Here is a 57,443-nt window from a genome sequence, read left to right as displayed (position 1 = left end):
CAGCGTCACGGCCAGTGCCGTGAACAGTGCCGCCCGCAGCGCCCTGAGCCGTGCCGCTGATATGTCCATTGTCGCCGAGTGTGCCACGGGAGCCTGTAAGGGGTCCTTAAGGTCCCCGTGGCCGGGGTCGGATCAGGCCGGGTCGGCAGGGGCCGGACCGGGCCGGGTCAGTTGCCGCCGAGCTGCCCGTTGCGGAAGAGGTCCACGAAGATCTGGTGGTCCGCACGGGCCCGCGCCCCGTAGCTGTGCGCGAACTCCACCAACAGCTCCGAGAAGCCCTCCTCGTCGGCGGCGATCGCCGCGTCGATGGCCCGCTCCGTGGAGAAGGGCACCAGCGAGTGGCCGCTCTCGTCGTCCGCCGCGCCGTGCATCGTGGCCGTCGCCCGGCCGAGGTCGGCGACGACCGCGGCGATCTCGGCCGGGTCGTCGAGGTCCGACCAGTCGAGATCGACCGCGTACGGGGAGACCTCGGCGACCAGCTGGCCCGCGCCGTCCAGCTCGGTCCAGCCGAGCCACGGGTCGGCGTGCGCCTGGAGCGCGCGCTGCGAGATGACCGTGCGATGGCCCTCGTGCTGGAAGTAGCCGCGCACCCGTTCGTCGGTGATGTGCCGGGAGACCGCGGGGGTCTGCGCCTGCTTGAGGTAGATCACGACGTCGTTCTCCAGGGCGTCGCTGTTGCCCTCCAGCAGGATGTTGTACGAGGGCAGACCGGCCGAACCGATGCCGATGCCGCGCCGCCCCACCACGTCCTTCACCCGGTAGGAGTCGGGTCGGGTCAGGCTGGACTCCGGCAGGGTCTCCAGATAGCCGTCGAAGGCCGCGAGGACCTTGTAGCGGGTGGCCGCGTCCAGCTCGATGGAGCCGCCGCCGGGGGCGAAGCGGCGCTCGAAGTCACGGATCTCGGTCATCGAGTCGAGCAGGGCGAAGCGGGTCAGCGAGCGGGCGTCGCGCAGCGCGTCCAGGAGCGGGCCGTCGGCCGTGTCCAGCGTGAACGGCGGCACCTCGTCGTTCTTGGCGCCCGTGGCCAGCGCGTGGATCCGCTCCCGGTAGGCGGCGGCGTAGATCCGGACCAGCTCGCTGATCTGCTCGTCGCTGAGGGCCTTCGTGTAGCCGATCAGCGCCAGCGAGGCGGCGAGGCGCTTGAGGTCCCAGGTGAAGGGTCCTACATAGGCCTCGTCGAAGTCGTTGACGTTGAAGATCAGCCGGCCGTTCGCGTCCATGTACGTGCCGAAGTTCTCGGCGTGCAGGTCACCGTGGATCCAGACCCGGCCGGTGCGCTCGTCCAGATACGGTCCGCCGTGCTGCTCCCGCTCCAGGTCGTTGTAGAACAGGCACGCGGTGCCTCGGTAGAAGGCGAAGGCGGAGGCGGCCATCTTGCGGAATTTGACCTGGAAGGCCGCCGGGTCGGCGGCGAGCAGCGCACCGAAGGCGGTGCCGAACACGGCGAGGATCTCCTCCCCTCGCTGCTGGTCAGCGGCTTCGACCGGGCGCGGGACCGACATCGGTGGTGCCTCCTGGGGCATGACGAAAGGGGCTGACGGACCGACACGCCACCCGCCGGGGGGCCGACGACGCCGTCAGTACTCGCAACGCACGAACGTACCGGTGCGTGCCCGTCCCGCGCTCGTCGACAGGGAGGTTCGCACACCCCGATCCGGGGTGGCCGGGACATCGCCGGACCTCGCTCGGATTGTCAGTGGGCGGTCGTAGACTTCGACGCTGTCCCCCCCCAGGGCACCCCTCGCTCGTCCGCTCGTTTCGCTGGAGGCCTCAGCCGTGACCAAGCCGCCGTTCACGCACTTGCATGTCCACACCCAGTACTCGCTGCTGGACGGTGCGGCGCGGTTGGGGGACATGTTCAAGGCGTGCAATGAGATGGGGATGTCTCATATCGCGATGACGGACCACGGGAATCTCCATGGTGCGTACGACTTCTTCCATCAGGCGAAGAAGGCGGATGTGACGCCGATCATCGGTATCGAGGCGTATGTGGCGCCGGAGTCGCGGCGTAACAAGCGGAAGGTGCAGTGGGGGCAGCCGCATCAGAAGCGTGATGACGTTTCGGGTTCGGGTGGTTATACGCACAAGACGATCTGGGCTGCGAACAAGACGGGGCTGCACAATCTCTTCCGGCTGTCTTCCGACGCGTATGCGGAGGGGTGGCTGACGAAGTGGCCGCGGATGGACCGGGAGACGATCGCGAAGTGGTCGGAGGGTCTGATCGCCTCCACGGGGTGTCCGTCGGGTGAGTTGCAGACGCGGCTCAGGCTGGGGCAGTTCGACGAGGCGGTGCAGGCGGCTTCGGACTACCAGGACATCTTCGGCAAGGACCGGTATTTCCTGGAGTTGATGGATCACGGGATCGAGATCGAGCGGCGGGTGCGGGACGGTCTGCTGGAGGTGGGGAAGAAGCTGGGGATTCCGCCGCTGGTGACGAACGACTCGCATTACACGTATGCGAATGAGGCGACGGCGCATGATGCGCTGTTGTGTATTCAGACGGGTAAGAATCTGTCGGATCCGGACCGGTTCCGGTTCGACGGGACGGGTTATTACCTGAAGTCGACGGACGAGATGTATGCGATCGATTCGTCGGACGCGTGGCAGGAGGGGTGTGCGAACACCCTTCTGGTGGCGCAGCAGATCGATACGGAGGGCTGGTTCCAGGAGCGGAACCTGATGCCGAAGTTCGACATCCCCGACGGCTTCACCGAGGTCACCTGGTTCCGCGAGGAGACCATGCGGGGGATGGACAGGCGTTTCCCCGGAGGCATCCCGGAAGACCGTCTCAAGCAGGTCGAGTACGAGATGGGCATCATCATCGAGATGGGGTTCCCGGGGTACTTCCTGGTCGTCGCGGACTTCATCATGTGGGCCAAGAACAACGGCATCGCCGTCGGCCCCGGCCGAGGCTCCGCGGCCGGCTCGATCGTCTCGTACGCGATGGGCATCACCGACCTCGACCCCATCGAACACGGCCTGATCTTCGAGCGGTTCCTCAACCCCGAGCGCATCTCCATGCCGGATGTCGACATCGACTTCGACGAGCGCCGGCGCGGTGAGGTCATCCGGTATGTGACCGAGAAGTACGGCGCCGACAAGGTCGCCATGATCGGCACGTACGGAAAGATCAAGGCGAAGAACGCCATCAAGGACTCGGCCCGTGTGCTGGGTTACCCGTACGCGATGGGTGACCGGCTCACGAAGGCGATGCCGGCCGATGTCCTCGGCAAGGGCATCGACCTCAACGGCATCACCGACCCCAAGCACCCGCGCTACAGCGAGGCGGGCGAGATCCGGGGGATGTACGAGAACGAGGCGGACGTGAAGAAGGTCATCGACACCGCGAAGGGTGTCGAGGGCCTGGTCCGGCAGATGGGTGTGCACGCGGCCGGTGTGATCATGTCCAGCGAGACGATCACGGACCATGTGCCGGTCTGGGTCAGGCACACCGACGGCGTCACCATCACGCAGTGGGACTATCCGCAGTGCGAATCGCTCGGCCTGCTGAAGATGGACTTCCTGGGTCTGCGAAATCTGACCATCATGGACGACGCCGTCAAGATGGTGAAGGCCAACAAGGGCGTCGAACTCGACCTGCTGTCCCTTCCGCTGGACGACCCCAAGACGTACGAACTGCTCTGCCGGGGTGACACGCTCGGCGTCTTCCAGTTCGACGGCGGCCCGATGCGTTCGCTGCTGCGGCTGATGAAGCCCGACAACTTCGAGGACATTTCCGCCGTGTCGGCCCTGTACCGGCCGGGCCCGATGGGCATGAACTCGCACACGAACTACGCGCTGCGCAAGAACGGGCAGCAGGAGATCACCCCGATCCACCCGGAGCTTGAGGAGCCCCTCAAGGAGGTCCTCGGTCTCACCCACGGCCTGATCGTGTACCAGGAGCAGGTGCAGAAGGCCGCGCAGATCATCGCCGGTTACTCACTCGGCGAGGCGGACATCCTCCGCCGCGTGATGGGCAAGAAGAAGGCCGACGAACTGGCGAAGAATTTCGTCCTGTTCCAGGCCGGCGCCAAGAAGAACAACTTCTCGGACGAGGCCATCAAGGCGCTCTGGGACGTGCTGGTCCCGTTCGCGGGATACGCGTTCAACAAGGCGCACTCCTCCGCGTACGGGCTCGTCACCTACTGGACCGCCTATCTCAAGGCGAATTACCCCGCCGAGTACATGGCGGCGCTGCTGACCTCGGTGAAGGACGACAAGGACAAGTCGGCGGTCTATCTCAACGAGTGCCGTCGTATGGGTATCAAGGTGCTCCCGCCGAACGTGAACGAGTCGGTGGCGAATTTCGCCGCGCAGGGCGACGACGTGATTCTGTTCGGGCTGACGGCGGTGCGTAACGTCGGTACGAACGTGGTGGATTCGATCATCCGCTCGCGCAAGGCGAAGGGGAAGTACGCCACGTTCCCCGACTTCCTCGACAAGGTCGAGGCGGTCGTCTGCAACAAGCGCACCGTCGAATCACTCATCAAGGCGGGCGCCTTCGACGAGATGGGCCACACCCGTAAGGGGCTGGTCGCCCACCACGAGCCGATGATCGACAACGTGGTGCAGGTCAAGCGCAAGGAGGCGGAGGGGCAGTTCGACCTCTTCGGCGGCATGGGCGACGGGGACGACGCCTCCTCCGAGCCGGGCTTCGGGCTCGATGTGGAATTCTCCGACATCGAGTGGGACAAGTCGTATCTGCTCGCGCAGGAGCGGGAGATGCTCGGTCTGTACGTCTCCGACCACCCGTTGTTCGGTATCGAGCACGTGCTGTCCGACAAGTCGGACGCGGCCATCTCGCAGCTCACCGGGGGTGAGCACTCGGACGGCGCGGTCGTGACGATCGGCGGCATCATCTCCGGGCTCCAGCGGAAGATGACCAAGCAGGGCAACGCGTGGGCGATCGCCACCGTGGAGGACCTGGCGGGCTCGATCGAGTGCATGTTCTTCCCCGCGACGTACCAACTCGTCTCGACCCAACTGGTCGAGGACACCGTTGTCTTCGTCAAGGGGCGGCTCGACAAGCGCGAGGACATCCCGCGCCTCGTCGCGATGGAGCTCCAGGTGCCCGACCTGTCGTCCGCCGGGACCAACGCGCCGGTCACCATCACCATCCCGACCGTGAAGCTCACCCCGCCCATGGTCAGCAGGCTCGGCGAGATCCTCAGCCACCACCGGGGCAACTCCGAGGTACGGATCAAACTCCAGGGCGCGCGCAAGACCACGGTCCTGCGGCTCGACCGGCACCGGGTCCAGCCCGACCCGGCGCTCTTCGGCGACTTGAAGGTGCTGCTCGGGCCGTCCTGCCTGGCCGGATAGCCGACAGGGGTTCACACGGACCAGAGGGGCACGCCCGGGAAACCGGACGTGCCCCTCATGTCATGTGCGGCCGACCGCGTCAGTTGTGGCCGAAACGCTTCTGACGGCCCTTGTGGGCGACCTCGGACGGCGTGACCTGCTGCTGTATCTGCTCGGCCTTGGCGTCCGACGAGGAGGACGAGGACTGCTCCGAGCCACGCTCGGTGGTCGAACGGTCCTGGTGCTTGCCGCGGTCACGGTTCTTGTTCTTGGCCATGGTGCTGCCTCCTGGAGGATGTTGGGGCCAGGGCCGCGACCAGATTCACATATGCCGTGACTCACCGCATTTTGGATCATCGCTGTCTGTAACGGGCCATAGTTATGGCCTTCCTGGGGGTAGCCCTGAGGGGTACGCCACGCCGATGATCCAGTTCCGGCCGTTAAGCCTGTTGCGGTCGGGCAGACTCGAAGGAAAACCCGTAGTAACTTCCGATCCCGACGTTCCCGAAAGAGGGTGGAACACGTGGACCGCTGCGTCGTCCTGGTGGACGCCGGTTATCTGCTGGGCGCCGCCGCGAGCCTCCTCGCCGGAGAACCGGCCCGCTCACGCATCACCGTCGACCACGCCGCCCTCATCCAGGGTCTGCGCGAACGCGCCGAGGCCGATACGGAGCAGCCGCTGCTCCGTATCTACTGGTTCGACGGTGCACCCGACCGGGTGCCGCAGCCCGAGCACCGGCGGCTGCGCGTCATGTCACGTGTCACCGTCCGGCTCGGCGCTCTGACGCGCAGCGACGGGCGCTGGGCGCAGAAGGGCGTCGACGCGGCGATGCACGCCGAACTCACGGAGCTGGCCCGGAACCGCGCCTGCTCGGACGTGGTCCTGGTGACCGGGGACGGCGATCTGCTGCCCGGCCTGATGTCCGCCAAGGAGCACGGCGTCGCCGTGCATCTGTGGGCGGTGCAGGCGGCGGACGGCGACTACAACCAGTCCGAGGACCTGGTGGCCGAGGCGGACGAACGCCGGGTGCTGGACCGGGCCTGGATCACCAAGGCCGTACGCGCCAAGGACTTCGGCGGTGTGTGCGCGCCGCCGCCGGTGCCCCGCCCCGAGATCGCGGCCATTCTCTCCGCGCCGCTGCCCGAATCGGCGCTCGCCGCGTCCGCCGAGCGTGCGGCCGAGGCACAGGCCACGTCCGCGCGCAACGGGACGGCGCCGCCCGCCACCGAGCACGCGCCGGGGCACGAGCACGGCCCCGGGGCCGCGCATCCCACGCCCCCCGGCGGCAAGGGTGTCCCCACCCCCAAGGACCTGGCCGCCCTGCGCGCGCCCGGACCGCAGGCGGCGCCCCCGCCGGCGAACGCGACGCTGCGCTGGTCGTCCGACCGTGGCTGGGTCGAGCGCGCGGGCGGCGGAGGCCAGCTCGGGGAGCCGCCGGAGACGGCGTCGCTGCCCACGCTCGCGCAGCTCACCAGCGCCGAGCAGCGGTGGGCCGACCGCGAGGAGGACATCACGACGGTCGGCGGCGACCCCTTCGAGGTCGGCCAGGTCTTCGCCCGGCGCTGGATGGAGCGGCTGCCCGAGGCGACCCATGTGCAGAAGCTGTCCACGATGTATCCGCGGATCCCGCACCGGATCGATGGCGAGGTACTGAGGTACGCGGCCCGCTTCGGGCTGCTGGCGCACAAGGACGACCAGATCGACGAGCACGACCGGTACGCGATCAGGGCGGGCTTCTGGCGCGAGATCGACGTGCGGGCGGCGGCGGACCGCCCGGCCACGACGGAGTAGGTCCTGTCCGGCGGGACGGGGCCCGGGAGAGCCGCGCGGGCGGGCGGAGCCGTGCCTCCACGTGCCTCGACCGTGTCTCCGGTGTTCTGCGAGGCCCCCGAAAGGTTCCGGGCAGGCCGACCCCGTAGGCTCGTTGCTTGTGAGTACGGTGTGCGCGGTACGGGAACTGGTCAAGACGTACCCCGCCGCGCGCGGCAGGCGTGGGGCCCCGGCCACACCCGAGGTGCGCGCCAACGACGGCATCTCCCTGGACGTGCGGCGCGGTGAGATCTTCGGCCTGCTCGGGCCCAACGGTGCGGGCAAGTCCACTCTCGTACGGCAGCTCACCGGACTCATGCGGCCCGATTCCGGCAGCGTCGACGTCCTCGGACACGATCTGGTGCGGCACCCCGAGCGTGCCTCCCGTCTCATCGGTTATCTGGGCCAGGAGTCCTCCGCGCTCGACGAGTTGACCGTCGGCCTGGCCGCCGAGACCACGGGGCGGCTGCGCGGGCTGGGCCTGCGCGAGGCGCGCGCCGAGCGGGACGCCGTCCTCGCCGAACTCGGTCTCGCCGAACTCGCCGGGCGCCCCCTGAAGAAGCTCTCCGGCGGCCAGCGGCGGATGGCCTGCTTCGCGGCCACGCTGGTGGGGGAGCGGCCCGTACTCGTCCTGGACGAGCCCACCACCGGCATGGACCCGGTCGCCAGGCGCGCCGTCTGGGCGGCGGTGGACCGGCGCCGGGCGGAACGCGGCGCGACCGTGCTGCTCGTCACCCACAACGTCATCGAGGCCGAGACGGTCCTCGACCGGGTCGCCGTGCTGGACCGGGGCAAGGTCATCGCCTGCGACACCCCGTCCGGGCTCAAGGAGCAGGTCGCGGGCGAGGTCCGGCTGGAACTCGTCTGGCGCGAGCGCGCCCCGCTCGACGTCCCGGAGGTCGCCGCGCTGCGCGGATCCGCGCAGGAGTCGGGCCGCCGGTGGGTGCTGCGGCTGGCCCCCGACGAGGCGCGGGCGGCCGTCGCCGCGGTGACGGGCGGCGCCGCCTTCGCGGCGCTGGACGACTTCACACTGGCCACACCGAGCCTGGAGGACGTCTATCTGGCGCTCGGCGGGCAGGTGCAGGGGCTGGTGAAGGCATGACGGTTCGCGCCCCGGCCGCGCGCGGCCCCGTGCGGCCACAAGACTCCGGATTTACGGCTCCGAACCCCGCCCCGGTCGCCACCGGGGGCCGCGCCGCGGTCCCGGCGCGGGTGGTGGGGTCTTCTCACGGGGTCGGTGTCGGCGTCGTCGCAGCCGTTCCGGCTCGCGCCGCCGCGCTCGTCGTCGTCGCCTTTCCGCCTCGCGGCGCCTTCCCCTTCGGCGCCGGGCTTTCGGCTCGCGTTGTCGTTCGGGCACGCGTCGCTGTCCCAGCGCCCGTTGGCGTGACCGTTCCGGTTCGCGTTGCCGCACTGCCTCCAGCCCTCGCGTCCTTCGGCGCGGCTCGCGGCACCTTCCCCTTCGGCGCCGGGCTTCCGGTTCGCGGCGCCGTCGCCGCCGGTGAGAGCCCTGTCCCTATGGGGAGTTCGGCGCGTTCGGGGCGTATGACACGCTGGTCCCGGTTGGCGCCGTACCCGATGGGCCGCGCCCGCAGCCGTCCGTCCGCAACGAACAGGAGCAGCGCCAGGTGAGCATCGTGCCCGCGGAGGCCGTCTCCGGGAAGAGCCGGACAGTCCCGGACACCCGTGTCGCAACGGACCGGGCCGACGGGGCGCCCGCGCCGCTGGCGACCCGTGCGCGGCTGCTGCCCTCGCTCGCCGCCGTGTACCGCGCGCAGTTGTCGCGGGCGCGCGTCGCCCGGATCCCGCTGCTGTTCGTCGCGACCTTCCAGTCCGTCGGGATCATGATCCTGATGCGTGGTGTCGTGGACGGCGGCGCCGAGGCGCGGGCCGTGGTGGCCGGGTCGAGCGTGCTCGTCGTGGCCTTCGTCGCGCTCAATCTGCTCGCGCAGTACTTCGGTCAGCTCCGGGCGACCGGCGGCCTCGACCACTACGCGACGCTGCCCGTGCCGCCCGCCGCCGTGGTGCTGGGCGCGGCCGGCGCGTACGCCTCGTTCACCGTGCCGGGAACGGCCGTGACCGCCGTGACCGGCAGTCTGCTCTTCGATCTGCCCCTCACCCATCTCTGGGTGCTGGTCGCCGTGATCCCGCTCTCCGGCGCGGCGCTCGCCGGTCTCGGCGCGGCGCTGGGGCTGCTCGCCCCACGCCAGGAACTGGCCACGCTGCTCGGGCAGCTCGGCATGTCCGCCGCGCTCCTGCTGGGGGTGCTGCCGGCCGACCGGCTGCCGGGGCCGATCACCTACGCCCGGGATCTGCTGCCGTCCACGTACGGCGTGGAGGCCCTGGCCCGCAGCTTCGACAGCCATCCCGACTGGCCGACCGTCGCCCTCGACCTGGCGGTCTGCGCGGCCGTCGGTGTCGTCTCGCTGGCCGTGGCGACGTGGGCGTACCGGCGTGCGGCGGTCCGATGAGGCACGGCCGTGGCCGGCCTGGCACGATGGCGGGGTGACAGCACCCCTGACGCCGCCCCACCAGCCGCCGAACCACGACCCCTGGCAGAAACCGCAGGGAGCGGGATCGACCGCGGCCCACGCCGTCCAGGCGGCGGACGGGACCGACACCAGGACCGAGGTGAAGCAGGCGGCCGTCGTGACGGTCGCCGTGGCCCTCTCCGGTGTCCTGCTCGGACTGCTCTGGCTCTGGCTGTCTCCCCGGGTGCCGCTCATCGCCGGTGACTCGGCCGTGTTCCTGAAGGACACGGAGGGCGAGGAGGCGATCGGCGCCGACGGCACGTTCGTGCTGCTGGCCCTGGGATTCGGCGCGCTCAGTGCCGCCCTGGTCTTCTTGTTCCGCCGGCGCGGCGGTGTCCCGCTGGTCGTGGGGCTGGCGCTGGGCGGGCTGCTCGCGTCGGGGCTGGCCTGGCTGCTCGGATGGGGGCTGGGCCCGGACGACGTGGTGACACAGGCGCGCGCCGTGGGGCAGGGCGCGACGTTCGACGCCCCGCTGGAGCTGAACGCGCGCGGCTCGCTGCTGGCGTGGCCGGTGGCGGCGATGCTCGTGCACCTGGCGCTGACGGCGCTGTTCGGGCCGCGCGATCCGGAGCCCGAGTGGGTGCCGTTCGGGGCGCCGTACCTTCCCGCCGACCGGCAGGACGGGCCCGGCGAGGGGCACTGACGGGGCGGGACCGCCCCGGAGCGTTTGGTGTCAGGCCCGCGCGATCGGGGCCAGCGTCGCCGACGTCAGCGCGGCCAGGTCCGACGGGGACAGCTCCACCTCCAGGCCGCGGCGGCCCGCCGAGACACAGACCGTCGGGTGGGCCCGCGCCGAGGAGTCGAGCACCGTACGGAGCCGCTTGCGCTGCCCCAGCGGCGAGATGCCGCCGCGTACGTAGCCCGTGGTGCGCTCCGCCGCCGCCGGGTCCGCCATCGTCGCCCGCTTGCCGCCCACGGCGGCGGCCAGCGCCTTCAGGTCCAGCGAGCCGGACACCGGGACGACCGCCACGGTCAGTTCACCGTCGACGTCGGCGACCAGCGTCTTGAACACCCGGTCCGCCGACACCCCCAGCGCCTCCGCCGCCTCCTCGCCGTACGAGGGCGCCGCCGGGTCGTGCTCGTACGCGTGCAGGGTGAACGCGGCCTTCGCCGCCGTCAGCGCGACCGTGGCCGGTGTGCCGCCCGCGGCCTTCTTCGCCTGCTTCTTCGCCAAGGGATGTGTTCCTCGCGTGGGTCGAGTGGCCGTAAGAGGGTGCGGACAGGACCTAGTTGGGGCTGGTGGGCTTCAGCGTGAGGTCCACGGCCGGCAGTGACGGCAGATGCCGGATGACCGCCGTCTCGGCCCGCAGGAGCTTCAGCTCCTCCCGCAGGCGCGTCACGGTGTCCGGTGCCTCCAGCAGCCCCTGCTTCGCCGAGGTGTCCAGGACGGCCGCCGCGGCCACCAGGTACGAGACCACGGACGGTTCGTCGGGCAGGTTGTCGCTGGTCGACAGCGACCGCTCACGCGCGCCCGCCAGCCGTTTCTGGTAGCCGCGGAAGGCGCGCAGGACGACCTCGGCGAGTGTTCCGGCGCCCTCGCCCGAGTCCTCCGCCAGATCCTCGACCTCGGCGGTCAGATAGGGCCCGCCGGTGTCGACGGAGAGCAGCCGGACCCGGCTGGTGCCGGTGGCCAGGACCTCGAAGCTGCCGTCCGGGCGTTCGCGGACGGTGGTCGCGTCGGCGACGCAGCCCACCGGGTGGAAGGCCTTGAGGGGTTCGGAGCCGAAGCCCGCCGAAGGCCCGCGTTCCCGCAGGGCCGTGGGGTCGGGCATCCCGGAGGCGGTCGGCGCGACTTCGTGCCCGTCGCGGATGGCGACCACGACGAAGCGTCGCGGTTCGGACTCGTCGGTCTTGAGCAGCTCGCGCATCATGGCGCGATACCGCTCCTCGAAGATGTTCAGGGGCATCACGAGGCCCGGGAACAGCACCGCGTTCAGCGGGAAGAGAGGGAGATGTGCGGTGGTCACAACGCTCAAGCGTAATGGCCGCGGGGACGCCCTCCGTCTGTCCGGTTCCACAAGGGCATCCCGGAGGCCACCTGGAGGCGTACGCCGTCGCGTGTTTCCAGGAACTGACCGAGCGGATCGTCGGTCAGCGACGTCCACGGGAACGACGTCGCGTACGGGCCGATCAGCCGGAACTGTTCCAGCGCCTCGTCCCATCGATGCCGTCCCACCAGCACGTACGCCAGCAGATTCCGTACCTCCGCCGGCCACGGGTCGCCCACCACGTACACGGAGGAGAGCCTGATCGCCTCGTCGCACGCCGCGTCGATCCGGTCGGTGGTCACGGATGTGAGATCGCCGCTCAGCATCCGGCTGAAGGCGGCCCGCATCGGAAGTGCTTTCACGAGCGACCCCGGCAGCGCGTCCTCGGCGGCCCGCTCGGCGAAGTCGAAGCACTCCAGGTGCGAGCCGTGCCACTGGGCCGAGAGGTACTGGAGGGCCGCGACATGACAGCCGTAGTGGTGCGAGGAGCGGCGTACCGCCTCGCCCCACAGCGTCTCGAAGGCCTGGTGGCCCGCGTGCGTGCCGCGCGCGTGGTCGAGGGCTATCCGCCACGGCACCGGGTCGCGGGGGTCTCCCTCGGCCGCCGAGCCGATCAGCGGGCCCATCTCACGGAGCAGCTCGGCGCGGGCGGGGGACTCCCAGGCCCTGCGCACCCCCAGCTCGGCCTTGACGACCAGCGCGTCCGGGTCGTTCGGGGACGCGGCGAGCCAGCGGCCGAGCCATTCGTCGCGGTTGTGGGCGAAGGCGGCGAGCCGCATCACATAGCGGTCGCGGTTCTCCCACTCGGCTGATTCGCGTGTGGTCGCCAGCAGCTTCGCCGCGTGCTCGTACTCGCCGAGCGCGGCGGTGACGAGCGCGGGGGCGAGCCGGTCGTCGGGGGCGTCGAGCAGTACCGCATCGTCCGGCGGGAGCCCGTCGGCGAGCCGCGGGGTGTGCCGGAGCATGCGCGCGGTGCTGATCAGGGCGCGAATCAATGACATGGTGCGGCCCATTGAAAACCGCAGGTCGCAGGGGCGCCAGAGGGCATATGTGAAGCTTTTGTGGTGGGTGAAAGGTTGTCTCCGGGTGGGTCAAGGGACGGTAAAGAAAGCGGGTCGGACGTGGTGTCAGCCGCGACGCAGGAGGCGTGAGGCACCTGCTGCGACAGTTGTGGCCAGGATCCAGCCGAGCAGCACCATCGCGGCCGCCAGCCACTGCCAGCCGCCCTCCGTCCGCCAGTGCCCGTCCTGGCCGAGATTGATCACCGGCACCAGCAGATCCAGCACATACAGAGCCGGATTCCACGCCGGGTGTTCCTCGCCCTTGAGCGGCTCCGGCGCGTGCCGTGCGAAGGCGAACGTGCCCCCCGCCCACAGCATGGCCATCCACAGCGCGGCCCGGCCCGGCCGGTAGCCGTACGCCACCGTCCAGTCCTGGATGTAGCCCCACGTCTTCGCCGCCAGCGGCAGCGTCTCGCGCCGCCTGCGCTGCTTGGCCAGCAGCACCTCGCGGGCGTCGGCGTCCTCGCCGCTGTTGCGCATCACCTGCGCCAGGCGTTCGTACGGCTCCGGCGAGTACTCCGGCGTCGCCGAGTCCAGCCACTCCAGCCGCCGGTTGAGCGGGAAATGGCCGGACGGCACCACGTTCTCGTAGGAGAAGCCGCCCATGGCCAGACCGCCGGGGCCCGGCCAGCTCGTGGACAGATCCATCAGCGTGGTGATCTTCGCGCCGTTCAGCACGACCCGGCCCTCCAGGGGCCTCTCGCACTGGAAGCGCAGCTCCGTCGCGGTGATCCGGCGCAGCGACACCTCCTCGCCCGCCGCCATCAGGAAACGGGCCTGGTGGAAGTCGATCGTGTCGCCGAACCGTCCGTCGTCCAGACGGACCCCGCCGTAGCACTCGAAGCGCCGGACCTCGGTGCCCGGCGGCAGCCGCACGGTGTTGCCCGTGTAGACCGTGCCGTACGGCGGCGTGGAGTTGGCGTGGCCCGTCGCGATGCTCACGACGGCGCCCGTCATGTAGAGCGAGCGCTCCACCGTGAGCTGCGGCGCGTTGAGCGCGCGGCGCTCGCCCGCCGCGCGCAGCCGGCTGCCGCGCAGCATCAGTGAGCCGCCGACCTTCGAGCCGCGCAGACTGAACTCCCCGTGCGTCTCTATCTGTTCGGCCTGGAGGTCCTGGCCCACCGACATCCCGTCGGCGGCGATCGACCGGCTGTTGCTGTCGGGCCGCACGGATATCTGGCTGATCAGCAGGTCCGTGCCGATCTGCGCGTCGGTCAGCCGGATACCGCGGGCCACCTGGCAGCGCGGCAGATGCAGATCGCCCTCCGTGCGCAGCCGGGCGGCCTCCAGGCGCGGGAACACACAGCCCACCAGCCGCAGCGTCGTGAAGTGGCACTCCGGCAGCACCAGCTCGCGCTCGAAGCGGCAGTACGTCAGCTCCACATACGGATCGACATTGCCGCCCGCCAGATCCAGCGACCCGCTGATGTAGGCCCCGCGCAGCTTGAGGGCGGCGACCCGCCCCGGTCGCGCGGACGGCCCGCTGAGCAGCAGCAGCGCGATCACCCGGGCGCGCACACTGCGGTGCTCGCCCCAAGGACCGGCCGCGGCCGGGTCGTTGAGCAGCGGACTCGGCACGCTCAGGTCGTAGGTGCTGCCGTTGCGGAAGGCCTGCCACATGCCGAGTTCTGTGGCGGAGAGCCAGTCCGGAGCTTCGTCGTCGTGCGGCTCGGACACTGCCGCGCCTCGCTTCCCCGTTTGCCGTGCCGTGCTGCGCGCCGCACCTCGATGGGTGCTGTGCCGCGTGCTCTGTCGCCGTCTCTGTCCCCGTGTGACTCCCGAGCAGCCGTCGCCGGGCGGGACTGCTGTTGTGGGGCCGTACGAATGTTCTTCCCTCTGAGTGACCGAATGAACGCCAATCGTCAACGTTAGTAGCCGTGAGTGACATTCACGGCTCATATCAGCCAGTGATACGGGCGACCGGCGGTCTGATGAGGTCTGCGAGAATTGACCGCGTGATCTCACGAATCGATCTGCGCGGCGACGCCCTCCCCGAGGGCGGCGCGCTGCGCGGCCTGCTGCCCCGTGCCGAGTTCGACGTGGAAGCCGCCCTCGCGAAGGTGCGGCCCATCTGCGAGGACGTACGCCATCGTGGCACGGCGGCGCTGATCGAGTACGCGCGGAAGTTCGACGGCGTGACGCTGGAGCGGGTACGGGTCCCCGCCGAAGCCCTCACCCGCGCTCTGGAGGACCTGGATCCCGCCGTACGCGCCGCGCTCGACGAGTCCGTCAGGCGGGCCCGAATCGTCCACCGCGCCCAGCGACGGGCGGAGCACACCACACAGGTCGTGCCCGGCGGGAAGGTAACCGAGAAGTGGGTGCCGGTCGGCCGCGTCGGTCTGTACGCGCCGGGTGGACGCTCCGTGTACCCGTCCTCCGTGATCATGAACGTGGTCCCCGCGCAGGAAGCGGGCGTCGGCTCGATCGCGCTCGCCTCACCTCCCCAGGAGGAGTTCGGCGGCCTGCCGCACCCGACGATCCTGGCCGCCTGCGCGCTGCTCGGCGTCGACGAGGTGTACGCCGTCGGCGGCGCCCAGGCCGTCGCGATGTTCGCCTACGGCACGACCGGGCCCGACGGCTGCCCGCCCGCCGACATGGTCACGGGCCCCGGCAACATCTGGGTCGCCGCCGCCAAGCGCTACTTCGCGGGCCGCATCGGCATCGACACCGAGGCGGGCCCCACCGAGATCGCCGTCCTCGCCGACGCCACCGCCGACCCGGCGCACGTCGCCGCCGACCTGATCAGCCAGGCCGAGCACGACCCGCTCGCCGCCGCCGTCCTCGTCACCGACTCCACCGACCTCGCGGACGCCGTCGAGAAGGAACTGGTGCCGCAGACCGCGGCCACCAAGCACGTCGAGGACCGCATCGCACCCGCCCTGGCGGGCAAGCAGTCCGCGATCGTGCTGGTCGACGGCATCGAGGAAGGACTGCGGGTCGTCGACGCGTACGGGGCGGAGCACCTGGAGGTGCAGACCGCCGACGCCGCCGCCGTCGCCGCCCGGGTCCGCAACGCGGGCGCGATCTTCGTGGGGCCGTACGCGCCCGTCTCGCTCGGCGACTACTGCGCCGGCTCCAACCACGTCCTGCCGACCGGCGGGTGCGCCTGCCACTCCTCGGGACTGTCCGTCCAGTCGTTCCTGCGCGGCATCCACATCGTCGACTACACGCGCGACGCGCTCGCCGACGTCGCCCACCACGTCGTCACGCTCGCCGAGGCCGAGGACCTGCCCGCGCACGGCGCGGCGGTCAAGGCACGTTTCGGCTGGAAACTGCCGTCCGTGCCGCAGTCCTCGGGGGAGGTGCCCGGCGAATGACGGACATCGACGACCTGCCCGTACGTGACGAGCTGCGCGGAAAATCCCCCTACGGGGCGCCCCAGTTGGACGTCCCCGTCCACCTCAACACCAACGAGAACCCGTACCCGCTGCCCGAACCGCTCGTCGAGCGGATCACCGAACGGGTCCGGGAGGCCGCGCGCGGGCTCAACCGCTACCCCGACCGGGACGCGGTCGAGCTGCGCACCGAACTGGCCGCCTATCTGCGCCGCACCGCCGGGGACCTCCCGCTGACCGCCGCCAACGTCTGGGCGGCCAACGGCTCCAACGAGGTCATCCAGCAACTGCTCCAGACCTTCGGCGGCCCCGGCCGCACCGCGATCGGCTTCGAGCCCTCGTACTCGATGCACCACCTCATCGCGCGCGGCACCAGCACCGGCTGGGTCTCCGGCCCCCGCAACGAGGACTTCACCATCGACGTGGCCGCCGCCGAGCGCGCCGTCGCCGAGCACCGCCCCGACGTCGTCTTCGTCACCACCCCCAACAACCCCACCGGCAGCGCGGTCGACGCCGCGACCGTCCTGCGGCTGTACGACGCGGCGCAGGCCGCCCGCCCTTCGCTGGTCGTCGTGGACGAGGCGTACGTCGAGTTCAGCCACCACCCCTCGCTGCTGCCACTGCTCGCGGGTCGGCCGAACCTCGTCGTGTCCCGCACGATGTCCAAGGCCTTCGGCGCCGCCGGACTGCGGCTCGGCTATCTCGCCGCCGACCCCGCCGTGGTCGACGCCGTACAGCTGGTGCGCCTGCCGTACCACCTCTCCGCCGTCACCCAGGCCACCGCGCTCGCCGCGCTGGAGCACACCGATACGCTGCTCGGATATGTCGAACAGCTCAAGAAGGAGCGGGACCGGCTGGTCACCGAGCTGCGGGCGATGGGCTTCGACGTCACCGACTCGGACGCCAACTTCGTCCAGTTCGGCCGCTTCGAGGACGCGCACCGGGCCTGGCGGACGATCCTCGACCAGGGCGTGCTGGTACGCGACAACGGCGTCCCGGGCCGGCTGCGGGTCACGGCGGGCACCCCGTCCGAGAACGACGCGTTCCTCGACGCGGTACGTAAATTGACGAAGGAGCAGAGCGCATGAGCCGTATCGGCCGCGTGGAACGAACGACCAAGGAGACCTCGGTCGTTGTCGAGCTCGACCTCGACGGCACGGGCAAGGTGGAGGTGTCGACGGGCGTCGGCTTCTACGACCACATGCTCGACCAGCTCGGCAGGCACGGCCTCTTCGACCTCACGGTCAAGACCGAGGGCGATCTGCACATCGACTCGCACCACACCATCGAGGACACCGCCCTCGCCCTCGGCGCCGCCTTCAAGCAGGCGCTCGGCGACAAGGTCGGCATCTACCGCTTCGGCAACTGCACCGTCCCGCTGGACGAATCGCTCGCCCAGGTCACCGTGGACCTCTCCGGCCGCCCCTACCTGGTGCACACCGAGCCCGAGAACATGGCGCCGATGATCGGCGCCTACGACACGACGATGACCCGGCACATCCTGGAGTCGTTCGTCGCCCAGGCACAGATCGCGCTGCACGTGCACGTCCCGTACGGACGCAACGCGCACCACATCGTGGAGTGCCAGTTCAAGGCCCTCGCCCGCGCCCTGCGGTACGCGAGCGAGCGCGACCCGCGCGCCGTCGGCATCCTCCCGTCCACGAAGGGCGCCCTGTAAGCCCATGACCGGCCTCAACACCATCCTCATCGTCCTCGGCCTGTTCCTGGCCGGCGGCGTCTACTCCTTCGCCAAACAGAAGCAGCCCACGGGCGTCATCGTCCTGCTCGCCATCTGTTCCGCGCTCTGCCTGCTCGCCGGCATCCTCCGTATCCAGGGGCTCTGGGAATGACCAAGAACGTCGTCGTCCTCGACTACGGCTTCGGCAACGTCCGTTCGGCCGAGCGTGCCGTCGCCCGTGCCGGGGCGGAGGTCGAGATCACCCGTGACTTCGACAAGGCGATGAACGCCGACGGGCTCATCGTGCCCGGCGTCGGCGCCTTCTCCGCCTGTATGGAAGGGCTCCGCGCGGCACGCGGCGACTGGATCGTCGGCCGCAGGCTGGCGGGCGGCCGCCCCGTGCTCGGCATCTGTGTCGGCATGCAGATCCTCTTCGAGCGCGGCATCGAGCACGGCGTGGAGACCGAAGGGCTCGACGAGTGGCCCGGCACCGTCGGCCCCCTCGTCGCGCCGACCGTCCCCCACATGGGGTGGAACACCGTCGAGGCGCCCGAGGACAGCCGGCTCTTCGCCGGGCTCGACCCCGGTGAGCGCTACTACTTCGTGCACTCCTACGCCGTCCACGACTGGACCCTCGAAGTCACCAACCCCAAGATCCGCGCCCCGAAGGTCACCTGGTCCCGGCACGGCGAGCCGTTCGTGGCCGCCGTGGAGAACGGTGCACTGTGGGCCACGCAGTTCCACCCCGAGAAGTCCGGCGACGCCGGAGCCCAGCTGCTGTCCAACTGGATCGGAACCTTCTGATGTCCGGCACACCCACCCCGTCCTCTGTACGGAGGCTCGAACTCCTCCCCGCCGTCGACGTGCGCGACGGCCAGGCCGTACGGCTCGTCCACGGCGAGTCGGGCTCCGAGACCGGTTACGGCTCACCGCTCGAAGCCGCACTCTCCTGGCAGCGCGCGGGCGCCGAGTGGCTGCATCTCGTGGACCTCGACGCCGCGTTCGGCACCGGCGACAACAGGGACCTCGTCGCCGGGATCACCGAGGCGATGGACATCAATGTCGAGCTGTCCGGCGGTATCCGCGACGACGCCTCGCTCACCGCGGCCCTCGCCACCGGCTGCACCCGCGTGAACCTCGGTACGGCGGCGCTGGAGACCCCCGAGTGGGCGGCCGAGGCCATCGCCGAGTACGGCGACAGGATCGCCATCGGTCTCGACGTACGCGGCACGACGCTGCGCGGGCGCGGCTGGACCAGCGAAGGCGGCGACCTCTACAAGACGCTGGAGCGCTTCGACGCGGCGGGCTGCGCCCGGTACGTCGTCACCGACATCGCCAAGGACGGCACCCTCCAGGGGCCCAACCTGGACCTGCTCAAGAGCGTGTGCGCGGCCACCGACCGGCCGGTCGTCGCCTCCGGCGGCGTCTCCTCGCTCGCCGACCTGCGCGCGATCGCCTCGCTGGTGCCCGACGGTGTCGAGGGCGCGATCATCGGCAAGGCCCTGTACGCGAAGGCGTTCACCCTGGAAGAGGCCCTCACGGAGGTGTCTCGATGAGCGAGAGCCCGTCCGGCACGAACACGTCAGGCAACGCATCCGGCACGAACGCATCCGACACGATCGCATCCGGCGCGGACACGTCCGGCGTACGGCGGATCTCCTCGGACGGTCCTTGGGAGGACGCCTTCGGCTACTCCCGGGCGGTCCAACTCCCCGGCGGCCTCGTCCTCGTCTCCGGCTGCACCTCCGTGGTGGACGGGCGGATCGCGGAGGGCGGCCCGTACGAACAGGCCGTCACCGCCTTCGGCGTCGGCATCAAGGCGCTGGGCGACCTCGGCCTCGGCGCGGAGCACGTGGTGCGCACCCGGATGTATCTCACGCACGCCGGGGACGCCGACGACGTCGGGCGCGCCCACAAGGAGCTGTTCGGCGCCGTACGGCCGGCCGCGTCGATGATCGTCGTCGCCGGTTTCATCGACCCGAGCCTGGTGGTCGAAATCGAGCTGGAAGCCTTCCGCGCGCCCTCCGGAGGCCCGGCATGACCCTCGCCGTCCGAGTCATCCCCTGCCTCGACGTGGACAACGGCCGGGTCGTCAAAGGCGTCAACTTCCAGAATCTGCGCGACGCCGGTGACCCCGTCGAGATGGCCAGGCTGTACGACGCCGAGGGCGCTGACGAGCTGACCTTCCTGGACATCACCGCCTCGTCGGGTGACCGCGAGACCACGTACGACGTGGTGCGCCGCACCGCCGAGCAGGTCTTCATCCCGCTCACGGTCGGCGGCGGGGTCCGCACCCCCGAGGACGTCGACAAACTGCTGCGGGCGGGCGCCGACAAGGTCGGCGTCAACACGGCCGCCATCGAACGCCCCGACCTCATCCGGGAGATCGCCGAACGCTTCGGCCGCCAGGTGCTCGTCCTGTCGGTCGACGCACGGCGTACGCCGGAGGGCACCTTCGAGGTCACCACACACGGCGGGCGCCGGGGCACGGGCATCGACGCCGTGGAGTGGGCGCACCGCGCGGCCGAACTCGGCGCCGGTGAGATCCTGCTCAACTCGATGGACGCGGACGGCACGAAGGACGGCTACGACACGGAGATGATCGCGGCCGTACGCGCGCACGTCACCGTTCCCGTCATCGCCTCCGGCGGCGCCGGCGGCCTCGCGGACTTCCCGCCCGCGGTCGACGCGGGCGCGGACGCCGTACTCGCCGCCTCCGTCTTCCACTTCGGCGATCTGCGGATCTCCCAGGTCAAGAAGGCGCTGCGGGACGCGGGACACGCGGTGCGCTGAACCGGCCGCTTCTGAGCGTATGTAAGAACAGCGCTGCCCCGGAACGATTCGTTCCGGGGCAGTTCGCGGTCAACACCGGCGAACTCGCCGATGCGCGAGGGGGGTTGGCGGCGCGAGGGTGGTTTCCGTCAGCCAGTACGGCGGTCGCCATCCGGCGGGGCCCGTGGCCCAGGACGACGGGCCCGGTCCTCCCGCGAGGGCGCCCGCCCCCACCGAGAGGACCCCCCTCGTGCAGCAACTCTCCACCGGCGACAGCTCGGCGGGCCGCAGCCGCGATCGTCTCTCGTCCCGTACCCGCTCCGTGTCCCGCTCCCGGTCCCGCGTGTGGAGTGTCGCGCTGACCGCCGGAGCCGCGACCGCCGCCCTGTTCGGCGGGCTCGTCCCCGGCGCCCAGGCGGCCGGCGGCGCACCCGAGGCAGCCGCGGCCAACCCGTACGAGCGCGGCCCCGCCCCGACCGTGTCCAGCATCGAGGCGGCACGCGGCTCGTACGCCGTCTCGCAGACCAGCGTCTCCTCGGTCGGTGTCAGCGGCTTCGGCGGCGGCACCATCTACTACCCGACGTCCACGGCGGACGGCACCTTCGGCGCGGTGGCGGTCGCCCCCGGCTTCACCGCCACACAGTCCAGCATGGCGTGGCTCGGCCCCAGACTCGCCTCGCAGGGCTTCGTCGTCTTCACCATCGACACCAACACGACCCTCGACCAGCCGGACAGCCGGGGCCGTCAACTCCTCGCCGCGCTCGACTACTTGACGCAGCGCAGCACGGTCCGCAGCCGGATCGACGCGGCCCGGCTCGGCGTCATGGGCCACTCGATGGGCGGCGGCGGCACGCTGGAGGCCGCCAAGAGCCGTACCTCGCTGAAGGCGGCGATACCGCTGACCGGCTGGAACACCGACAAGTCCTGGCCCGAGCTGCGGACACCGACCCTGGTCGTCGGGGCCGACGGCGACACGGTCGCACCCGTGGCCACGCACTCCGAACCGTTCTACGAGTCGCTGCCCGGCTCGCTCGACAAGGCGTATCTGGAGCTCAACGGCGCCACCCACTTCACGCCCAACTCGTCCAACACGACGATCGCGAAGTACAGCATCTCGTGGCTGAAGCGCTTCATCGACGACGACACCCGCTTCGAGCAGTTCCTGTGCCCGCTGCCCCGGCCGAGCCTCACCATCGAGGAGTACCGGGGGAGCTGCCCGCTCGGCTGACCCCGCTCTCCGCCCCTGTACGTGACGCCGGCCCCCGTACTGTGCCCGTGCACAGTGCGGGGGCCCGCCCGCTGGGTCGCCGCCCAGCCCCGGCCGTCCGTGACAAGGCCCCTGGACGCGAGCCTTCCGGGCTTGTTTACGCGGCAGTAACGTGCCGGACGTGACCCCATCCACGACCGTTCGCAGTCCGCTCCGGCTGTACGGCCGCAGCGGTGAACTCACCATCCTGGAAACGCTGCTGACCCGGCTGAGCGCGGGCCGGGGCGGCACCCTCGTCCTGACCGGGGCGCCGGGTCTCGGCCGCACCGCGCTCCTGCGCCACGCCCTCGACACGCACGCTCCCGGCACAGGAAGCCCCGGCGCTCCGGTCCTGCTGCACGCGACCGCCGCCCCCGCCGAACGCCTGCTGCCCTACAGCGGCTTGCACACCCTCCTGTGCTCGGCACCCGGACCGCTGCCCCCGCCCGTCGCCGGCATCCCACGCCCCGACACCGCCCCCACCGCGCTGCTCGACCTCCTGACGACCCTCGGCGCCCTCCACCCCCTGCTGGTCTGTGTCGACGACGCGCACGCCTGGGACGCCGGGTCGCGAGCCGCACTCGTCTTCGCGATCCGCAGGCTGACCCCCGCCCGCGGGGTCGCCGTACTGCTCACAGCCGTCGAACAGCACGCCGGGGAACGGGACTTCACCGCGCTCCCTTCGCTGCGCCTCGGCCCCCTCGACCGGTCCGCTTCCCGCGCGCTGCTCGACGGGCTGACCGGAGGCCGGGCCGATCCCGGCGTACGGGAGGAACTGCTGCGCGAGGCGGCGGGCAACCCCCGGCTGCTCACCGCGCTCACCGCCCGCCTCACCGAGGACCAACTGGCCGGCCGGGGCGCCCTGCCGCAGCCCCTGAGCGGCGGCGAGAGCCTGCTCGACGCCTACGCCGCGCACATCGACGGGCTGCCCGACGACACCCGCCTCCTGCTGCTGTTCGCGGCGGCGGCCGAGGAGCACGAGCCCGAGGGAACCGGCGCGGACGCCGCCGTCCTGCTGCGCGCCGGTCAACTCGCCGGCGTCGACCCCGGACTGCTGAGCCCGGCCGAGACGCTGGGCGCGATACGGATCGGCGCCGGGCGCGTCCACTTCACCCAGCCGCTGCTCCGCCGGGCCCTGCTGCGGCGCGCCCCGCTCGCCCGCCGCCGCGCCGTGCACCGCCTCCTGGCCACGGTGCTCGACGGACCGCACCGGACACTGCCGAGACTCCTCCAGCGGGCCTGCGCTGCCACCGGACACGATCCGGCGCTCGCCGAGGCCCTGGCACGCGCGGCCGGACCGCCCCGCCCGCACGCCGACCGCGCGGCGGCCCTCACCCGCGCCGCCGCGCTCTCCACCGACGAGGCCCTGCGGGGCGAGCGGTTCGCCGCCGCCGCCGAGCACGCCTGGCTGGCCGGAGACCCGGGACGCGCCCGCGCGCTGCTGACCCGCGTGCGCTCCGTCCCCGCCCCCGGCCGCGCCCACTACGTACGCGGGCTGATCGCCCTGCGCGACGGACCGGCCGCCGACGCGGGGGAGGCCCTGCTCACCGCCGCCGAACTGCTCGCGCCGCATGACGAGGGGCGCGCCGTCGGCGCCCTGCTCGGCGCGGCGGAGGCGGCCTGGCTCACCGGCGACGTGCCCGGCTACCTGAACGCCATGAACCGGATCGGGGGGCGCGACCGGGCACCGGGCCGGAGTCACGATCCGGCGCTCGCTCCGGCGCTCGACGACTTCCGCGCGGGCATGTGCGCCGTACTCGACGGCCGTACGGACGACGGGCGGGCCCTGCTGCGCGGCTGCCTCGACGCCGGCGACCGCACCGGTGACCCCGCCGTTCTGCTGCGCTCGGGCATCGCCGCCCTCGTCCTCGGCGAGGTCGACGCCGCATGCCGGGCCGGCGCGCGGGCGCTGGCCGCCGTACGCGCCCACGGCCCCGAGGCGCTGCTGCCGCAGGCCCTGGAGCACCTCGCGTACGGCGAACTGCGGGCGGGCCGCCACGCGCGGGCCCGCGTCCACGCGTACGAGGGACTGCGCGCCGCCGACCGGCTGGGGCAGCGCAACGCCGCCGCCGCGCTGCACGCCGTACTCGCCATGGCCGCCTCGGTGGAAGGCGACGGCGCCGCCTGTACGGAGCACGCCGCGTCGGCGGCGGCCGACGCCGGGCCGCACGGTCTCGGGCAGGCAGCCACCCTCGCCACCTGGGCGGTTGCCCGCGCGGATCTGGCGGCGGGGCGGCACACACGGGCGGCCGCACGGCTCGCCCCACTGGTGCTCACCGGCCCCCGGCGCGGCCACTTCGCGGCGCTGATGCTCGCCGTGCCGTGCTTCGTGGAGGCGGCGGTCCTGGCGGGCCGGGGCGAGGAGGCGCGCGCCGTGGTCGACGAGTTCACGGCGTGGACGGCGTGGACGGCCGACCCGCAGGCACCGGCGCAACTGGCCCGCAGTCACGCGCTGCTGGCCCCCGCGGGGGAGGCCGCCGACCGGTACGAGGAGGCGCTCGCCCACCACGCACGGTCGAGCGGCGACTTCGAACGCGCCCGTACGGAGCTGCTGTACGGCCAGTGGCTGCGCAGACAGCGCCGGACCCGCGAGGCGCGTGACCCGCTGCGGGACGCGCTGGTCGCGTTCGAGCGGTGCGGCGCGCGGGTCTGGGCCGAGCGCGCCGCCGGTGAACTCCGGGCCGCGGGGGAGTCGGTGGCCGGCTCGGGCCCGGTGGATCTGCTGACGGCCCAACAGCGGCGCGTCGCCCGGTGCGTGGCCGAAGGCGCGACCAACCGGGAGGTTGCGGTGCGGCTCTCGGTGAGCCCGCGAACGGTCGACCACCATCTGCGCAACGTCTTCGCCGTGCTGGGGGTGCGTTCACGGACGGAGTTGGCGCGATTGCTCGACCGTGACGAGGAGAATGCGGCAAACCCCTAGGTACCGACCGGGCGGTATGTCATTCTGCGGGCGTCAGGAAGATCCGGCGCGGGGTCCGGGGCCGCACCCGCCGTACCCGCCGCGCCGGAGCGAGCCGACTCCCGGTGGAGGCCGCCATGCCGCATGTCATCCGCTCGCGGGTCAGGGCGCCGCACGCGTCGCCCGTCACGTCCCCGGTCACGTCGCCCGTCATGTCCTCCGCCGCGAACCGGCCCGCCCGCTCCCTGGCGGACGCCGAGGCCGTCGCCGTACTGCACCGCGCCGCGCAGGCACTGATGGACGACCTCGCCGGACTGACGCACCGGCTGGTCGCGACGCTGCGCGAGAAGGAGCCGGCCTACCGCGCGGCGATCGAGGCCGACCCCGCCGAGATCTGGCAGGAGGCGAACCGCTCGCTGCGCCTCAGCGTCGGCTCCCTGATCCGGCCCCGGGAATCACGCGAGGCCGCCTGCCGCATGTCGTGGCGGATCGGCGAGCGCCGGGCCGAACAGGGCCTGCCGCTCGACGCGTTGCTGCACGCGTTCCGGCTCGGCGGGGCGATGGTGTGGCAGGGCCTCGTGGACGAGACGACCCGGCGCCACCCGGAGGACATCCGGCTGCTGGTCCATGTCGCCGCCGATGTCTGGAGCTTCGTGGACGAGCACTGCGGTCTCGTCGCCGACGCCTACCGGGCCACCGAGCGCCGGCTCGCCTGGCGCCGTGAGAACCAGCAGCGGCTGACGGTCGCGGCGCTCCTCGACGGCACCGCGCGCATCGCCGACATCCCCGACGCCGCGACGATGCTGGGGCTGCCGGAGGAGGGGCGTTACGTCGTGGTGGCCGCCTCCGGCGCCGGTGTCGCGGGTGTCGCGGGCCCCGTGGTGGGTCTGCCGCCGGGCACGCGCGCGCTGCGGCACCTCTCGCCCGACTCCGAACAGGTCGTCGTCCTGCTGGCCGACGACCGCGCCCCGGAGGCGGTGAACGAGGCGCCGTACGGGGGGACCTGCCGCGCCGACGGGGAACTGGCCGCGCTCGCGGCGGAGTTGACCGTACCTCCGGGCGTGCGCGTCGGCGTCGGCTCGGCCGTCACGGGACTCGCCGCCCTCGGCGAGGCGCGCGGGCTCGCCGAGACCGCGCTCCGGGCCTGTCCGCGGGACGGCGGCGTCGTCCTGCTGGACGAACACCTGCCGGCCGCGCTGGTCGTCTCCTCGTCCCGGCTGGGCGCGGCCCTCGCCGAGCGGGTGCTCGGGCCGCTGGACCGGCTCGACCCGGCCGACCGCGATCTCCTGGTCGACACGCTCAGGACCTGGCTGGAGGCGGACGGTTCGGCGCAGCGCGCCGGCACCCGGCTCTACTGCCATCGCAACACCGTCCTCAACCGGCTGCGCCGCTTCGAGCAGCTGACCGGCCGTTCGCTGGCGCGGCCCTCCGACGTGGTCGAGATCTCCCTCGCGCTGGCGGCCAGGCGGCTGCTCGACATCTGACGGCGGCCCGTCACAGCCGCCGCCCCCGTCTGCCGTCCCCGTTCACCGTCCGCCACCCGGAAACTCCGCAGGATTTATTGCACAACTAATATTGCGCAACTTTTCTTTTGTATCTACGGTGGTGGGTATGGCAGCCAAGGACCCCCGCAGAATCGACGACCTGGACACCCTCAAGGCGTTCGGTCACCCCTTGCGGATGAAGCTCTACCGCGCGCTGTACATCTCCCGTACGGCCACCGCGTCGCAGCTCGCGGAGCAGGTCGACGAGGCCGTCTCGCTCGTCAGCTACCACCTGCGCAAGCTGGCCGACCACGGGCTGATCGAGGAAGCGCCGACGCAGGGCAGGGACGGGCGCGAACGGTGGTGGCAGACGGCGTCCGAAGGGCTGACCTTCCGTGACGAGGACTTCCGCGACGCGCCCGAGAAGGTCGCCACGCACGCCGCCATCGGCCGGCTGTCGTTCGAGCAGCGCGGGGAGCTGTACCGCGCCTACCTGGACAGCCACTCCGCCTGGTCGCCGCAGTGGCGCAGCGCCGCCTTCAGCAGCGAGTTCCTCGGTCCGTTCACGCCCGCCGAACTGGCGCGGCTGAGCGAGGAGATGCACGAGCTGATCAAGCGCCACACGGACGCGGCGCGGGCCGAACAGGACGCCGGAGACACCGAGGGGCGCGAGAACGTCGCGCTGCACGTCTACGGATTCCCGTTCCGGCAGCAGTGAGCCCGGTACGTCCGCGCCGCCACGTCCCGCCCGCCGAGAGGAGCCACCCTCATGCACACCGACATACATCTGCGGCTGCACGCCCTGCGCGCGGCCGACCTCCGTACGGAGGCGGCCCGGTTCCGCCTGTCCCACGCGGCGGCTCAGCCCTCCGGCGGCCTGCGCGGCAGGCTGGGCTGGTTCCTGGTCGGCCTGGGCCTGCGCCTCGTGCACCGCCCGCCCGTACGTGTCGCGCGTATCGCCTGACGGAAGGCCCACGCCCCCATGAGCGAGACGGTCATACCCCGGACCACCCAACCCGTGCCCGTACCCGCGCCGTTGTCGAAGCCCGAGCGGCCCGCCCACCGTGACGCGAACGTCCTGCGCTGGCTCGCGGCCTACACCATGTCGATGGTCGGCGACAGCGTGTACTACATGGCGCTGGCCTGGGCCGCCGCCCGCTCCGGCAGCCCCACCCAGGCCGGCGTCGTGCTGGCCGTCGGCGCCGTGCCACGCGCCCTCCTGATGCTCGGCGGGGGAGTGCTCGCGGACCGGTGGGGCCCGCGCAGGGTCGTCATCGGCAGCGACGCCGCGCGCTGCGTGGTGATCCTCGCCATCGCCGCGGTCCTGCTCTTCACCGCCCCCGGCCTCTGGCTGCTGATCGCCGTCGCTCTGGTCTTCGGCGTCGTGGACGCCCTCTTCCTGCCCGCCGTCGGCGCTCTGCCGCCCCGGATCACCACGCCCGGCCAGCTCGCCAGGGTGCAGGGACTGCGCGGCCTGGCGGCGCGCGTGGCCAACGTGACCGGGGGACCGCTCGGCGGGCTCCTCGTCGCGTTCGGCGGGTCCGCGGCGGCGTTCGCCGTGGCGGGCGGCCTCTTCGCCGTATCGCTGGTCCTGCTCATCTCCGTACGGATGGCGCCCCCGCCCGCTCGCGGCGCCACGGAGGCCGACAGCGAACCGGCACCCGCGACGGCGACTCCCTGGCGCGAACTCACCGACGGACTGCGCTACATCCGACGCCACCGCGTCCTGGGCCCGCTGATGCTCGTCATCGCGCTCAGTGAGCTGGGCTTCGTCGGCCCGCTCAACCTCGGCCTCGTCCTGCTCGCCCGCGAACGGGGCTGGGGCGCCGGCGGCATGGGCTGGATCGTCGCCGCCTTCGGTGTCGGCGCCGCCGCCGCCTCCCTGCTCCTGGCGGTACGCGGACGCCTGCCCCGCGCGGGCCTCGTCCTGTGCCTCTCGGTCGTCGCCGGCTCACTCGCCATCGCGGCCGTCGCCTTCGTACCCACCGTCGCGCTCGCCGCCGTGGCGGGCCTCCTCGTCGGGCTGCTGGCCGGCCTCGGCGGCGGGCTCTGCGGGGCGCTGACGCAGACGGTCACCGAACCCGGGTACCTCGGTCGGGTGACATCGGTGGCCACCCTCTTCACCCTCGGCATCGCACCGCTCAGCTACCCGGTGACCGGCGCCGCCGTCGGACTCTGGGGCACCGGCCCGGTCTTCGTGGTCAGCGCCGCCGTCTGCGCGGCGGGCGGCGCGCTGGGCCTGACCTTCGCCACCCTGCGCCGCGCCGAACTGCCCGGCGCCTGAGCGGGATCGGGCCGAACAGGCGCTACATCCCGAGCTTCGACCGCTGCACCTTGTCGACCGCTTCCTTGTCGCCCTCCACCTCCACGCGGGCCGCTTCCTGCCGGCCGAGGACGAACAGCAGCAGCTCACCCGGCTCCCCGGTGACCGTCACCACCGGCGAGCCCCGGTGCGCCACCGCCGTCTGGCCGTCCGGACGCCGCAGCACCAGACCGGCAGGCGACCTGCGGCCCATCATGCGGGCGCCCTTCTCGAGCCGCGCCCACAGGGCGTTCGAGAAGACCTTGTCCAGCTCGCGGGGCGTCCAGTCGGGCTGTGCCCGCCGTACGTCCTCGGCGTGGACGTAGAACTCGACGGTGTTCGCCGCCTCGTCGAGCTGCTTGATCCCGAAGGGCGACATCCGGGGCGGTCCCGTACGGATGAGCTGGATCAGCTCCTCGTACGGCTTCGCCACGTACTCACCCTGCACCCGCTCCAGCCGGTTCCTGAGCGGGCCGAGAAGCTGTCCCCCCGCCGCGTCCGGGCGTCGCTCGCGCACCACCACGTGCGCCGCGAGATCGCGGGCGTTCCAGCCTTCGCACAAGGTGGTGGCGTCGGGTCCCGCCGCCTCCAACAGGTCGGCGAGCAGAAGTCGTTCACGCTTTGCATGGGTCGACATGACGGCAAGCGTACGACCGACGCGCACGGTCCGCCCAGTGGACGTCCCGCCGGCGGAAGGTACGAGCGCGGCACAATGGCCCCATGACCAGCACGACCGAGGGCTCAGTCCCCACCAGTGGCCTCGACCCCGCAATCGCCGCCCGGCTCAAGCGCGGCGCCGACGGGCTGATCCCGGCCGTCGCCCAGCAGTACGACACCGGTGAGGTGCTGATGCTGGGCTGGATGGACGACGAGGCCCTGCACCGCACCCTGACCACCGGACGCGGCACCTACTGGTCCCGCAGCCGCCGCGAATACTGGGTCAAGGGCGACACCTCCGGCCATGTGCAGCACGTGAAGTCCGTCGCGCTCGACTGCGACGCCGACACGGTCCTCCTCAAGGTCGACCAGGTGCGCGCCGCCTGTCACACGGGCGACCGGACCTGCTTCGACGCGGACGTCATCCTGCCGACGACGACAGCCACCGGCCCCGCCGACCACTAAGCTCACCGGCCATGGATCTCGACACCTTCCGCAAGCTGGCGGTCGACCGCCGTGTCATCCCGGTCGGCCGCAGGCTCCTCGCGGACGGCGACACCCCGGTCGGTCTCTACCGCAAGCTCGCCGCCGAACGCCCGGGGACCTTCCTCCTCGAATCCGCCGAGAACGGCCGCTCCTGGTCGCGCTACTCCTTCATCGGCGTACGGTCCGCCGCCACCCTCACCGAGCGCGACGGACGCACCCACTGGCTCGGCACCCCGCCCGTCGGCGTCCCCGTCGACGGCGACCCGCTGGCCGCCCTGCGCGCCACCGTGGAGACCCTCCACACGCCGCGCACCCTCCACGACCACGAGGCCGACATGCCGCCCTTCACCGGCGGCATGGTCGGCTACCTCGGCTTCGACGTCGTCCGCCGGCTGGAGAAGAAGATCGGCGACCACGCGCGCGACGATCTCCACCTGCCCGAGCTGACGATGCTGCTCACCTCCGACCTCGCCGTCCTGGACCACCGCTCCGGCACCGTCCTGCTCATCGCCAACGCGATCAACCACAACGACCTCGACACGGGCGTCGACGAGGCGTACGCGGACGCCGTCGCCCGCCTCGACGCCATGGAGCGGGACCTGACACGCCCCGTGGACACCGTCCCCACCGCACTGCCGCCGTCCGAGCTGCCGCCGTACACCGCCCTGTGGGGCGGCGTGGCCTACCAGGAGGCCGTCGAGGACATCAAGGAGCGCATCAGGGCGGGCGAGGCCTTCCAGGTCGTGCCCTCGCAGCGCTTCGAGACCCCCTGCGAGGCGAGCGCGCTCGACGTCTACCGGGTGCTGCGGGCCACCAACCCGAGCCCGTACATGTACCTCTTCCGCTTCGACGGCTTCGACGTCGTCGGCTCCAGCCCCGAGGCGCTGGTCAAGGTCGAGGACGGGCACGCGATGGTCCACCCCATCGCAGGTACCCGCCCGCGCGGCGAGACGCCGCAGGACGACCAGGCCCTCGCCGACGAACTGCTCGCCGACCCCAAGGAGCGCGCCGAGCACCTGATGCTGGTCGACCTCGGCCGCAACGACCTCGGGCGGGTCTGCGAGCCCGGCAGCGTCGAGGTCGTCGACTTCATGTCCGTCGAGCGCTACTCGCACGTCATGCACATCGTCTCGACCGTCACCGGCCGGGTCGCCGAAGGCCGTACCGCCTTCGACGTGCTGACCGCCTGCTTCCCCGCCGGCACGCTCTCCGGCGCCCCGAAGCCCCGCGCCCTCCAGATCATCGACGAACTGGAACCCTCGCGGCGCGGTCTGTACGGAGGCTGCGTCGGCTATCTCGACTTCGCCGGTGACTCCGACACCGCCATCGCCATCCGTACGGCCCTGCTCCGGAACGGCACCGCCTACGTCCAGGCGGGCGCCGGTGTCGTCGCCGACTCCGACCCCGTCGCCGAGGACACGGAGTGCCGCAACAAGGCCGCCGCGGTGCTGCGCGCCGTGCACACCGCGAACCGGCTGGGAGGCCCGACCGAACCGGCCGGCACCGGTAGGGGATAGTGGGTGGGGTGACTGCCGTACCCATTCCCCAGCCCCGCGCCGCGACCTCGGCCGACGCCACGAGAAGGCGTGCCGGCCGAAGTCTCGGCATCGCACTCCTCCTCGGCGCGGTCGGCGCCGCCGTGGTGCTGATCGCCTCCGGCCAGACCTGGGCCGAGGGCAGCGCCACCGTGGCCGGCGGCACCGTGTCGCTCGACGCCGGAGGCCGTGACGTCACCGGCGTCCCGGCCGCGCTCGCCGTCGTCGGCCTGGCCGCCCTCGTCGCCGTCTTCGCCGTCCGTACCGGCGGCCGGCTGCTGGTCTCCGCGCTGCTCACCCTCAGCGGCGCGGGTGCCACCGTCGCCGCGCTCGTCGGCGCGACCGACAGTGCCGCGCTCGACGACGAGGCCGCGCGCACGACCGGTGACACCGCCGCGACCGTCGCCGCCCTCACCCACACCGCCTGGCCCTACGTGACGGCGGCCGGCGGTGTACTGATCCTGCTCGCCGGGCTCCTGGCCCTGAGGTACGGATCACACTGGCCCACCATGTCGGGCCGCTACGAACGCGACGGCACCCCGCGCGCCGCCCGCGTCCGCGAACCGGCGGCCAGCCCCGCCAAGGCATCCGGGCCCGCCACGGACCCCGACCGGCCCGAGGACATCTGGAAGGCCCTCGACCGGGGCGAGGACCCGACCCGCTAGCGGGTGCCGCGCATCCCGACCCCCTCGACGGGCAACGCCGACGGGTGCGGGACAATGAACCGTGAGCGTTCGGCTCACCCAGCGCGCGACCACCGCGGCACATCAGCAACGAGGAGCGAATTCATGGCGGGCAGCAGCCACGGACACACCCCGGCCGCCTGGACCGGTGTCACCATCTCTGTCATCGGCTTCTGCATCGCAGGCGTCTTCATGGTGGCGGCCGATCCCCTCGGCTTCGTCGGCGGCCTCGCGGTCGTCCTCCTCGGCGGCATCGTCGGCCTCGCCATGAGGGCCGCGGGCCTCGGCGCGGCCAAGGAGTCCGAAGCCGCCAAGCAGGCCCGTGTGGAGGCCGCACGGGCGTCCCTGGACCGCGCGGAGCGCGAGGCCGTCGAGCGTGGCGAGGGCCACCCGACCGGTCAGCCGCACGCCGCCCAGGCGAAGCCCGAGCCGGCGCAGCAGACCGCGTAACGCCGTCTTCGCGTACGTACCCACGCACCGCGAGCAGGAAGGCGCGGCCCGGCATCCCGGGCCGCGCCTTCGTGCGTTCCGCGGGACACGCGGGGCGCGGGCGACGCGCGCGCCCGGGGGCGGGCTGCGCTTTCGCGCCCCCACGGGGGACAATCACCGGGTGGACGCCATGCCTGCACCCGCCGCGCCGCCCCCGGCCCCCGCTCCGGCGACCCGCGCCCGGCGGCTCCTCGCCCCGCTGGCCACGCTCACCGGCGTCGTCGCCGCCTTCACCTACGTCGGCCTGGTCGACCCCAACGAGAGTGGCCACTACCCCGTCTGTCCGCTGCTCAGCATGACCGGCCTCTACTGCCCCGGCTGCGGCGGCCTGCGCAGCGCCCACGCCGTCGCGCACGGTGACTTCGCCGCCGCCCTCGGTGCCAACGCGCTCGCGGTCGTCGGCTACGCGGTCTTCGCCGTGGTGTGGCTGGTGTGGCTGATTCACGTCGCTCGCGGAACGCGGCTCCGCGTCTCGGTGCCACCCTTCCTGGGATGGGCCGTCGGAGCGGTGATCCTGGTCTTCACAGTGGTACGGAACGCACCTTTCGGCTCGTCGTTCGCCCCGTGAAGTCCCAGGTGATGGGATGCTCGACCAGCGGATGCGGGCCCTCGGCCCTCCTCCGGATACCATCGACATGGCTGATCCTCATCCATGGCTGAATCCGACATCGTTCCCGGAAGGGGGCCGCTCGCGTGAGTGTGCTCGACGAGATCATCGAAGGCGTACGCGCCGACCTCGCGGAGCGGCAGGCGCGCGTCGGCCTCGACGAGCTCAAGGAGCGCGCGGCCAAGGCGCGGCCGGCCAAGGACGGCGTCGCCGCACTGCGCGGCGAGGGCGTCACGGTGATCTGCGAGGTCAAGCGCTCCAGCCCCTCCAAGGGTGCGCTGGCCGCGATCGCCGACCCCGCGGGACTGGCCGCCGACTACGAGGCGGGCGGCGCGTCCGTCATCTCCGTACTGACCGAGCAGCGCCGCTTCGGCGGTTCGCTGGCCGACCTCGAAGCCGTCCGCGCCAAGGTCGACATCCCCGTCCTGCGCAAGGACTTCATCGTCACGGCGTACCAGCTGTGGGAGGCGCGCGCCTACGGCGCCGACCTCGTCCTGCTGATCGTCGCCGCCCTGGAACAGCCCGCACTCGTCTCGCTCATCGAGCGCGCCGAGTCCATCGGACTCACCCCGATCGTCGAGGTGCACGACGAGGACGAGGTGGAGCGCGCGGTCGAGGCCGGCGCGAAGATCATCGGCGTCAACGCGCGCGACCTGAAGACGCTGAAGGTCGACCGGGGCACGTTCGAGCGGCTCGCCCCCGAGATCCCGGACGGCATCGTCAAGATCGCCGAGTCCGGTGTGCGCGGACCGCACGACCTCATCGCGTACGCCAACGCGGGCGCCGACTCGGTGCTCGTCGGCGAGTCCCTGGTCACCGGGCGCGACCCGAAGGTGGCCGTGGCCGACCTCGTCGCGGCCGGCGCCCACCCCGCGCTGCGGCACGGGCGGGGCTGACCCCCTGATGCCCCTGCCCGCCTCCGGACGTCCCGCCGCCGTGCGCGCGCCTCACGCGCCGCTGGCGCGCGGGTGCCGGCCGCGCGGCTGCCGGGCCCCGGCCCGGCGCGTGCACGGGCGGCGGGTGCGGTACGTGATCGGTGACGAACCCGGTCAGGTCAACGGCATGCGATGGCGCCGGGCCGCGCCCCGGCGAGGCCCTTCCGACAGCGACCACCGCCCGACCGCGTAGCCGCACGACCGCCCGCCCACGCGGGCGGCGCGTCCTGACGTCGCCGCGCTCCGTCCCGCATGTCCACAAGGCCGGTCACCCGGACCATCGCCCTCCCCGGCTCCACGCCGGGTGCGGGGCCGACTCGCCGTCGGCGCACACGGTGCACCCATCCGTTGCTCCACGAGGAGATCCATCCGTGACATCCGAGTTCTTCATCCCCGACCCCACGGGCCTGAGCCCGAACGCCGAGGGCTATTTCGGTGAGTTCGGCGGCAAGTTCATCCCCGAGGCGCTCGTCGCCGCCGTCGACGAGGTCGCCGTCGAGTACGAGAAGGCCAAGGGCGACCCCGCCTTCGCCGCGGAGCTCAACGACCTCCTGGTCAACTACACCGGCCGCCCCAGCGCGCTCACCGAGGTCCCGCGGTTCGCCGAAGAGGCCGGCGGCGCCACGGTGTACCTCAAGCGGGAGGACCTGAACCACACCGGGTCCCACAAGATCAACAACGTGCTCGGCCAGGCGCTGCTCACCAGGCGCATGGGCAAGACCCGCGTCATCGCCGAGACCGGAGCCGGACAGCACGGCGTCGCCACCGCGACCGCCTGCGCGCTGTTCGGACTCGAATGCACCATCTACATGGGCGAGATCGACACCGAGCGCCAGGCGCTCAACGTCGCCCGGATGCGGATGCTCGGCACCGAGGTCGTACCGGTCAGGTCCGGCAGCCGCACCCTGAAGGACGCCATCAACGAGGCGTTCCGCGACTGGGTCGCCAACGTGGACCGTACGCACTACCTGTTCGGCACCGTCGCCGGACCGCACCCCTTCCCCGCGATGGTGCGCGACTTCCACCGCGTCATCGGCGTCGAGGCCAGGCGCCAGCTCCTGGAGAGGGCGGGCCGGCTGCCCGACGCGGCCGTCGCCTGTGTAGGAGGCGGATCGAACGCGATCGGTCTCTTCCACGCGTTCCTCGCCGACGAGGCCGTACGGCTGGTGGGCTGCGAGCCCGCGGGCCACGGCATCGAGACCGGGGAGCACGCGGCGACGCTGAGCGCCGGCGAGCCGGGCATCCTGCACGGCTCACGCTCCTACGTCCTCCAGGACGACGAGGGCCAGATCACCGAGCCGTACTCGATCTCCGCCGGGCTCGACTACCCCGGCATCGGCCCCGAGCACGCGTACCTCAAGGACAGCGGACGCGGCGAGTACCGGGCCGTGACCGACGACGACGCCATGAAGGCGCTGCTGCTGCTCTCCCGTACCGAGGGCATCATTCCGGCCATCGAGAGCGCGCACGCACTCGCCGGGGCGCTGGAGGTCGGCCGAGAGCTGGGGAAGGACGCTCTGATCGTCGTCAACCTCTCCGGGCGCGGCGACAAGGACATGGACACCGCTGCCCGCTACTTCGGGCTGTACGACGGGGAGAGCGCCAAGTGAGCGGGAACATCCAGCTGTTGAGCGACACCCTCGCCGCCGCGAGGAGCGAGGGGCGCGCCGCGCTCATCGCCTATCTGCCGGCCGGATTCCCCACGGTGGACGGCGGCATCGACGCCGTGAAGGCCGTCTTCGACGGCGGCGCCGACGTGGTCGAGGTCGGGCTGCCGCACAGCGACCCGGTGCTGGACGGCCCCGTCATCCAGACCGCCGACGACATCGCCCTCAAGGGGGGCGTGAAGATCGCGGACGTGATGCGCACGGTCCGCGAGGCGTACGAGGCCACCGGAAAGCCGGTGCTGGTCATGACGTACTGGAACCCGATCGACCGGTACGGCATCGAGCGGTTCACCGCGGAGCTGGCCGAGGCGGGCGGCGCCGGGTGCATCCTGCCCGACCTGCCCGTGCAGGAGTCCGACGTGTGGCGGCAGCACGCCGACAAGCACGGCCTCGCCACCGTCTTCGTCGTCGCGCCGAGCAGCAGGGACGACCGTCTCGCCAAGATCACGGCCGTGGGCTCCGGATTCGTCTACGCCGCCTCCCTCATGGGAGTCACCGGCACCCGCCAATCGGTCGGCGCACAGGCCCAGGACCTGGTGCGACGCACCCGTGTCAGCACCGACATGCCGGTGTGCGTCGGGCTCGGGGTGTCCAACGCGGCGCAGGCCGCCGAGGTCGCCGCGTTCGCCGACGGGGTCATCGTCGGCTCGGCCTTCGTCAAGCTGATGCTGGACGCCCCCGACCGCGAGGCCGGACTGGCGGCGGTCCGCGGCCTGGCGGCCGAGCTGGCCGAAGGCGTTCGCAAGCGCTGACGGACGACGGACCCCCGAGGTCCCTCGTACGGGTGGACCTGGGACCGGGGAGGTGCGTACGCGCCTCCCCGGTTCGTTGCTGAGGCGTGAGCGAGAAGAACCGTGAGGCAAAGAGGAGCGCCCGAGAGCGGCTCCAGGTGCAGCGTGAGCAGGAGAAGAGGCGAGAGCGGCGCAAGCGCACCCTGATCGTCTCGGCGGCGGTGGTGGGCGTGCTGGGCGCGGCGGCGGCGATCGGGCTCGTCGCCACCAACGCCAACAAGGACAAGGGCAGCAGCGGCGCCGCGGGCCCCGTGCTGGCCCCGTCGGGCGCACAGGGCAAGGACGAGCTGTCGATCCCCGTGGGCAGGAGCGACGCGCCCTCGACCCTCACCGTGTGGGAGGACTTCCGCTGCCCGGCCTGCGGTCAGTTCGAGAACGCGTTCAGGGACACGATCAAGGAGCTGGAGACCGCCGGACAGCTCAAGGTCGACTACCACCTCGCCACGATCATCGACGGCAACATGGGCGGCAGCGGCTCGCTGCGCGCGGCCAACGCGGCGGCGTGCGCCCAGGACGTCGGCAAGTTCGCGCCGTACCACGACACCCTGTTCCGGAATCAGCCGCCGGAGCCGGACGACGCCTTCGCCGACAACGCGCGGCTGCTGGAGCTGGCGGGCAAGGTCGACGGCCTGGAGTCGGCCCCCGGCTTCCGCCAGTGCGTGGAGGACGGCAAGCACGACAAATGGGTGATGAACTCGAACTCCGCGTTCCAGAACGGCGGCTTCAGCGGCACGCCGACCGTCCTGCTCAACGGTGAATCCGTCTTCCCCAAGAAGGGCGCCGAGAACATCACTCCGGCCAACTTCAAGAAGTGGGTCACGGAGGCCAACAAGGGCAAGCAGCCGGGCACCGCACCGGCGACACCGCCCGGCACGGGGGCCTCGCCCTCCTGAGCCGGGGGCCGCGCGGCGCCTGTTTCGCGCGGGCTCGTTATCCAGACGTTGCCGGGCGGGTTGCCGTAGGCCCCGCCCGGCACTGTAGCGTCGGAACCGCCATGGACATTGCCTATATCCCCAGTCCGTCGAGCGGCGTGATCCATCTCGGACCACTCCCGCTGCGCGGCTATGCGTTCTGCATCATTCTCGGTGTCTTCGTCGCCGTCTGGTACGGCAACAAGCGCTGGATCGCCCGCGGCGGCAAAGCCGGCACCGTGGCCGACATCTCCGTCTGGGCCGTGCCCTTCGGACTTGTCGGCGGCCGGCTCTACCACGTGATCACCGATTACCAGCTGTACTTCAGCGACGGTAAGAACTGGGTCGACGCCTTCAAGATCTGGGAGGGCGGCCTCGGGATCTGGGGCGCGATCGCCTTCGGCGCCGTCGGCGCGTGGATCGGCTGTCGCCGCCGGGGGATCCCGCTGCCGGCGTACGCGGACGCCATCGCACCCGCGATCGTGCTCGCCCAGGCCATCGGCCGCTGGGGCAACTGGTTCAACCAGGAGCTGTACGGCAAGGCCACCGATGTGCCGTGGGCGCTGGAGATCAGCGACGGCGCCAACCGCGACAGCGGCCTCTACCACCCGACGTTCCTCTACGAGTCGCTGTGGTGCGTCGGCGTCGCGCTGCTCGTGGTCTGGGCCGACCGCCGCTTCAAGCTCGGCCACGGACGCGCGTTCGCGCTCTACGTCGCCGCCTACTGTGTAGGACGCGCCTGGATCGAGTACATGCGCGTCGACGAGGCGCACCATGTGCTGGGGCTGCGCCTCAACGTATGGACCGCGATCGTCGTCTTTGTGCTCGCCGTGGTCTACATGGTGGTCTCGGCGCGGATCAGGCCGGGGCGCGAGGAGATCGTCGAGCCGGACCGGGAGCTGCTCGGCAAGGCCGGCAAGGAAGCCGAGGACGGCAAGGTCGAGGACGGCGACGCGAAGAGCGCCGGGGCCGAGGAAGACGACGCTCCCGACGCGGATACCGACGCCGAGGGCAGCACGGACGCCGCGGCGGCCAAGAAGGTCTGACGGGCGCGCCGCCCTGCGAACACAGCGAAGGGCCGCCGGACCTCTGAACGAGGTGCGGCGGCCCTTTCACATGGCACCACCCCCTACCCCCGCGCCGCCAGGAACAGCGTGCGGTGGGCCGCCGCCACGATCGCCGCGTCGACGAAACGCCCGTCCGGCAGCGCCTGCGCCCCCGCGTTCTTCGCCGCCGCCTCGACGATCTCCGCCGCCGACTCGACCTCCCGCGCCGTCGGAAGATACGCGCGCTCGATCACCGGCAGCTGGCGCGGATGGATCGCGGAGCGACCGAAGAAGCCGAGCGAGCGGCCGTGCGCGCAGGAAGCCGCCAGCCCCTCCAGATCCCGTACGTCGGGGTAGACGGACTGGACAGGAGCCGGCAGGCCGGCGGCCCGCGCCGCCACCACGACGCGGCTGCGCGGCCAGTCGAGCCCGGCGTCGTTCCCCACCCCCAGCTCGGCACGGAGGTCGGCCTCGCCGAGCGCGATACCGCGCACGGCCGGGTGGGCCGTGGCGATGGCGTGGGCGTTCTCGATGCCCAGGGCGGATTCGAGCAGCGCGTACAGCGGTGTGTCAGGAGCGACGGCGGCGACCCGGTGGATGTCGGACGCGCGCGCGACCTTCGGCAGCCGCAGTCCGGCCAGGCCGGGGAGCCCGACCAGCGAGGCGATGTCGTCCTCGCCGGCGATCCGGACGTGGACCGGGGCGGGGCGGGGCGAGGCCAGCAGTTCGGCCGTCGCGGAGCGCGCGTACTCCCTGCGGTCGGCGGCCACCGCGTCCTCCAGGTCGACGATCACCGCGTCGGCGCCGGAGGCGAGCGCCTTCTGTACGACGTCGGGGCGGTCGCCGGGTGCGTACAGCCAGGTGAGCGGGGGACGCGCGGGGTGTCCCGGACGGCTGGTCACAGCGCGCCCTCTTCACGGAGGGCCGCGATCTCCGGCGCCGACAGACCCAGTTCGGTGAGGACCGCTTCCGTGTCGGCGCCGTGGGGGCGGCCCGCCCAGCGGATGGAGCCGGGGGTCTCGGAGAGCCTGAACAGGACGTTCTGCATACGGATCGGGCCCAGCTCGGGATCCGGGACCTCGGTGACGGTGTCCAGCGCCCGGTACTGCGGGTCGCTCATGACGTCCCTGATGTCGTGGACGGGCGCGATCGCCGCCTCCGCCTTCTCGAACGCGGCGATCGCGTCGTCACGCGAATGCCGGGCGATCCAGCCGCCGACCGCCTCGTCCAGCACATCGGCGTGGTCCGCCCGGCCGCTGCCGGTGCCGAACCACGGCTCGTCGATCAGCTCCTCCCGCCCCACCAGCCGCATCACGCGCTCCGCGACCGACTGGGCGGAGGTGGAGACCGCGAGCCAGGAGCCGTCGGCGGTGCGGTAGGTGTTGCGGGGCGCGTTGTTGCGGGAGCGGTTGCCGGTACGGGGCTGTACGTAGCCGAGTTGGTCGTACCAGAGGGGCTGTGGCCCCAGTACCGTCAGGATCGGCTCGATGATCGCGAGGTCGACCACCTGGCCCCGGCCCGACGCCGCTCGGCCGTTGAGGGCGGTCATCACGGCGTACGCCGTGGCCAGCGCGGCGATCGAGTCGGCCAGGCCGAACGGGGGCAGCGTCGGCGGCCCGTCGGGCTCGCCGGTCATGGCGGCGAATCCGCTCATCGCCTCGGCGAGCGTGCCGAACCCCGGCCGGTGCGAGTACGGGCCGAACTGCCCGAAGCCGGTGACCCGGGCCAGGACCAACCGGGGATTGACGGCGGACAGTTCGGCCCAGCCGAGGCCCCATCTCTCCAGCGTGCCGGGGCGGAAGTTCTCCACGATCACGTCCGCGTCCGCGGCGAGGCGCAGCAGGACGTCCCGGCCGGCCGGGGTACCGAGGTCGAGCGTGATGGTGCGCTTGTTGCGGCCGAGGATCTTCCACCAGAGCCCGACACCGTCCTTCGCGGGGCCGTGCCCGCGCGACGGGTCGGGGCGGGTGGGGTGCTCGACCTTGACGACCTCGGCGCCGAAGTCGCCGAGCATCGTCGCGGCGAGCGGCCCGGCGAAGAGCGTGGCGAGGTCGAGAACGCGCAGGCCGTGCAGCGGGGGAGTGGCGGAGGCCGTCGGGTCGTCCGGCAGGGTGGCGGTGGTCATGAGGCGGCCTCGTCGATCTCGGAGCGGTACGGCATGGACGTGGAGGCCCCGTGGTGCTGCACGCACAGCGCGGCGGCGGCCGACGCCCAGCGCGTCGCCTCGGCCATCGGGCGGCCCTCCCCGATCGCCACGGCGAGCGCGCCGACGAACGTGTCGCCGGCGGCCGTCGTGTCCACGGCGGTGACCTTCGGCGCGGGGACGGTGACGGGCACGGCGCCGCGCGCCGCGTACAGAGACCCCGCCGCGCCCAGGGTGATCACGACCTCGGGGACCTGCCGGAGCAGCACCTCGGCCGCGCCGTACGGATCGGCGACCCCCGCCAGCGCGGCGGCCTCGTGCTCGTTGGGGACCAACAGGTCGGTGGCGGCGAGGAGTTCGGGAGGCAGGGGCTGGACGGGGGCGGGGGTGAGGATCGTCCGCACCCCGTGCCGCCGGGCAGCCCTCGCGCCGTCGAGCACGGCGCTCAGCGGGAGTTCGAGCTGGAGGAGCAGGGAGCCGGCGCCGGTGATGACGGTCTCCTCGCCGGGGCCGAGCGCCGTGACGGTGCCGTTCGCGCCGGGGATCACGACGATCGCGTTGCCGCCCTCGTCGTCCACGACGATGTGCGCGGTGCCGGAGGGGCCTTCGGCGGTGTGCAGCAGGTCGGTGTCCACGCCGGACGAGGTGAGCGTGTGCCGCAGCAGTACGCCGAACTCGTCGGTGCCGACCGCGCCGATCATCGCGACGTCGCCGCCGGCGCGGGCCGCGGCGACGGCCTGGTTGGCGCCCTTGCCGCCGGGGACCGTACGGAATTCACGGCCCGTGACGGTCTCCCCGTGCTTCGGGGCCCGTGCGACGTACGCGACGAGGTCCATGTTGGTGCTGCCGAGCACCACGATGCCGGTCATGGGCGGAGTGCCTCCTGGGTGAGTCGGGCGAGTTCGTCGAAACCGATGCCGTCGAATCCGACGACGGAGGTGGCGAGACGGTTCTTGAGCGGCGCCGTCCACCGCTCGGGCAGCCTGTCCGGGTGCCCGGCGAGCAGACCGGCGACGGAGCCGGCCGTCGCGCCGTTGGAGTCGGTGTCCCAACCGCCGGACACGGCACGGCAGATGGAGCCCGTGAAGTCCCCGTCGGCGTGGGTGAGGGCGGCGGCGAGGAGTGCGGCGTTGGGGACGGCGTGGACCCAGTGGTAGTGGCCGTGGGCGGCGTGCAGTTGGTCCACGACGGAGTCGAAATCGGTGTGGGCGTGGGCGAGTTGGATCGCCTGGCTGACGGCCTGGGCGAGACGTGAGCGCGGGGGTACGACGGAGAGTCCGGCGCGCAGCGAGGTGTGCACATCGGCGCCGCCGCCCGCGGCGGCGATGGTGCCCGCGACGAACATCGCGCCGTACACACCGTTGGCGGTGTGTGTCAGCGCCGCGTCCCGGTGCGCCTGGGCGGCGGCCGACGCGGGGTCGCCGGGGTGCGTCCAGCCGTGCACGTCCGCGCGGATCGCCGCGCCGATCCACTCCCGGAACGGGTTGTGGTGCCGGGCGGTGTCGGGCGGCTCGATCCCGGCGAGCAGATTGCGGTACGCGACGCGCTCGGCGGTGAACGTACGCCCGGCGGGCAACTGGTCGAGCCACAGCAGCGCGACGTCGGAGGTGCGGAAGTCACGGCCGTACCGCTGGAGCAACAGCACGTTGAGGAGGGGGTAGTTGAGGTCGTCGTCCTCGGGCATGCCGTCGATGTTCTCGGCGAGGGAGTTGACGGCGGAGCGCCGGTTCCACGGGTGCGCGGCGGCGAGGTCCGCCGGGACGCCCCTGGCGGTGAACCAGGTGTTCAGGGGCCAGTTGCCGGTGGCGCGGGCGAGTGCGCGGATGGCGTGGAGGGGGAGCTTCTCGACGGGCTTGCCGAGGACACAGCCGACGGCGCGGCCGAGCCACGCGGCGTGCGACTGGTGCGTGCTGAGCGGAGTCTGTTCCCCAGCCCCGCCCCTTCCCGAAACCGGGGGTGACCCCCCGGACCCCGGCGCGCCCGCGCTTGCGCGCGGCGGGGGCGCAGTGGTCGTCCCCTCCGGGCCGTGTGGCGCGCTTCGCGGCGCGGTGGTGGGTGGTGGGTGGGTGTCGGAACCTGCCGGTTCCGTGGGTGGGCCCACGGGGCGCTGGGGCTTGGGTTCGCGCTGGGTCTCCGGCCAGGCGTCGCCGCAGGCTCGGGTGATTTTCGGGAGTGGGGTTGGTTCCCGGGCCGCCAACGGCTGCGGCAGCTCAGCCAGTTCGTCTAGCAGTGTCAGGGCCAGCGCGCGCAGTGCCGGGGGCGCCGGTGGGGTTGAGGCGCCCGCGCGGGGTGGGGACGGTTGGCCGCCCGACGTGTGCCAGGTGGTGGCCTGCGCCGTCGCGTCGCGGCCGTCCTCGGACGCCTGGCGCAGTTCGTGGCCCAGCAGGTCCTCCGGCTGGACCCAGGTCACCCGCAGCCGTTCCGTCATCGCGCCTCCGTCAGCGCGGCGAAGGCCGACTCGTGGGCGCGGCGCCTCGCCGTGTCGCGGGCGAAGACCTCGTACGCGACCTCCGTCAGCGTCCGCCCCGGACCGTACAGGTCGAGGCGGCTGGCCTCCGAGACCCGCTTCGACCAGTCCGCCGGGATCGTCGCCCCACCGGACAGCGCCCCGGCCATCGCCCCGCTCATCGTGGCGATCGAGTCGCAGTCGCGGCCGTAGTTGACCGAGCCGAGGACCGTACGGCGGTAGTCGCCGTCGCCGATCACCAGCATGCCCAGTGCGACGGGCAGCTCCTCGATGGAGTGCAGCCGCGAGGGGCGGCGCGCGCCGAGGGACGGGGCGCGGTAGTCCGGGCCCACCGTGTCGAAAGGAGCGACGGCCTCCCGCAGCGGACGCAGCGCGGGCTCGAAGTCCTGGTGCGCGGCGGCCGCTTCGCACACCGCCTCGATCGCCGCGCGCGTCCCGTCCTTGGCGAGCGCGAGGCACGCGTCGACGACGCTCGTCGGCGTAGCACCCGGTGCGCACGCCGCAGCGACCGCCGCCGCGAGTACCCCGGCCGCCTCCCTGCCGTACGAGGACTGGTGCGCCCCGGCGACGTCGACGGCCTCCGAGTACGCCGCCGCCGGATTGGCCGCGTTGACGAGGCCCACCGGCGCCATGTACATCGCCGCACCGCAGTTGACGATGTTCCCGGCGCCCGCCTCGCGCGGGTCCACGTGCCCGTAGTGGATCCGGGCGACGAGCCACTTCTCGGCCAGGAAGATCCGCTGGAGCGGCAGCGCCTCGGCCTCCAGCTCCGGGATCCAGCGGGGCGTGGAGATCAGGTCGGGGACGAGATGGTCGGCGACGGCGTACGCGTCGAGGTGGTCGCGCACCGTGTCGTACACCCGGACCAGCGCGTGCGTCAGCAAGGTGTCGTCGGTGACGTGGCCGTCGCCCTTGTGGTACGGGGCGATGGGGCGCGCCGTACGCCAGTCCTCGTTCCACGGGCCGACGATGCCGGTCACCCGGCCGCCGTGCCGGTCCACGATCTGCTCGGGGGTGTAGCCCTCGACGGGGCCGCCGAGCGCGTCTCCGACGGCCGCGCCGACGAGAGCGCCGGTGATCCGGTCTTCGAGCGCGGGCGGCTCTTCGCGGGTGGGCGTCGCGGATGCTCTGAGCGTCGTCATGCCGGAATTGTCCACCCCCGTAGACCGGGTGGGGGTGAACCTCGCCGCGCTACGGGGAGTTGTGCGTGGCGGTCGGAACCGTCGCGTCAGTCGCGTCCGTCGCATCGGTCGCGCCCGGGCACAGCGTGTGCGCCAACAGCCCGGCGAGCTCGACCAGGTCCGTACCCGCGAGGCGGGGCAGCGCACAGCCAGCCAGGGTGCGGCAGGCGTCGCGCCAGGTCGCGGGCACGGACGCGCCCCCGCCGAGCGCACCGGTCAGCGCACCGGCGAGCGCCGGGGCGGAGTCCGCGACCCGCGAGAGGCACGCGGCGGCGGGCACGGCGGTGGCGACGTTCCCGCCGGACGCGACGGTCAGCGCGAGGGCGACCGGCACCGTCTCGGCCGCCGCGATTCCGTAGCTGTAGACGTGGTCGACGATCTGATGCTCCAGCAGCGGGACGAGCGCGAACGCACCGGCAGCCTCGTGCGCGAAGTCCTCTGCCAGCTTGAGTGCGTGGCGCGCGTTGCGGCCGATCTCCGTGCAGTGCGGGAGCTGTTCGAGCGCGGCGGCGACGGCCGTCGCGGTGTCGGCGCCGCCGAGCGCCGCGGCGACGGCGGCGGCCATCGCGCGGGCGCCGTGCACCCCGTCGCCGTCCTGGGTGTAGCGGGCGTCGAACTCGGCGAGTTCGGCCGCGGCGGCCGGCCGTCCCGGATGGACGACCGCCAGCACCACGGCCCGTACGCACGCGGCGTCGTCGAAGTAGTGCGGATTGTCGTGGCCGGTCGCGGGCGGGCGCAGACCCGTGGCGAGATTGCCGAGCCCGGCTCGTACGGAGATCCGGGCGCGCAGCGGCAGTACGGCGGACTCGACCTCGGGCGCCCGGTCCGCGGCGGCGGCGATCTCGCCGGCGAGGGTGTTCCAGGCGAGGTCGACGGCCGCGCGCATCCGCCGGTCGGCGGGGAGACCGCGGAAGAGATCACCGAACGCGGTGAGCACGGTCTCGGCGGTGAGGGCCGCCCACTCGGCGTCGTCGGAGGGGCCGAGCCGCAGCGGCTCGGGGGGCTGGTTGAGGGCGATGGGGACGGGGAGGGTGGTGGTCGCGTTCTGCTCGGCGAAGGTGTCGAGCTCGCGGGTGAGGCGGCGCGTCCACTCGGGCATCCGGGCGGCGCGGTGACGGGCGGCGGGCCACCCGGCGGCGTCACCGGCGGCGAGTCCGAGCAGCAGCCCTTCGACGCGGTGGCGCGGGGGGCGCGGAGGGCGCGGAGAGCGCGGTGCGGGGTTCCTGCCGGGTGCTCGGCGGGAGTCGGGGGCGAGGTGTTCGCAACGGGGGGCGCTGCTGACGGCGGTGCTGACCGGGTCCCGCCCGGTGGCCGGTTCGTCCTCAATCGCCGGACGGGCTGGGGGTTGGCCGGCCGCCGGCTGGTCGTGAAGCGCCGGACCGGTCGCACTCTGCGTGACGGCTGGTGGGTCCTCAATCGCCGGACGGGCTGGGGGTTGGCCGGCCGCCGGCTGGTCGTGAAGCGCCGGACCGGTCGCACTCCGCGTGACGGCTGGTGGGTCCTCAATCGCCGGACGGGCTGAGGGTCGGACGATCGCCGGTTCGGCGTCAAGCGCCGGTCGCGTTGGAGCTTGGGCAAGCGCCGGTTGGACCCCAATCGCCGGGACGGCTGGGATTCGGCCGGGAGCGTCCGGTCCGGTGGTGGGTTCGGCCACCGGTGCCGGCGTGGGCCCGGCCGCGCCCTCCCGCGTCGGCGGCGGGCCGCTCATGGCGACACCGGGGCGTCGTCGTCCGGCGTCAGGAGGTCCGCGATGTCCAGGACGTGGTAGCCGCGCATCGACGGCAGGCAGCTCCCCCGTACCGGTCCGATCGCCGACGCCCACTCCTCGGGTACGGCCCGGACACCGGACACCGCCCCCGCCAGAGCGCCCGCGACCGCCGCCGTGGTGTCGGCGTCGCGCCCCATGTTGACGGCCGTCAGCACCGACGTACGGAAGTCTCCGCGGGCCGCCGCGAACGCGCCGAACGCCAGGCCCACCGCCTCCGGCGCCAGGTCCGTCCACGGGTAGCCGCCGATGACGACGGCCGAGCGGACCGCGCGTTCCATGGTCAGAGTGTCGGGGTACTCACGACCCGCCGCGACCACCGCGCGGCGCAGCGAGCGGGCCGTCCAGGAGTCCATCGGGATCACGGAGAGCGCGGCGGCGACCACCGAGGCGGGGCCCGCGCCCGTCATCGCGGCGGCGACCCCGGCCGCGACCGCCTGGCCGCCGTAGATGCCCTCGCCCTCGTGGCTGACCGTGCCGTCGACCGCGACGAGCCTGGCCGCCTCGTCCGGGCGGCCGGCGGCGAAGACGCCGAACGGCGCCGCCCGCATCGCGAGCCCGTCGCTCCAGGCGTGGCGGTGCTGGGCCGTGATCGGGGCGGCGAGGCCCCTGCGCAGGTTCTCCAGGGTGCCGCGCTCGCTGAACCCCGCTCCCCGGAAGGGCCCTTCGTCGAGGTCGGCCAGCCAGTGGTGCCAGGCGTTCTCGACATGCGTGACGGTCAGGGCGGAGCCGTGTCGGGCCAGCAGGAGCCCGGAGAAGATCGCGTACTCGGTGTCGTCGGTGCCGGCCGGGTTGTCGGTGACGAAGCCTTCGATACGGCCCCAGCGGCGGCGGATCTCGGAGGGGCGCATGTTCTCGGCGGGGGCACCGAGCGCGTCGCCGACGGCGAGCCCGAGCAGCGCGCCGCACGCCCGCCCCCGGAGCGCGGCGGCGCCGGAGCACCCGGCCGCGTCCGTACCGGGGTCCGTACCGAGGTCTGAACCGGGGTCTGAACCGGGGTCCGGACCAACGCCGGGACCGCAGGCAGTCAACTCCATCGCGGAGGCCTTTCGCACGCATCGGGCCCCGGAGCGGCCCTCGGTTCCTCCCATACGTCCCACGCCGCGCCCCGGAGGAGTCCGACAGGCGCCGCTGTCACCCGGCTGGTGCCCCGGTAAGCATGGCCTTCCTTGCTGGCGGGGGCCTTGTTTCGTGCGTATTTTCGAAGCCGTGGCGGGGTGTCCCGTCACCCAACGACAGCGGGACCAGCCGGAAGGGGACAGCGGTGTCCGTCATGGACAACGAGGCGCAGCTCCACGGATCACACCGTGACAATCACACGCACCGCGATGTGAACGGCGGCTGGCTGCGTCCCGCGGTGTTCGGCGCGATGGACGGCCTCGTCTCGAACCTGGCCCTGATGACCGGTGTGGCGGGCGGCGCCGTCGACCGGCAGACGATCGTGATCACCGGACTCGCGGGCCTGGCGGCCGGTGCGTTCTCGATGGCGGCGGGGGAGTACACCTCCGTGGCGTCCCAGCGCGAGCTCGTCGAGGCCGAGCTGGACGTGGAGCGCCGCGAGCTGCGCAAGTTCCCCAAGGACGAGATGGCGGAGCTGGCCGATCTGTACGTGTCACGCGGTGTCGAGCCGGAGCTGGCGCGCGAGGTCGCGGCGCAGCTCTCGAAGGACCCCGAGCTGGCGCTGGAGATCCACGCGCGCGAGGAGCTGGGGATCGACCCGGACGACCTGCCCTCGCCCACGGTCGCCGCCGTGTCCTCGTTCGGCTCCTTCGCGCTGGGCGCGCTGCTGCCCGTCCTGCCGTATCTGCTGGGCGCGACGGTCCTGTGGCCGGCCGTGCTGGTGGCGCTGGTCGGCCTCTTCGCCTGCGGCGCGCTGGTGGCCCGGGTGACGGCGCGCAGCTGGTGGTACAGCGGTCTGCGCCAGCTGCTCCTCGGCGGTACGGCGGCGGCCCTCACGTACGGTCTGGGCACACTCTTCGGCGCGACCGTCTAGGTCCTGTCCGCCGGACACGGCTGCCTAGGAGCCCGCGCCTGGACCGTGTGCCGGGCCGGGCCCGGACGGGCCGATCACCCGGCGTACGACATATTGCGCGGTCGGGGCGGTGGCGTCACTGTGGTGACGAACATCCCTCGACCATCTCCCGGCGGTTCCCCCACTCGGGTGGGACAATATGCATGGCGTCACATATCTAGCCGTTACCCGGTTGTTTCGAACGCTTGAACTCCGGGCATGAGCCGTAGGCGCTGCGGGCAACGAAGCTCGCTCCGCCGTGGTCCGGTGTCCGGCGGTCCGTACGCCTCTGATCACCTCTGACCCACCTTCGCCGTCACGAGCGGCGTCCACATGCTGGATTCAGTTATCCGCTTCCTGGGCAGCCGACCCATCATGTAACCTGCACGAAATTTTGCCCAGGGCCAACGTCGTCCCTCGGTTTATCGCAAATGCCACGACGACGACGGGAGAGCCGATGCGTTTCGACGCCTGGTCGCCCATGGATGGCCGCCCCGCTGCGCAGGGCATGTATGACCCCCGTAACGAGCACGACGCCTGTGGCGTCGGGTTCGTGGCCACCCTGACCGGTGTGCCCGGCCACGAGATGGTCGAGCAGGCGCTGACCGTACTGCGCAATCTCGAACACCGCGGCGCCACCGGCTCCGAGCCCGACTCGGGTGACGGCGCGGGCATCCTGCTCCAGATCCCGGACGCGTTCCTGCGCGAGGTCTCCGGATTCGAGCTGCCCGAGGCCGGTTCGTACGCCGTCGGAATCGCTTTCCTGCCCGCCGAGAACCCGGACGAAGCCGTCTCACGGATCGAGACGATCGCCGCCGACGAAGGCATCGACGTCCTCGGCTGGCGCGAGGTACCGGTCGCCCCCCAGATGCTCGGTGCCATCGCGCGCTCCACGATGCCGGTCTTCCGCCAGCTCTTCGTCGCCGCCGGTACGCGCTCGGGCATCGCCCTCGACCGCAAGGCGTTCGTCCTGCGCAAGCGCGCCGAGCGCGAGGCCGGGATCTACTTCCCCTCGCTCTCCGCCCGCACGATCGTCTACAAGGGCATGCTGACCACCGGCCAGCTGGAGCCCTTCTTCCCCGACCTCTCCGACCGCCGCTTCGCCACCGCCGTCGCCGTGGTGCACTCGCGCTTCTCCACCAACACCTTCCCGAGCTGGCCGCTCGCCCACCCGTACCGCTTCGTCGCGCACAACGGCGAGATCAACACGGTCAAGGGCAACCGCAACTGGATGAAGGCCCGCGAGTCCCAGCTGGCCTCCGACGTGTTCGGTGACGACCCCCGGACGCTGGAGCGGACCTTCCCGGTCTGCACCCCCGACGCCTCCGACTCGGCGTCCTTCGACGAGGTCCTGGAACTGCTCCACCTCGGCGGCCGGTCGCTGCCGCACTCCGTGCTGATGATGGTCCCCGAGGCGTGGGAGAACCACGACTCCATGGACCCCGCCCGGCGCGCCTTCTACCAGTACCACTCCACGATGATGGAGCCCTGGGACGGCCCCGCCTGCGTCACCTTCACCGACGGCGTCCAGGTCGGCGCGGTCCTCGACCGCAACGGACTGCGCCCCGGCCGCTACTGGGTCACCGACGACGGCCTCGTCGTCCTCTCCTCCGAGGTCGGCGTCCTCGACATCGACCCCGCCAAGGTCGTCCGCAAGGGCCGCCTCCAGCCCGGCCGGATGTTCCTCGTCGACACCGCCGAGCACCGCATCATCGAGGACGACGAGATCAAGGCGACACTCGCCGCCGAGAACCCGTACCAGGAGTGGCTGGAAGCCGGCGAGATCGAGCTGGAGGACCTGCCCGAGCGCGAGCACATCGTGCACACGCACGCCTCCGTCACCCGCCGCCAGCAGACCTTCGGCTACACCGAGGAAGAGCTGCGGATCATCCTCGCCCCGATGGCCCGCACCGGCGGCGAACCGCTCGGCTCCATGGGCACCGACAGCCCCATCGCCGCGCTCTCCGCGCGCCCCCGGCTGCTCTTCGACTACTTCACCCAGCTGTTCGCGCAGGTCACCAACCCGCCGCTGGACGCCATCCGCGAGGAGCTCGTCACCTCGCTGCGCTCCTCCCTCGGCCCCCAGGGCAACCTCCTGGATCCGACCGCCGCGTCCTGCCGCAGCGTCACGCTGCCCTTCCCGGTGATCGACAACGACGAGCTGGCCAAGCTCATACACGTCAACGCCGACGGCGACATGCCCGGCATGACCGCCGCCACGCTCTCCGGCCTCTACCGGGTCGGCGGCGGCGGCGAGGCCCTGGCCGCCCGTATCGAGGAGATCTGCGCCGAGACCGACGCCGCGCTCGAAGGCGGCGCGCGGATGATCGTGCTCTCCGACCGGCACTCCGACGCCGAGCACGCGCCCATCCCGTCCCTGCTGCTCACCGCGGCCGTGCACCACCACCTCATCCGCACCAAGCAGCGCACCCAGGTGGGACTGCTGGTCGAGGCCGGCGACGTACGCGAGGTGCACCACGTCGCACTGCTCATCGGATACGGCGCCGCCGCCGTCAACCCGTACCTCGCGATGGAGTCCGTCGAGGACCTCGTCCGCGCGGGCACCTTCATCGAGGGCCTGGAGCCCGAGCACGCCCTGCGCAACCTGATCCACGCGCTCGGCAAGGGCGTCCTGAAGGTCATGTCCAAGATGGGCATCTCCACCGTCGCCTCCTACCGGGGGGCGCAGGTCTTCGAGGCCGTCGGCCTCGACGACGCCTTCGTGGACGAGTACTTCAGCGGTACGGCCACCAAGATCGGCGGCGCCGGGCTCGACATCGTCGCCCAGGAGGTCGCCGCCCGCCACGCCAAGGCCTACCCCGCCTCCGGCATCTCCGCGTCGCACCGCGCGCTCGACATCGGCGGCGAGTACCAGTGGCGCCGCGAGGGCGAACCGCACCTCTTCGACCCGGACACGGTCTTCCGCCTCCAGCACGCCACCCGCAACCGCCGCTACGACATCTTCAAGCAGTACACGGACCGGGTGAACGAGCAGTCCGAGCGCCTCATGACGCTGCGCGGACTCTTCAACCTCGACTCCGGCCGCGAGCCGGTCGCCCTGGACGAGGTCGAGCCCGCCTCCGAGATCGTCAAGCGCTTCTCCACCGGAGCCATGTCGTACGGCTCCATCTCCAAGGAGGCGCACGAGACCCTCGCCATCGCGATGAACCAGCTCGGCGGCAAGTCCAACACCGGCGAGGGCGGCGAGGACGCCGACCGGCTCCACGACCCGAGGCGCCGCTCCTCCATCAAGCAGGTCGCCTCCGGCCGCTTCGGCGTCACCAGCGAGTACCTCGTCAACGCCGACGACATCCAGATCAAGATGGCGCAGGGCGCCAAGCCCGGCGAGGGCGGCCAGCTCCCCGGCCACAAGGTCTACCCGTGGGTCGCCAAGACCCGCCACTCCACGCCCGGCGTCGGCCTCATCTCGCCGCCGCCGCACCACGACATCTACTCCATCGAAGACCTCGCCCAGCTGATCCACGACCTCAAGAACGCCAACCCGGCCGCCCGCATCCACGTGAAGCTGGTCTCCGAAGTCGGCGTCGGCACGGTCGCGGCCGGTGTCTCCAAGGCACACGCCGATGTCGTCCTGATCTCGGGACACGACGGCGGTACGGGCGCCTCCCCGCTCACCTCGCTCAAGCACGCGGGCGGCCCCTGGGAGCTCGGCCTCGCCGAGACCCAGCAGACCCTGCTGCTCAACGGGCTGCGCGACCGCATCGTCGTGCAGACCGACGGCCAGCTCAAGACCGGCCGGGACGTCGTCGTCGCCGCACTGCTGGGCGCCGAGGAGTTCGGCTTCGCCACCGCGCCGCTCGTCGTCTCCGGCTGCGTCATGATGCGCGTCTGCCACCTCGACACCTGTCCGGTGGGCATCGCCACCCAGAACCCGGTGCTGCGCGAGCGCTTCTCGGGCAAGGCCGAATACATCGTCAACTTCTTCGAGTTCATCGCCGAGGAAGTCCGCGAGCTCCTGGCCGAGCTGGGCTTCCGCACCCTCGAAGAGGCCGTCGGCCACGCCGAGTTCCTGGACACCGAGCGGGCCGTGGACCACTGGAAGGCCCAGGGCCTGGACCTCCAGCCGCTGTTCCATGTGCCGGACCTGCCCGACGGCGCCGTACGCCACCGGATCGTCGAGCAGGACCACGGACTGGCCAAGGCGCTCGACAACCAGCTGATCAAGCTCGCCGCCGACGCGCTCGGTGCCGAGAGCGCCGAGGCCGCCCAGCCGGTCCGCGCGCAGATCGCGATCCGCAACATCAACCGCACCGTCGGCACCATGCTCGGCCACGAGGTGACCAAGAGGTTCGGCGGCGCGGGCCTGCCCGACGACACCGTCGACATCACCTTCACCGGCTCGGCGGGCCAGTCCTTCGGCGCCTTCCTGCCCCGCGGCGTCACGCTGCGCCTGGAGGGCGACGCCAACGACTACGTCGGCAAGGGCCTCTCCGGCGGCCGGGTCGTCGTCCGCCCCGACCGGGGTGCCGACCATCTCGCCGAGTACTCGACCATCGCGGGCAACACCATCGCCTACGGCGCGACCGGCGGCGAGCTGTTCCTGCGCGGCCGCACCGGCGAACGCTTCTGCGTCCGCAACTCCGGTGCCACGGTGGTCTCCGAGGGCGTCGGCGACCACGGCTGCGAGTACATGACCGGCGGCCACGCCGTCGTACTCGGCGAGACGGGCCGCAACTTCGCGGCCGGCATGTCCGGCGGGATCGCGTACGTCGTCGACCTCGACGCGGACAACGTCAACGCCGGCAACCTCGGCGCTGTCGAGACCGACCTCTCCGACAGCGACAAGGAGTGGCTGCACGACGTCGTGCGCCGCCACCACGAGGAGACCGGCTCCACCGTCGCCGAGAAGCTGCTGACCGACTGGGACACCTCGGCGGCCCGCTTCAGCAAGATCATTCCTTCCACCTACAAGGCAGTGCTCGCCGCCAAGGACGCCGCTGAGCTCGCCGGTCTCTCCGAGCAGGAGACCACCGAGAAGATGATGGAGGCGGCGACCAATGGCTGACCCCAAGGGCTTCCTGACCACCGGGCGCGAGCTGGCCAAGTCCCGCCCCGTGGACGAGCGCAAGAACGACTGGAACGAGGTCTACGTTCCGGGCTCGCTGCTCCCGATCATCAGCAAGCAGGCCGGGCGCTGCATGGACTGCGGCATCCCCTTCTGCCACAACGGCTGTCCGCTCGGCAATCTCATCCCCGAGTGGAACGACTACGCGTACCGCGAGGACTGGACGGCGGCGAGCGAACGCCTGCACGCCACGAACAACTTCCCGGAGTTCACCGGCCGGCTCTGCCCGGCGCCGTGCGAGTCCGCGTGCGTGCTGGCCATCAACCAGCCCGCCGTCACGATCAAGAACGTCGAGGTCTCCATCATCGACAAGGCGTGGGACAACGGCGACGTCGTCCCGCGCCCCCCGGAGCGGCTCTCCGGCAAGACCGTCGCCGTCATCGGCTCCGGCCCGGCGGGACTGGCCGCCGCCCAGCAGCTCACCCGGGCCGGCCACACGGTCGCCGTGTACGAGCGCGCCGACCGCATCGGCGGCCTGCTGCGCTACGGCATCCCCGAGTTCAAGATGGAGAAGTCCCACATCAACCGCCGTATCGAGCAGATGCGCGCGGAGGGCACCAAGTTCCGTACGGAGACGGAGATCGGCCGCGACGTCGACGCGGCGAAGCTCCGCAGGCGCCACGACGCCGTGGTCATCGCGGCCGGCGCCACCGTCTCGCGCGATCTGCCGGTGCCCGGCCGCGACCTCAAGGGCATCCACTTCGCGATGGAGTACCTGCCGCTCGCCAACAAGGTGCAGGAGGGCGACCTGACGGTCTCCCCGATCACCGCCGAGGGCAAGCACGTCGTGGTCATCGGCGGCGGTGACACCGGCGCCGACTGCGTCGGTACGGCGCACCGCCAGGGCGCGGCCTCCGTCACCCAGCTGGAGATCATGCCCCGGCCGGGCGAGGACCGGGCACCGAACCAGCCGTGGCCGACGTTCCCGATGCTCTACAAGGTCACCTCCGCGCACGAGGAGGGCGGCGAGCGGATCTACTCCGTCTCCACCACCCACTTCGAGGGCGACGAGGACGGCAACGTCCGGTCGCTGCACCTCACCGAGGTCGAGTTCACCGACGGCCGTCCGGTGCCGAAGCCGGACACCGAGCGGACGATCCCCGCCCAGCTGGTCACGCTGGCGATGGGCTTCACCGGCACCGACCAGGAGAACGGCCTGGTCGAGCAGTTCGGCCTCGAACTGGACGCGCGCGGGAACATCGCACGGGACGCCGAGTACGCGACCAACGTCGACGGCGTGTACGTTGCCGGTGACGCGGGCCGCGGTCAGTCCCTGATCGTGTGGGCGATCGCCGAGGGCCGCTCGGCGGCGCGCGGCGTCGACCGCTATCTGACCGGGGCGAGCGATCTGCACGCCCCGATCCGCCCGACGGACCGCTCACTCACGGTCTGACGGCCGATTGGACGTCCCGTACAACGGCGTACGGGCGGTGACGGCCCGGGGGACGTCCCCTGGACCCTCCGCAAGACACGGCGCCCGCCAGTCCCCGACCGGACACCGGCGGGCGCCGTGACATGTGTTTCTGATGCTGTGTAACCTCGACACACCCCCCCGCGCCCCGTCGAGTGAACGGCAGCACTCATGACCACAGCGCCCTCCACGGGAGGCCCCGCGATCAGTCTCGTCAAGATCGAGGAGACCGCGCCCGCGCTCGTCGAGCACTACCGCGCGGCGGGCGTGTCACTGCGCAAGCACGGCATGAGCGGTCAGCGCGCGGCCGTGTATCTGGTCCTCGACTACTCGGGGTCGATGCGCGAGTACTACCGGGACGGCAGCGTCCAGGCCTTCGCCGACCGGGTGCTCGGCCTCTCGGCGAATCTCGACGACGACGGAGTCGTCCCCGTCGTGTTCTTCTCCACCGACATCGACGCCGAGACGGACATCTCACTCGCGGACCACCACGGCCGGATCGACCGGATCGTGGCCGGGCTCGGGCACATGGGCAAGACCAGCTACCACCTGGCCATGGACGCGGTGATCGACCACTATCTGGACAGCGGGTCCACCGCGCCCGCCCTGGTGGTCTTCCAGACCGACGGCGGGCCGATCAACAAACTCGCCGCCGAGCGCTATCTCTGCAAGGCGGCCGAGCTCCCGCTGTTCTGGCAGTTCGTGGGCTTCGGCAACAAGCGCAGCTCGCAGTTCAACTTCCTTCAGAAACTTGATGAGTTGGCCGTCCCGCAGAAGCGGTCCGTCGACAACGCGGGCTTCTTCCACGCCGGACTCGACCCGCGAGAGGTGCCGGACGACGTGCTGTACGACCGGCTCGTCGCGGAATTCCCGCAGTGGCTCGGCGCGGCCCGCGCGCGGGGCGTCGTACGGAGCTGAACCGCCGTGACCGGCCACGACATCCGCCCGGCGGGCCCGGGTGTGTCGGATCCGCGTAAGCCCCGAGGGCGTGCTAGGCTGACTGCGTTGCAGTTTTGGTACCCATGAACTTTATGTGCGCCTGACGGGAATGTTCCTCAGGCGCATTTTATTGTTTTCGCCGGCTTCTCCGGATGGGGCTCAATGCGGCGACGAGGAATCCGTGAAGTGCGGATTCGTCTCTGCACCTGTTTTAGGAGAATGACATGGCTACTGGAACCGTGAAGTGGTTCAACTCGGAAAAGGGCTTCGGCTTCATCGAGCAGGACGGCGGCGGCGCCGACGTCTTCGCCCACTACTCGAACATCGCCACCCAGGGCTTCCGTGAGCTCCAGGAGGGCCAGAAGGTCTCGTTCGACGTCACGCAGGGCCAGAAGGGCCCGCAGGCGGAGAACATCGTCCCGGCCTAGTTTCCGGACGCGTACCTCGCAGCCGGGGCCCGCACCTGCACGGTGCGGGTCCCGGCTTGTGCTGTCCACAGGCCCAGGAAGGTTCTTTAACCGAATGACTCGCTCCGAACGCCCGGCCCGCGCTCCCCGCCCGGCCGGCAAGCGCCCGGTCAACTCCCGTGCGAAAGGCCCCGCGAAAGGCTCGGCGAAGGCGCCGGCCCGCCGTGTCGCGCGCCCGCAGGAGTTCACGCTGCCGGAAACCATCACCCCCGCGCTGCCCGCCGTCGAGGCGTTCGACGAGCTCGACATGCCCGCGGGCCTGCTCAAGACCCTCAACTCCCTCGGTGTGACAGAGCCCTTCCCGATCCAGGGCGCCACCCTCCCGAACTCCCTCGCGGGCCGCGACATCCTCGGCCGGGGCCGTACCGGCTCCGGCAAGACCCTCGCCTTCGGTCTCGCGATGCTGGCCCGTCTCGCCGGCCGCCGCGCCGAGCCGCGCGCGCCGTACGCGATGGTGCTGGTGCCCACGCGCGAGCTGGCCCAGCAGGTCACCGACGCACTCACCCCGTACGCCACCGCTGTGAACCTGCGCATGGCCACCGTCGTCGGCGGCCTGTCGATCAGCAAGCAGGCCGGACAGCTCCGCCGCGGCGCCGAAGTGCTCGTGGCGACACCCGGACGGCTCAAGGACCTCATCGAGCGCGGCGACTGCCGGCTGGACCAGGTCACCATCACGGTCCTCGACGAGGCGGACCAGATGGCCGACATGGGATTCATGCCGCAGGTCACCGCGCTGCTCAAGCAGGTGCGGCCGGACGGGCAGCGGATGCTGTTCTCCGCGACGCTCGACAAGAACATCGACCGGCTCGTACGGCAGTACCTGACCGACCCCGTCGTCCACTCCGTCGACCCCTCCCAGGGCGCGGTCACGACGATGGAGCACCACGTCCTTTACGTCATGGACGAGACCGACAAGAAGGCCGTCACGATGCGCATCGCGGCCCGCGAGGGCCGGGTGCTGCTGTTCCTGGACACCAAGCGGGCCGTGGACCGGCTGGTCAAGCGGCTGCTGGCCAGCGGCGTACGGGCCTCCGGCCTGCACGGCGGGCGCTCCCAGCCGCAGCGCAACCGCACGCTCGACCAGTTCAAGACCGGCCTGGTCACCGTGCTCGTCGCGACGAACGTCGCGGCTCGCGGCATCCATGTCGACGACCTCGACCTGGTCGTCAACGTCGACCCGCCCGTCGACCACAAGGACTATCTGCACCGCGGCGGACGCACCGCGCGCGCCGGTGAGTCCGGCAGCGTCGTGACGCTCGTCCTGCCCGAGCAGAAGAGGGACATGTCGCGGCTGATGTCGGACGCGGGCATCGCGCCCCGCTCCGCCAGCGTCAAGTCGACCGACGAGGAACTGTCGCGGCTCACCGGTGCGCGCGAGCCCTCCGGCGTCGCGATCACCATCGAGGTGCCGCAGGCCGCCGTGCAGAAGCCGCAGAAGGCGCGCGCGTCGCGGCCGGCCCGGCGGAGCAACGGCGCGGGCGCCGGCGGCGGCGGGTCCAGGCTGGGCGCGGCCGGCGGCTCCGGACGCGGCAGCCGGGGCGGCCGTCGTGGCCGCCCGCCGGAGCGCGGCGCCGACGGCGGGCGCCGCACGGCGGCGTAGGGCGTGGCTCCGAAGTAACACGCTTGAACAAGAAGCCGACCTGGTCGGTGTTGTGTCGGTGCCGGGGGGGGGGGGCGGAGGTAAACACGCGCGGCGCCCCCCCGGGCCAAAAGCGCGGCCGGCGGGGTTGGTTGGGGCGGCGGCCGGGGGACGTACGCGGAC

The 57,443-nt window shown here is 72.0% G+C and carries 50 protein-coding genes and 1 pseudogene (1 of these 51 running past the window's edge); 36 read left to right on the top strand and 15 right to left on the bottom strand.

Annotated elements, in window-relative coordinates; translation table 11 throughout:
- Both ACFWHU_RS06100 and ACFWHU_RS06095 read right to left on the bottom strand, forming a co-directional pair.
- Nucleotides 1–69 carry the start of a hypothetical protein gene (locus ACFWHU_RS06100; RefSeq protein WP_385801820.1) on the bottom strand. The gene continues 624 nt to the left of window position 1, outside the view, so only the first 69 of its 693 coding nucleotides appear in the window; the start codon lies at nt 67–69; the stop codon falls past the left edge of the window.
- A 98-nt stretch (nt 70–167) separates the two neighbouring features.
- The gene (locus ACFWHU_RS06095) at nt 168–1,502 is read right to left on the bottom strand and encodes a DUF2252 domain-containing protein (protein WP_385801822.1); all 1,335 of its coding nucleotides are present in this window, start codon (nt 1,500–1,502) and stop codon (nt 168–170) included.
- Nucleotides 1,503–1,776: 274 nt separating this feature from the next.
- Here ACFWHU_RS06095 and dnaE point away from each other — a divergent pair, with 274 nt between their 5' ends.
- Complete coding sequence (dnaE, locus tag ACFWHU_RS06090) at nt 1,777–5,322, top strand: DNA polymerase III subunit alpha (RefSeq protein ID WP_385801824.1); 3,546 nt, start codon at nt 1,777–1,779, stop codon at nt 5,320–5,322.
- A 79-nt stretch (nt 5,323–5,401) separates the two neighbouring features.
- On the opposite strand, the gene ACFWHU_RS06085 is transcribed toward dnaE, so the two are convergent.
- A complete protein-coding gene (locus tag ACFWHU_RS06085; RefSeq protein WP_385801826.1) occupies nt 5,402–5,578 on the bottom strand; it encodes a hypothetical protein in 177 nt (58 codons plus the stop codon).
- Between the two features lie 237 nt (nt 5,579–5,815).
- On the opposite strand from ACFWHU_RS06085, the gene ACFWHU_RS06080 reads away from it, so the two are divergent.
- The 4 genes from ACFWHU_RS06080 (at nt 5,816) to ACFWHU_RS06065 (ending at nt 10,282) form a co-directional block, all read left to right on the top strand.
- Nucleotides 5,816–7,093 carry an NYN domain-containing protein gene (locus ACFWHU_RS06080; RefSeq protein WP_387224125.1) on the top strand — a complete coding sequence of 426 codons (1,278 nt, stop codon included), beginning with the start codon at nt 5,816–5,818 and terminating at the stop codon, nt 7,091–7,093.
- A gap of 148 nt (nt 7,094–7,241) precedes the next feature.
- Nucleotides 7,242–8,213: an ABC transporter ATP-binding protein gene (locus tag ACFWHU_RS06075; protein WP_385801911.1), complete on the top strand. Its 972-nt coding sequence runs from the start codon at nt 7,242–7,244 to the stop codon at nt 8,211–8,213.
- A gap of 523 nt (nt 8,214–8,736) precedes the next feature.
- Nucleotides 8,737–9,579 carry an ABC transporter permease gene (locus ACFWHU_RS06070; RefSeq protein ID WP_385801830.1) on the top strand — a complete coding sequence of 281 codons (843 nt, stop codon included), beginning with the start codon at nt 8,737–8,739 and terminating at the stop codon, nt 9,577–9,579.
- Nucleotides 9,580–9,613: 34 nt separating this feature from the next.
- Nucleotides 9,614–10,282 carry a hypothetical protein gene (locus ACFWHU_RS06065; RefSeq protein ID WP_387224124.1) on the top strand — a complete coding sequence of 223 codons (669 nt, stop codon included), beginning with the start codon at nt 9,614–9,616 and terminating at the stop codon, nt 10,280–10,282.
- Between the two features lie 30 nt (nt 10,283–10,312).
- On the opposite strand, the gene ybaK is transcribed toward ACFWHU_RS06065, so the two are convergent.
- The 4 genes from ybaK to ACFWHU_RS06045 form a co-directional block, all read right to left on the bottom strand.
- Complete coding sequence (gene ybaK / locus ACFWHU_RS06060; protein WP_387224123.1) at nt 10,313–10,813, bottom strand: Cys-tRNA(Pro) deacylase; 501 nt, start codon at nt 10,811–10,813, stop codon at nt 10,313–10,315.
- 52 nt (nt 10,814–10,865) lie between these two features.
- Nucleotides 10,866–11,606 (bottom strand): LON peptidase substrate-binding domain-containing protein, encoded by a 741-nt coding sequence (locus ACFWHU_RS06055; RefSeq protein ID WP_385801836.1) that lies wholly within the window; start codon nt 11,604–11,606, stop codon nt 10,866–10,868.
- A 5-nt stretch (nt 11,607–11,611) separates the two neighbouring features.
- On the bottom strand, nt 11,612–12,628 hold the full coding sequence (locus ACFWHU_RS06050) for a hypothetical protein (RefSeq protein WP_387224122.1): 1,017 nt from the start codon (nt 12,626–12,628) through the stop codon (nt 11,612–11,614).
- Between the two features lie 126 nt (nt 12,629–12,754).
- Nucleotides 12,755–14,365: an oxidoreductase gene (locus ACFWHU_RS06045; RefSeq protein WP_385801840.1), complete on the bottom strand. Its 1,611-nt coding sequence runs from the start codon at nt 14,363–14,365 to the stop codon at nt 12,755–12,757.
- Nucleotides 14,366–14,643: 278 nt separating this feature from the next.
- Here ACFWHU_RS06045 and hisD point away from each other — a divergent pair, with 278 nt between their 5' ends.
- From hisD to ACFWHU_RS05975, 14 genes are all read left to right on the top strand, one after another.
- Nucleotides 14,644–16,005, top strand: a complete 1,362-nt coding sequence (hisD, locus tag ACFWHU_RS06040; RefSeq protein WP_387224121.1) for a histidinol dehydrogenase — start codon at nt 14,644–14,646, stop codon at nt 16,003–16,005.
- Entirely contained in the window at nt 16,002–17,111 is a 1,110-nt protein-coding gene (locus ACFWHU_RS06035) for a histidinol-phosphate transaminase (protein ID WP_387224120.1), read from the top strand. Before hisD ends, ACFWHU_RS06035 begins: the two co-directional genes overlap by 4 nt.
- Complete coding sequence (gene hisB, locus ACFWHU_RS06030) at nt 17,108–17,701, top strand: imidazoleglycerol-phosphate dehydratase HisB (protein ID WP_363245887.1); 594 nt, start codon at nt 17,108–17,110, stop codon at nt 17,699–17,701. Before ACFWHU_RS06035 ends, hisB begins: the two co-directional genes overlap by 4 nt.
- Before the next feature lie 4 nt (nt 17,702–17,705).
- The gene (locus ACFWHU_RS06025) at nt 17,706–17,873 is read left to right on the top strand and encodes a hypothetical protein (protein ID WP_187279964.1); all 168 of its coding nucleotides are present in this window, start codon (nt 17,706–17,708) and stop codon (nt 17,871–17,873) included.
- On the top strand, nt 17,870–18,505 hold the full coding sequence (gene hisH, locus ACFWHU_RS06020; protein ID WP_385801846.1) for an imidazole glycerol phosphate synthase subunit HisH: 636 nt from the start codon (nt 17,870–17,872) through the stop codon (nt 18,503–18,505). The genes ACFWHU_RS06025 and hisH overlap by 4 nt, the downstream gene beginning before the upstream one ends.
- Nucleotides 18,505–19,257 (top strand): bifunctional 1-(5-phosphoribosyl)-5-((5-phosphoribosylamino)methylideneamino)imidazole-4-carboxamide isomerase/phosphoribosylanthranilate isomerase PriA, encoded by a 753-nt coding sequence (priA, locus tag ACFWHU_RS06015; RefSeq protein WP_385801848.1) that lies wholly within the window; start codon nt 18,505–18,507, stop codon nt 19,255–19,257. Before hisH ends, priA begins: the two co-directional genes overlap by 1 nt.
- The gene (locus tag ACFWHU_RS06010; RefSeq protein WP_387224119.1) at nt 19,254–19,742 is read left to right on the top strand and encodes a RidA family protein; all 489 of its coding nucleotides are present in this window, start codon (nt 19,254–19,256) and stop codon (nt 19,740–19,742) included. The genes priA and ACFWHU_RS06010 overlap by 4 nt, the downstream gene beginning before the upstream one ends.
- Nucleotides 19,739–20,494, top strand: coding sequence for an imidazole glycerol phosphate synthase subunit HisF (gene hisF / locus ACFWHU_RS06005; RefSeq protein ID WP_387224118.1), 756 nt, complete (start codon nt 19,739–19,741; stop codon nt 20,492–20,494). The genes ACFWHU_RS06010 and hisF overlap by 4 nt, the downstream gene beginning before the upstream one ends.
- Nucleotides 20,495–20,795: 301 nt before the next feature.
- Nucleotides 20,796–21,701: an alpha/beta hydrolase family protein gene (locus tag ACFWHU_RS06000; protein ID WP_387224457.1), complete on the top strand. Its 906-nt coding sequence runs from the start codon at nt 20,796–20,798 to the stop codon at nt 21,699–21,701.
- A gap of 160 nt (nt 21,702–21,861) precedes the next feature.
- Complete coding sequence (locus tag ACFWHU_RS05995; RefSeq protein ID WP_387224117.1) at nt 21,862–24,639, top strand: LuxR C-terminal-related transcriptional regulator; 2,778 nt, start codon at nt 21,862–21,864, stop codon at nt 24,637–24,639.
- Nucleotides 24,640–24,755: 116 nt separating this feature from the next.
- Nucleotides 24,756–26,102: a PucR family transcriptional regulator gene (locus ACFWHU_RS05990; protein WP_387224116.1), complete on the top strand. Its 1,347-nt coding sequence runs from the start codon at nt 24,756–24,758 to the stop codon at nt 26,100–26,102.
- A gap of 127 nt (nt 26,103–26,229) precedes the next feature.
- Nucleotides 26,230–26,820 carry an ArsR/SmtB family transcription factor gene (locus ACFWHU_RS05985; protein ID WP_385801858.1) on the top strand — a complete coding sequence of 197 codons (591 nt, stop codon included), beginning with the start codon at nt 26,230–26,232 and terminating at the stop codon, nt 26,818–26,820.
- Nucleotides 26,821–26,871: 51 nt separating this feature from the next.
- Entirely contained in the window at nt 26,872–27,066 is a 195-nt protein-coding gene (locus ACFWHU_RS05980; protein ID WP_385801859.1) for a hypothetical protein, read from the top strand.
- Nucleotides 27,067–27,084: 18 nt separating this feature from the next.
- Nucleotides 27,085–28,386: an MFS transporter gene (locus ACFWHU_RS05975; protein ID WP_387224115.1), complete on the top strand. Its 1,302-nt coding sequence runs from the start codon at nt 27,085–27,087 to the stop codon at nt 28,384–28,386.
- 22 nt (nt 28,387–28,408) lie between these two features.
- Here ACFWHU_RS05975 and ACFWHU_RS05970 read toward each other — a convergent pair whose 3' ends face one another.
- The gene (locus ACFWHU_RS05970; protein WP_387224114.1) at nt 28,409–29,041 is read right to left on the bottom strand and encodes a TIGR03085 family metal-binding protein; all 633 of its coding nucleotides are present in this window, start codon (nt 29,039–29,041) and stop codon (nt 28,409–28,411) included.
- Nucleotides 29,042–29,124: 83 nt separating this feature from the next.
- Between ACFWHU_RS05970 and hisI the strand changes: the two genes are divergently transcribed.
- From hisI to lgt, 11 genes and pseudogenes are all read left to right on the top strand, one after another.
- A complete protein-coding gene (hisI, locus tag ACFWHU_RS05965; RefSeq protein WP_387224113.1) occupies nt 29,125–29,526 on the top strand; it encodes a phosphoribosyl-AMP cyclohydrolase in 402 nt (133 codons plus the stop codon).
- Nucleotides 29,527–29,537: 11 nt separating this feature from the next.
- Nucleotides 29,538–31,064: an anthranilate synthase component I gene (locus ACFWHU_RS05960; protein WP_385801867.1), complete on the top strand. Its 1,527-nt coding sequence runs from the start codon at nt 29,538–29,540 to the stop codon at nt 31,062–31,064.
- Nucleotides 31,064–31,747, top strand: coding sequence for a TIGR02234 family membrane protein (locus ACFWHU_RS05955; protein WP_387224112.1), 684 nt, complete (start codon nt 31,064–31,066; stop codon nt 31,745–31,747). The genes ACFWHU_RS05960 and ACFWHU_RS05955 overlap by 1 nt, the downstream gene beginning before the upstream one ends.
- Nucleotides 31,748–31,870: 123 nt before the next feature.
- Nucleotides 31,871–32,110: pseudogene (locus ACFWHU_RS05950) on the top strand (HGxxPAAW family protein); the annotation flags it as partial.
- A 274-nt stretch (nt 32,111–32,384) separates the two neighbouring features.
- Complete coding sequence (locus ACFWHU_RS05945; RefSeq protein WP_385801914.1) at nt 32,385–32,822, top strand: DUF2752 domain-containing protein; 438 nt, start codon at nt 32,385–32,387, stop codon at nt 32,820–32,822.
- Nucleotides 32,823–32,947: 125 nt separating this feature from the next.
- Nucleotides 32,948–33,757, top strand: coding sequence for an indole-3-glycerol phosphate synthase TrpC (gene trpC, locus ACFWHU_RS05940; RefSeq protein ID WP_078077833.1), 810 nt, complete (start codon nt 32,948–32,950; stop codon nt 33,755–33,757).
- 7 nt (nt 33,758–33,764) lie between these two features.
- The gene (gene trpM / locus ACFWHU_RS05935; protein WP_385801872.1) at nt 33,765–33,989 is read left to right on the top strand and encodes a tryptophan biosynthesis modulator TrpM; all 225 of its coding nucleotides are present in this window, start codon (nt 33,765–33,767) and stop codon (nt 33,987–33,989) included.
- A gap of 178 nt (nt 33,990–34,167) precedes the next feature.
- Nucleotides 34,168–35,406, top strand: a complete 1,239-nt coding sequence (trpB, locus tag ACFWHU_RS05930) for a tryptophan synthase subunit beta (protein ID WP_387224111.1) — start codon at nt 34,168–34,170, stop codon at nt 35,404–35,406.
- Nucleotides 35,403–36,215: a tryptophan synthase subunit alpha gene (gene trpA / locus ACFWHU_RS05925; RefSeq protein ID WP_385801876.1), complete on the top strand. Its 813-nt coding sequence runs from the start codon at nt 35,403–35,405 to the stop codon at nt 36,213–36,215. Before trpB ends, trpA begins: the two co-directional genes overlap by 4 nt.
- An 86-nt stretch (nt 36,216–36,301) precedes the next feature.
- Nucleotides 36,302–37,147: a thioredoxin domain-containing protein gene (locus tag ACFWHU_RS05920; RefSeq protein ID WP_387224110.1), complete on the top strand. Its 846-nt coding sequence runs from the start codon at nt 36,302–36,304 to the stop codon at nt 37,145–37,147.
- Between the two features lie 101 nt (nt 37,148–37,248).
- Complete coding sequence (gene lgt, locus ACFWHU_RS05915; RefSeq protein WP_385801880.1) at nt 37,249–38,211, top strand: prolipoprotein diacylglyceryl transferase; 963 nt, start codon at nt 37,249–37,251, stop codon at nt 38,209–38,211.
- A gap of 83 nt (nt 38,212–38,294) precedes the next feature.
- On the opposite strand, the gene ACFWHU_RS05910 is transcribed toward lgt, so the two are convergent.
- The 7 genes from ACFWHU_RS05910 to ACFWHU_RS05880 form a co-directional block, all read right to left on the bottom strand.
- A complete protein-coding gene (locus ACFWHU_RS05910; RefSeq protein WP_387224109.1) occupies nt 38,295–39,113 on the bottom strand; it encodes an HpcH/HpaI aldolase/citrate lyase family protein in 819 nt (272 codons plus the stop codon).
- On the bottom strand, nt 39,110–40,336 hold the full coding sequence (locus tag ACFWHU_RS05905; RefSeq protein ID WP_387224108.1) for a CaiB/BaiF CoA transferase family protein: 1,227 nt from the start codon (nt 40,334–40,336) through the stop codon (nt 39,110–39,112). Before ACFWHU_RS05905 ends, ACFWHU_RS05910 begins: the two co-directional genes overlap by 4 nt.
- Nucleotides 40,333–41,223 (bottom strand): ribokinase, encoded by an 891-nt coding sequence (gene rbsK, locus ACFWHU_RS05900; protein WP_387224107.1) that lies wholly within the window; start codon nt 41,221–41,223, stop codon nt 40,333–40,335. Before rbsK ends, ACFWHU_RS05905 begins: the two co-directional genes overlap by 4 nt.
- Nucleotides 41,220–42,782 carry an ADP-ribosylglycohydrolase family protein gene (locus ACFWHU_RS05895; RefSeq protein WP_387224106.1) on the bottom strand — a complete coding sequence of 521 codons (1,563 nt, stop codon included), beginning with the start codon at nt 42,780–42,782 and terminating at the stop codon, nt 41,220–41,222. Before ACFWHU_RS05895 ends, rbsK begins: the two co-directional genes overlap by 4 nt.
- A complete protein-coding gene (locus ACFWHU_RS05890) occupies nt 42,779–43,963 on the bottom strand; it encodes an ADP-ribosylglycohydrolase family protein (RefSeq protein ID WP_387224105.1) in 1,185 nt (394 codons plus the stop codon). The genes ACFWHU_RS05895 and ACFWHU_RS05890 overlap by 4 nt, the downstream gene beginning before the upstream one ends.
- Before the next feature lie 49 nt (nt 43,964–44,012).
- A complete protein-coding gene (locus tag ACFWHU_RS05885) occupies nt 44,013–45,167 on the bottom strand; it encodes an ADP-ribosylglycohydrolase family protein (protein WP_387224456.1) in 1,155 nt (384 codons plus the stop codon).
- Nucleotides 45,168–45,706: 539 nt separating this feature from the next.
- Entirely contained in the window at nt 45,707–46,804 is a 1,098-nt protein-coding gene (locus ACFWHU_RS05880; protein WP_387224104.1) for an ADP-ribosylglycohydrolase family protein, read from the bottom strand.
- A 236-nt stretch (nt 46,805–47,040) separates the two neighbouring features.
- Between ACFWHU_RS05880 and ACFWHU_RS05875 the strand changes: the two genes are divergently transcribed.
- From ACFWHU_RS05875 to ACFWHU_RS05850, 6 genes are all read left to right on the top strand, one after another.
- Nucleotides 47,041–47,760: a VIT1/CCC1 transporter family protein gene (locus tag ACFWHU_RS05875; protein ID WP_385801918.1), complete on the top strand. Its 720-nt coding sequence runs from the start codon at nt 47,041–47,043 to the stop codon at nt 47,758–47,760.
- 475 nt (nt 47,761–48,235) lie between these two features.
- Entirely contained in the window at nt 48,236–52,804 is a 4,569-nt protein-coding gene (gltB, locus tag ACFWHU_RS05870) for a glutamate synthase large subunit (RefSeq protein WP_387224103.1), read from the top strand.
- Nucleotides 52,797–54,257 carry a glutamate synthase subunit beta gene (locus tag ACFWHU_RS05865; RefSeq protein ID WP_385801895.1) on the top strand — a complete coding sequence of 487 codons (1,461 nt, stop codon included), beginning with the start codon at nt 52,797–52,799 and terminating at the stop codon, nt 54,255–54,257. Before gltB ends, ACFWHU_RS05865 begins: the two co-directional genes overlap by 8 nt.
- Nucleotides 54,258–54,446: 189 nt before the next feature.
- Nucleotides 54,447–55,193 (top strand): vWA domain-containing protein, encoded by a 747-nt coding sequence (locus ACFWHU_RS05860; RefSeq protein WP_387224102.1) that lies wholly within the window; start codon nt 54,447–54,449, stop codon nt 55,191–55,193.
- A 245-nt stretch (nt 55,194–55,438) separates the two neighbouring features.
- Nucleotides 55,439–55,642 carry a cold-shock protein gene (locus tag ACFWHU_RS05855; RefSeq protein WP_015607926.1) on the top strand — a complete coding sequence of 68 codons (204 nt, stop codon included), beginning with the start codon at nt 55,439–55,441 and terminating at the stop codon, nt 55,640–55,642.
- Nucleotides 55,643–55,736: 94 nt separating this feature from the next.
- Nucleotides 55,737–57,281, top strand: coding sequence for a DEAD/DEAH box helicase (locus tag ACFWHU_RS05850; protein ID WP_387224101.1), 1,545 nt, complete (start codon nt 55,737–55,739; stop codon nt 57,279–57,281).
- Nucleotides 57,282–57,443: the final 162 nt, after the last annotated feature.

It is taken from the genome of Streptomyces sp. NPDC060366 (assembly GCF_042725135.1).
GTDB lineage: Bacteria > Actinomycetota > Actinomycetes > Streptomycetales > Streptomycetaceae > Streptomyces.
This window is presented reverse-complemented; position numbering and strand designations above follow the sequence as displayed.

Excerpts from the sequence above, each read along its gene's own strand:
- gltB (WP_387224103.1), top strand. The coding sequence starts at position 48,236 with ATGCGTTTCGACGCCTGGTCGCCCATGGATGGCCGCCCCGCTGCGCAG.
- ACFWHU_RS05945 (WP_385801914.1), top strand. The coding sequence starts at position 32,385 with ATGCCTGCACCCGCCGCGCCGCCCCCGGCCCCCGCTCCGGCGACCCGC.
- ACFWHU_RS05960 (WP_385801867.1), top strand. The coding sequence starts at position 29,538 with ATGGATCTCGACACCTTCCGCAAGCTGGCGGTCGACCGCCGTGTCATC.
- hisF (WP_387224118.1), top strand. The coding sequence starts at position 19,739 with ATGACCCTCGCCGTCCGAGTCATCCCCTGCCTCGACGTGGACAACGGC.
- priA (WP_385801848.1), top strand. The coding sequence starts at position 18,505 with ATGTCCGGCACACCCACCCCGTCCTCTGTACGGAGGCTCGAACTCCTC.
- ACFWHU_RS05970 (WP_387224114.1), bottom strand. The coding sequence starts at position 29,041 with ATGTCGACCCATGCAAAGCGTGAACGACTTCTGCTCGCCGACCTGTTG.
- lgt (WP_385801880.1), top strand. The coding sequence starts at position 37,249 with ATGGACATTGCCTATATCCCCAGTCCGTCGAGCGGCGTGATCCATCTC.
- ACFWHU_RS06025 (WP_187279964.1), top strand. The coding sequence starts at position 17,706 with ATGACCGGCCTCAACACCATCCTCATCGTCCTCGGCCTGTTCCTGGCC.
- ACFWHU_RS05855 (WP_015607926.1), top strand. The coding sequence starts at position 55,439 with ATGGCTACTGGAACCGTGAAGTGGTTCAACTCGGAAAAGGGCTTCGGC.
- ACFWHU_RS05975 (WP_387224115.1), top strand. The coding sequence starts at position 27,085 with ATGAGCGAGACGGTCATACCCCGGACCACCCAACCCGTGCCCGTACCC.
- ACFWHU_RS06050 (WP_387224122.1), bottom strand. The coding sequence starts at position 12,628 with ATGTCATTGATTCGCGCCCTGATCAGCACCGCGCGCATGCTCCGGCAC.
- ACFWHU_RS05990 (WP_387224116.1), top strand. The coding sequence starts at position 24,756 with ATGCCGCATGTCATCCGCTCGCGGGTCAGGGCGCCGCACGCGTCGCCC.
- ACFWHU_RS05895 (WP_387224106.1), bottom strand. The coding sequence starts at position 42,782 with ATGACGGAACGGCTGCGGGTGACCTGGGTCCAGCCGGAGGACCTGCTG.
- hisH (WP_385801846.1), top strand. The coding sequence starts at position 17,870 with ATGACCAAGAACGTCGTCGTCCTCGACTACGGCTTCGGCAACGTCCGT.
- ACFWHU_RS05850 (WP_387224101.1), top strand. The coding sequence starts at position 55,737 with ATGACTCGCTCCGAACGCCCGGCCCGCGCTCCCCGCCCGGCCGGCAAG.
- trpM (WP_385801872.1), top strand. The coding sequence starts at position 33,765 with ATGCCCCTGCCCGCCTCCGGACGTCCCGCCGCCGTGCGCGCGCCTCAC.
- ACFWHU_RS06010 (WP_387224119.1), top strand. The coding sequence starts at position 19,254 with ATGAGCGAGAGCCCGTCCGGCACGAACACGTCAGGCAACGCATCCGGC.
- ACFWHU_RS05890 (WP_387224105.1), bottom strand. The coding sequence starts at position 43,963 with ATGACGACGCTCAGAGCATCCGCGACGCCCACCCGCGAAGAGCCGCCC.
- ACFWHU_RS05860 (WP_387224102.1), top strand. The coding sequence starts at position 54,447 with ATGACCACAGCGCCCTCCACGGGAGGCCCCGCGATCAGTCTCGTCAAG.
- ACFWHU_RS05985 (WP_385801858.1), top strand. The coding sequence starts at position 26,230 with ATGGCAGCCAAGGACCCCCGCAGAATCGACGACCTGGACACCCTCAAG.
- hisB (WP_363245887.1), top strand. The coding sequence starts at position 17,108 with ATGAGCCGTATCGGCCGCGTGGAACGAACGACCAAGGAGACCTCGGTC.
- rbsK (WP_387224107.1), bottom strand. The coding sequence starts at position 41,223 with ATGACCGGCATCGTGGTGCTCGGCAGCACCAACATGGACCTCGTCGCG.
- ACFWHU_RS06035 (WP_387224120.1), top strand. The coding sequence starts at position 16,002 with ATGACGGACATCGACGACCTGCCCGTACGTGACGAGCTGCGCGGAAAA.
- ACFWHU_RS06085 (WP_385801826.1), bottom strand. The coding sequence starts at position 5,578 with ATGGCCAAGAACAAGAACCGTGACCGCGGCAAGCACCAGGACCGTTCG.
- ACFWHU_RS06095 (WP_385801822.1), bottom strand. The coding sequence starts at position 1,502 with ATGTCGGTCCCGCGCCCGGTCGAAGCCGCTGACCAGCAGCGAGGGGAG.
- ACFWHU_RS05880 (WP_387224104.1), bottom strand. The coding sequence starts at position 46,804 with ATGGAGTTGACTGCCTGCGGTCCCGGCGTTGGTCCGGACCCCGGTTCA.
- ACFWHU_RS05875 (WP_385801918.1), top strand. The coding sequence starts at position 47,041 with ATGGACAACGAGGCGCAGCTCCACGGATCACACCGTGACAATCACACG.
- ACFWHU_RS05865 (WP_385801895.1), top strand. The coding sequence starts at position 52,797 with ATGGCTGACCCCAAGGGCTTCCTGACCACCGGGCGCGAGCTGGCCAAG.
- hisI (WP_387224113.1), top strand. The coding sequence starts at position 29,125 with ATGACCAGCACGACCGAGGGCTCAGTCCCCACCAGTGGCCTCGACCCC.
- ACFWHU_RS05905 (WP_387224108.1), bottom strand. The coding sequence starts at position 40,336 with ATGACCACCGCCACCCTGCCGGACGACCCGACGGCCTCCGCCACTCCC.
- ACFWHU_RS05980 (WP_385801859.1), top strand. The coding sequence starts at position 26,872 with ATGCACACCGACATACATCTGCGGCTGCACGCCCTGCGCGCGGCCGAC.